40 protein-coding genes (2 of these 40 only partly in view) are annotated in these 57,671 nt (G+C 34.5%); 30 read left to right on the forward strand and 10 right to left on the reverse strand.

What is annotated here, in order from left to right:
- The 13 genes from BM289_RS16875 to nagB all read left to right on the forward strand — a co-directional run.
- A protein-coding gene (locus BM289_RS16875) for a malectin domain-containing carbohydrate-binding protein (RefSeq protein WP_244165399.1) crosses the window boundary here: on the forward strand, positions 1–648 show its 3' end. The gene continues 2,748 nt to the left of window position 1, outside the view; the window shows 648 of its 3,396 coding nt (coding positions 2,749–3,396); its start codon lies beyond the left edge, outside the window; the stop codon is at positions 646–648.
- Positions 649–951: 303 nt separating this feature from the next.
- The gene (locus BM289_RS16880; RefSeq protein WP_091495682.1) at positions 952–3,354 is read left to right on the forward strand and encodes a glycoside hydrolase family 2 TIM barrel-domain containing protein; all 2,403 of its coding nucleotides are present in this window, start codon (positions 952–954) and stop codon (positions 3,352–3,354) included.
- Positions 3,355–3,469: 115 nt separating this feature from the next.
- Entirely contained in the window at positions 3,470–4,252 is a 783-nt protein-coding gene (locus BM289_RS16885; RefSeq protein ID WP_208610258.1) for a hypothetical protein, read from the forward strand.
- A gap of 104 nt (positions 4,253–4,356) precedes the next feature.
- Complete coding sequence (locus tag BM289_RS16890) at positions 4,357–5,163, forward strand: SDR family oxidoreductase (RefSeq protein ID WP_091495686.1); 807 nt, start codon at positions 4,357–4,359, stop codon at positions 5,161–5,163.
- An 11-nt stretch (positions 5,164–5,174) separates the two neighbouring features.
- Positions 5,175–5,480 (forward strand): hypothetical protein, encoded by a 306-nt coding sequence (locus BM289_RS16895; RefSeq protein WP_091495688.1) that lies wholly within the window; start codon positions 5,175–5,177, stop codon positions 5,478–5,480.
- A 42-nt stretch (positions 5,481–5,522) separates the two neighbouring features.
- A complete protein-coding gene (locus BM289_RS16900; protein WP_091495691.1) occupies positions 5,523–6,437 on the forward strand; it encodes a helix-turn-helix domain-containing protein in 915 nt (304 codons plus the stop codon).
- Between the two features lie 3 nt (positions 6,438–6,440).
- On the forward strand, positions 6,441–6,758 hold the full coding sequence (locus tag BM289_RS16905; RefSeq protein WP_091495693.1) for a nucleoside triphosphate pyrophosphohydrolase family protein: 318 nt from the start codon (positions 6,441–6,443) through the stop codon (positions 6,756–6,758).
- Positions 6,759–6,786: 28 nt separating this feature from the next.
- Positions 6,787–7,344 (forward strand): YdeI/OmpD-associated family protein, encoded by a 558-nt coding sequence (locus BM289_RS16910; protein WP_091495695.1) that lies wholly within the window; start codon positions 6,787–6,789, stop codon positions 7,342–7,344.
- A 48-nt stretch (positions 7,345–7,392) separates the two neighbouring features.
- Entirely contained in the window at positions 7,393–8,040 is a 648-nt protein-coding gene (locus BM289_RS16915; RefSeq protein WP_091495697.1) for a Pr6Pr family membrane protein, read from the forward strand.
- Between the two features lie 512 nt (positions 8,041–8,552).
- Positions 8,553–9,068 carry a glycine-rich domain-containing protein gene (locus BM289_RS16920; protein ID WP_143102094.1) on the forward strand — a complete coding sequence of 172 codons (516 nt, stop codon included), beginning with the start codon at positions 8,553–8,555 and terminating at the stop codon, positions 9,066–9,068.
- Between the two features lie 240 nt (positions 9,069–9,308).
- Positions 9,309–9,947 (forward strand): hypothetical protein, encoded by a 639-nt coding sequence (locus tag BM289_RS16930; protein WP_143102095.1) that lies wholly within the window; start codon positions 9,309–9,311, stop codon positions 9,945–9,947.
- Positions 9,948–10,351: 404 nt separating this feature from the next.
- Positions 10,352–12,445 (forward strand): alpha-L-fucosidase, encoded by a 2,094-nt coding sequence (locus BM289_RS16935; protein WP_091495705.1) that lies wholly within the window; start codon positions 10,352–10,354, stop codon positions 12,443–12,445.
- Positions 12,446–12,786: 341 nt separating this feature from the next.
- On the forward strand, positions 12,787–14,700 hold the full coding sequence (gene nagB, locus BM289_RS16940; RefSeq protein ID WP_208610259.1) for a glucosamine-6-phosphate deaminase: 1,914 nt from the start codon (positions 12,787–12,789) through the stop codon (positions 14,698–14,700).
- 223 nt (positions 14,701–14,923) lie between these two features.
- Here nagB and BM289_RS16945 read toward each other — a convergent pair whose 3' ends face one another.
- Together BM289_RS16945 and BM289_RS16950 are read right to left on the reverse strand one after the other, a co-directional pair.
- Positions 14,924–15,640 (reverse strand): LytR/AlgR family response regulator transcription factor, encoded by a 717-nt coding sequence (locus tag BM289_RS16945; protein ID WP_091495709.1) that lies wholly within the window; start codon positions 15,638–15,640, stop codon positions 14,924–14,926.
- A 70-nt stretch (positions 15,641–15,710) separates the two neighbouring features.
- Positions 15,711–16,769 carry a sensor histidine kinase gene (locus BM289_RS16950; RefSeq protein ID WP_091495711.1) on the reverse strand — a complete coding sequence of 353 codons (1,059 nt, stop codon included), beginning with the start codon at positions 16,767–16,769 and terminating at the stop codon, positions 15,711–15,713.
- Between the two features lie 130 nt (positions 16,770–16,899).
- On the opposite strand from BM289_RS16950, the gene BM289_RS16955 reads away from it, so the two are divergent.
- From BM289_RS16955 to BM289_RS17030, 16 genes are all read left to right on the forward strand, one after another.
- Positions 16,900–19,140, forward strand: a complete 2,241-nt coding sequence (locus tag BM289_RS16955) for a GH92 family glycosyl hydrolase (RefSeq protein WP_091495713.1) — start codon at positions 16,900–16,902, stop codon at positions 19,138–19,140.
- 22 nt (positions 19,141–19,162) lie between these two features.
- On the forward strand, positions 19,163–21,040 hold the full coding sequence (locus BM289_RS16960) for a sodium:solute symporter family protein (protein WP_091495715.1): 1,878 nt from the start codon (positions 19,163–19,165) through the stop codon (positions 21,038–21,040).
- A gap of 395 nt (positions 21,041–21,435) precedes the next feature.
- On the forward strand, positions 21,436–22,401 hold the full coding sequence (locus tag BM289_RS16965; protein WP_091495717.1) for a glycoside hydrolase family 130 protein: 966 nt from the start codon (positions 21,436–21,438) through the stop codon (positions 22,399–22,401).
- A gap of 7 nt (positions 22,402–22,408) precedes the next feature.
- Positions 22,409–23,482 (forward strand): carbohydrate-binding family 9-like protein, encoded by a 1,074-nt coding sequence (locus BM289_RS16970; RefSeq protein ID WP_091495817.1) that lies wholly within the window; start codon positions 22,409–22,411, stop codon positions 23,480–23,482.
- Positions 23,457–24,575 carry a putative glycoside hydrolase gene (locus BM289_RS16975; protein ID WP_091495720.1) on the forward strand — a complete coding sequence of 373 codons (1,119 nt, stop codon included), beginning with the start codon at positions 23,457–23,459 and terminating at the stop codon, positions 24,573–24,575. The genes BM289_RS16970 and BM289_RS16975 overlap by 26 nt, the downstream gene beginning before the upstream one ends.
- Before the next feature lie 90 nt (positions 24,576–24,665).
- Entirely contained in the window at positions 24,666–25,685 is a 1,020-nt protein-coding gene (locus BM289_RS16980) for an isoaspartyl peptidase/L-asparaginase family protein (RefSeq protein WP_091495721.1), read from the forward strand.
- A gap of 215 nt (positions 25,686–25,900) precedes the next feature.
- Complete coding sequence (locus tag BM289_RS16985) at positions 25,901–28,213, forward strand: beta-N-acetylhexosaminidase (RefSeq protein WP_091495722.1); 2,313 nt, start codon at positions 25,901–25,903, stop codon at positions 28,211–28,213.
- Between the two features lie 190 nt (positions 28,214–28,403).
- Complete coding sequence (locus BM289_RS16990; protein WP_091495723.1) at positions 28,404–30,257, forward strand: glycoside hydrolase family 35 protein; 1,854 nt, start codon at positions 28,404–28,406, stop codon at positions 30,255–30,257.
- A 37-nt stretch (positions 30,258–30,294) separates the two neighbouring features.
- Positions 30,295–31,779, forward strand: coding sequence for an alpha-L-fucosidase (locus BM289_RS16995; protein WP_091495725.1), 1,485 nt, complete (start codon positions 30,295–30,297; stop codon positions 31,777–31,779).
- Positions 31,780–31,790: 11 nt separating this feature from the next.
- Positions 31,791–34,031, forward strand: a complete 2,241-nt coding sequence (locus tag BM289_RS17000) for a GH92 family glycosyl hydrolase (RefSeq protein WP_091495819.1) — start codon at positions 31,791–31,793, stop codon at positions 34,029–34,031.
- A 13-nt stretch (positions 34,032–34,044) separates the two neighbouring features.
- Positions 34,045–36,705: a glycoside hydrolase family 3 protein gene (locus BM289_RS17005; protein ID WP_091495727.1), complete on the forward strand. Its 2,661-nt coding sequence runs from the start codon at positions 34,045–34,047 to the stop codon at positions 36,703–36,705.
- Positions 36,706–36,968: 263 nt separating this feature from the next.
- Positions 36,969–40,061, forward strand: coding sequence for a SusC/RagA family TonB-linked outer membrane protein (locus BM289_RS17010; protein ID WP_091495729.1), 3,093 nt, complete (start codon positions 36,969–36,971; stop codon positions 40,059–40,061).
- A gap of 17 nt (positions 40,062–40,078) precedes the next feature.
- Positions 40,079–41,683, forward strand: coding sequence for a SusD/RagB family nutrient-binding outer membrane lipoprotein (locus BM289_RS17015; RefSeq protein WP_091495731.1), 1,605 nt, complete (start codon positions 40,079–40,081; stop codon positions 41,681–41,683).
- A gap of 172 nt (positions 41,684–41,855) precedes the next feature.
- Complete coding sequence (locus BM289_RS17020; protein ID WP_091495821.1) at positions 41,856–43,193, forward strand: sugar MFS transporter; 1,338 nt, start codon at positions 41,856–41,858, stop codon at positions 43,191–43,193.
- 69 nt (positions 43,194–43,262) lie between these two features.
- Positions 43,263–44,309, forward strand: coding sequence for a sialidase family protein (locus BM289_RS17025; protein ID WP_091495733.1), 1,047 nt, complete (start codon positions 43,263–43,265; stop codon positions 44,307–44,309).
- Between the two features lie 153 nt (positions 44,310–44,462).
- On the forward strand, positions 44,463–45,416 hold the full coding sequence (locus tag BM289_RS17030) for a M20/M25/M40 family metallo-hydrolase (RefSeq protein WP_244165400.1): 954 nt from the start codon (positions 44,463–44,465) through the stop codon (positions 45,414–45,416).
- Between the two features lie 64 nt (positions 45,417–45,480).
- Here the strand turns inward: BM289_RS17030 and BM289_RS17035 are convergent, their stop codons facing one another.
- A complete protein-coding gene (locus BM289_RS17035) occupies positions 45,481–45,846 on the reverse strand; it encodes a winged helix-turn-helix transcriptional regulator (protein ID WP_091495735.1) in 366 nt (121 codons plus the stop codon).
- An 81-nt stretch (positions 45,847–45,927) separates the two neighbouring features.
- On the opposite strand from BM289_RS17035, the gene BM289_RS17040 reads away from it, so the two are divergent.
- Positions 45,928–46,803 (forward strand): NmrA family NAD(P)-binding protein, encoded by an 876-nt coding sequence (locus tag BM289_RS17040; protein ID WP_091495737.1) that lies wholly within the window; start codon positions 45,928–45,930, stop codon positions 46,801–46,803.
- A gap of 281 nt (positions 46,804–47,084) precedes the next feature.
- Here BM289_RS17040 and BM289_RS17045 read toward each other — a convergent pair whose 3' ends face one another.
- From BM289_RS17045 to BM289_RS17075, 7 genes are all read right to left on the reverse strand, one after another.
- Positions 47,085–48,413 (reverse strand): hypothetical protein, encoded by a 1,329-nt coding sequence (locus BM289_RS17045; RefSeq protein ID WP_091495739.1) that lies wholly within the window; start codon positions 48,411–48,413, stop codon positions 47,085–47,087.
- 37 nt (positions 48,414–48,450) lie between these two features.
- On the reverse strand, positions 48,451–50,844 hold the full coding sequence (locus BM289_RS17050; protein ID WP_091495741.1) for a TonB-dependent receptor: 2,394 nt from the start codon (positions 50,842–50,844) through the stop codon (positions 48,451–48,453).
- 271 nt (positions 50,845–51,115) lie between these two features.
- Positions 51,116–52,108 (reverse strand): FAD:protein FMN transferase, encoded by a 993-nt coding sequence (locus BM289_RS17055; protein ID WP_091495825.1) that lies wholly within the window; start codon positions 52,106–52,108, stop codon positions 51,116–51,118.
- 136 nt (positions 52,109–52,244) lie between these two features.
- The gene (locus tag BM289_RS17060) at positions 52,245–54,428 is read right to left on the reverse strand and encodes a PepSY domain-containing protein (protein WP_091495743.1); all 2,184 of its coding nucleotides are present in this window, start codon (positions 54,426–54,428) and stop codon (positions 52,245–52,247) included.
- Between the two features lie 137 nt (positions 54,429–54,565).
- Positions 54,566–55,048 (reverse strand): DUF2271 domain-containing protein, encoded by a 483-nt coding sequence (locus BM289_RS17065; RefSeq protein WP_091495745.1) that lies wholly within the window; start codon positions 55,046–55,048, stop codon positions 54,566–54,568.
- Positions 55,049–55,168: 120 nt separating this feature from the next.
- Positions 55,169–56,665, reverse strand: a complete 1,497-nt coding sequence (locus tag BM289_RS17070; protein ID WP_091495747.1) for an ankyrin repeat domain-containing protein — start codon at positions 56,663–56,665, stop codon at positions 55,169–55,171.
- Positions 56,666–56,908: 243 nt separating this feature from the next.
- On the reverse strand, positions 56,909–57,671 hold the 3' portion of the coding sequence (locus BM289_RS17075) for a tetratricopeptide repeat protein (protein WP_091495748.1). It continues 950 nt past the right edge of the window; the window shows 763 of its 1,713 coding nt (coding positions 951–1,713); its start codon lies beyond the right edge, outside the window; its stop codon occupies positions 56,909–56,911.

Genomic DNA, 57,671 nt, shown 5'->3' on the forward strand with positions numbered 1-57,671 from the left:
AATTCAAAAAATAAAGGTTCATTTACTGCAAAAGAAGAATCGACAATTTATGTTTTAGTCGACAGTAAAATCAAAAGTTTAAACTGGCTTTCGGATTATAAAAAAATAGAAGAAAAGGCGAAAAACAGTAACGGAATTTCATTTGATGTTTTCACTAAAAAAGTGAAGAAAGACGAGAAAGTTCTTTTTGATAATTCGGAAAACATAAACACAATTGCAGTAGTTCCAACTTACGACATGGGCGAAAAAGACGATTCGAGACCTGTCGTTATCATCGAAGCTGAAAAAGCAAAAACAACAGGAGACGGAATAGAAAAAGGAAATTTCAAAAAAGCCGATTATGTTGAGTTTACTAAGAAAACAAATAACAGCATCGAGTTTGAAGTAAAACCTGGAGTTGCCGGAATTTATTTAATGCGTTTCCGTTTTATGAATCGAAATGAAACTCCGATGAAAGTGAAATTCAAAATGGAAGATGCGTATGGAATTTTAATGCGAAATGATATGATTGAGTTTCCTTCTTCGACAGAAAAATGGAAGATTTTGAATACAACATCAGGAGGATATATTAATGCAGGAACGTATAAAATTACGTTGGAAGGTGATGATTTGAAAGGATTAATGTTGGACAATTTTGAGTTTCAATAGGTTCATTTAGGTTCAAAGGTGCAAAGAGACAAAGGGACAAAGGTTTGTTGACGAATGTGATTGTAGAGACGCACTGCAGTGCGTCTACGTTCCAATTGTCCATACTGTGTGTTAGACGCACTGCGGTGCGTCTCTACATTTATCACGTCCAGTTTGTCATTTCGAGGAACGAGAAATCCCACGCGTAATTCGACAAAGATTGGCGAATTACGTTGCGGAGTTACTCGCGAAGATTTCTCCTTCGTCGAAATGACAAGATTGTAGAAATTAGGAACTTTAAAAAAAAGATTATTTAAATATATTATGATTTTAAAAAAAATTACAATTGCCTTATTGTTTTCGGTATCTATTTTTGCACAAAAACAAGCCAGAATTGTACAAGACTTTAATAAAAATTGGAACTTTAAATTAGGAGATTTTCCAGAAGCAATAAATGCTAATTTCAATGCTTCGGACTGGAGAGCGCTTCAATTACCGCACGATTGGAGTATCGAAGGCGCTTTTGATAAAGATGCTAAAACCAAACAAGCACAAGGATTTTTGCCTGCAGGAAAAGGCTGGTATCGTAAAAACTTTACTATTCCTGCGAGTTGGAAAAGCAAAACCGTTTCGATTGAATTTGATGGTGTTTTTAAGAACAGTGAAGTCTTTATCAATGGTAAATCATTGGGAGTTCGCCCAAATGGCTATATTTCTTTTGGTTATGACTTAACGCAGTATTTGAACTTTGGAAAATCAAATACGATTGCGGTAAAAGTCGATAACGATTCTCAGCCGAATTCAAGATGGTACACGGGATCTGGGATTTACAGAAATGTGCGTTTGGTTGCCAGTGAAAAACTACACGTTGGAAAATGGGGAACTTTCGTAACAACGCCAGAAGTTTCAGCAGAAAAATCAAAAATACATTTAGAAGTTACCATTGATAATGATTATGCTTCAGCGAAAGAATTTAAACTGGTTACTTCGATTGTAAATGCTGAGAATAAAGAAGTTGCTAATTTTACTTCAACAGAAAAAATCGGTGCTAAAACATCTGAAAAAAAGATTCATGATCTGGTTTTGAATCAGCCGAAATTATGGAGTACAGTGAATCCGTATTTGTATAAAGTTATTACCAAAGTTTACGAGAAATCGAAATTGGTTGATAATTATGAAACGCCTCTAGGATTTAGATATTTCAATTTTGATTCAGAGAAAGGATTTTCATTAAATGGTATTCCAACCAAACTATATGGAGTTTGTCTTCATCACGATAATGGAGCTTTGGGAGCGGTAGAAAACATTCATGCCATTAGAAGAAAACTGACTTTGATGAAAGAAATGGGAGCAAACGCCATCAGAATGTCTCACAATCCGCATTCTTTGGAAATGATGCAATTGTGTGACGAAATGGGATTCATTGTTCAGGATGAAGCTTTTGACGTTTGGAAAAAGAAAAAAGTGACCAACGATTACCATAAAGATTGGGATGCTTGGCATAAACGGGACTTAGAAGATTTTGTTAAAAGAGATCGTAATCATCCGTCGGTTGTGATGTGGAGTATCGGAAACGAAATCAGAGAGCAATTTGATTCGACTGGAATTGCGATTACAAGAGAATTAGCTAAAATCGTAAAGTCGTTAGACACGACTCGTCCTGTAACTTCGGCTTTGACCGAAAATGTAATTGAGAAAAACTTTATTTACCAATCTGGTGCTTTAGATATTTTGGGTTTCAATTACAAACATGAAGATTATAAAGATTTTCCAGCAAAATTTAAAGGACAGAAAATTTTGGCTTCAGAAAGTGTTTCGGCTTTGGAAACGCGTGGACATTACGATCAATCGGATGTTATAAAAGCCTGGCCAACCAAACACGGTGCTCCGTTTGATGGAAATGCAGATTGGACGGTTTCGGCGTACGATCAGGTGAAATCATATTGGGGCGCAACGCACGAAGAAAACTGGAAGACGATTAAAAGTCAGGATTTTATGGCGGGAACGTTTATTTGGACGGGGTTTGATTACATTGGCGAACCAGATCCATATCCATATCCTGCGAGAAGTTCTTACTTCGGAATTGTAGATTTAGCCGGACTTCCAAAAGATGTGTATTATATGTACCAAAGTGAATGGTCGAAGAAAACAGTTCTGCATATTTTACCACATTGGAATTGGACAAAAGATCAGGAAATCAACGTTTGGGCATATTACAATAATGCCGATGAAGTAGAATTATTTTTAAATGGAAAATCGCTTGGCAAAAAATCAAAACAAAATGATGATCTGCATATTTCATGGAAAGTGAAGTTTGAGCCTGGGACATTAAAGGCCGTTTCCAGAAAGAACGGAAAGGTAGTTTTAGAAAAAGAAATCCGTACAGCAGGACAAGCTTCTAAAATTGATTTAAAAGCAGAAAAAAATTCAATTAAAAATGATACATACGATTTGGTTTATGTAACTGTTTCAATGTTAGACAAAGATGGAAATCTGGTTCCAAATGCTATGGATTTAATCAATTTTGAAGTAACAGGCGGAGGAAAGTTGGTTGGAGTTGATAATGGTTATCAGGCCAATTTAGAGTCGTTTAAAGCGAATTCTTGTAAATTGTTTAATGGGAAATGTGTTGTGACTATTCAGTCTAATGGGAAGAAGGAGAATATTCAGTTGAAAGCAACAACTGCTGGTTTAGAGGCTTCAACGATTAAAGTTAAAGTGAATTAGAAGACGTAAAAACTTAGAGAACTCCATTAGAAATAATGGAGTTTTTTTTATTTCATTATGAAGCTTTTAGTGTGTTCTTTTTTCTAACTTTCACATTTATAAGAAAATATTATAAATGAGAAAAATTATATGTTTTGTATTTCTTGCATTTTGTATTTCATGCACAAATAAAACTGAAAATCAAATAATGGATAATTCATTCAGCTTAAAAGAGGTTGATGTAGCCCTTATTTATTCAAAAAAGCTAGATGAGTTTCGTTGTTTATTATACAACGTAACCGATACAATCAAAGATCAAAAAAAACTCGGTATAGTATTTACGTTTGATATTAAGATTAATCATAATCCTAAATCTCGTAATTCTGATGATTGCGGTTGTGCTATTGAGCCAGGACTTGGAGGTTCTGCTGATGAAATTAAAAGTCTCAAAATTTTATTGAAAAATGATAAAAAGGAAATCGATATTACTAAGATACTTGGTAATATTGAAGAATCTGTTTTATATAATCCAATAGAAAATTTTGATAAAAGACGATTTGATAAAAATGATTTTAGTTGTGTTTGTTTAGATAGAAAAAGTAATCAATATGTTGAATATTTAAACAAAAACTATTTGGGAGGAAGAGTTTATCGAAAAGTAGACCCAAGAAGAGTTCCTATTTTAGAAAATCCAAATGATTTCATTTCTTGGTTTAATAACTTTAATAATGATAAATTTCAAGTTGGCTTTTCCTCTAAAAATATAACTTCGGGCAGAGGTTTTTTACGCACTAATTTTCCATTTTGGTTTCCAGACCATTTTTTTAATACTTTAAAAAAATACAATTTGATTAAAATTATTGTAGAATTAAATGATGGACGAGTATTAGAAAAAGAACGAAAGTTAGTTATGATATGATGAGTTGTATCATTCGTCATTTTAGCTAATACATCTACCAAAAAGGCTACAAACAACTTCATTTGTCGGCTGATCTTTGCATTATAATTTTAAAACAATTCAAAATGCAAAAGACAATTTTTATTACGGGAGCTTCAACAGGATTAGGAAAATCTACAGCAAAATTATTTCAAAGCAAGGGATGGCAGGTTATTGCTACAATGCGAAATCCGGAAAAGGAAACCGAATTAAACCAATTAGAGAACGTAATTGTACTTCCGTTAGATGTTACAAATTCAGAACAGATTGATTCAACAATCAAAAGTGTTTTAGAGAAATATTCGATTGATGTTGTTTTAAATAATGCTGGTTATGGTTTAATTGGTGCTTTGGAATCTCTGGAAAATCATCAGATTGAACGTCAGATTACGACTAATTTGTTTGGCGTAATCAGGGTTTCAAAGGCTTTTGTATCTCATTTCCGTGAGAAAAAGAGCGGTACTTTTATCAATATTACTTCGACTTTTGGATTAATGGGATTTCCTACTTGTTCGATTTATAGCGCTACAAAATTTGCCGTAGACGGATTTTCTGAAAGTCTGGCATCTGAATTAGTTCAGTTTGGAATACAGGTAAAAGTAGTGGCGCCAGGCGGAATGAAAACAGATTTTGCTATTCGATCTATGGAAGTTGGACAACACAAAGCTTATGAAAAACTAACTTTAGAAGTCAGTAAAGGGTATAGTGCAGAACAAATTGATAATTATACAAAAGCAGAAGAAGTTGCTCAAATTATTTACGAAGCTTCGACAGATAACAAAAATCAATTGCGTTATGTGGCAGGAAAAGATGCGAATGCATTATATGCTGAACGTTTAAGTTTAGGTGCCGAAACTCAGGTTCAGAATATCAAATCAATGTTTACTTTTTAATTTACGATTGTATGAAAAATCAAGCGGTAGAATTAACTACTTTTAGACTAAAAGGTTTTACAACCAAACAATTTATTGAAGCGAATGCTGAAATTGATGCTTTTTTAAAACGTCAACAAGGATTTCGTTCCCGAACTATTTTTGAGCTGAAAAAAGATATTGTTTACGATTTATTGATTTGGGATAGCAAAGAAGAAGGAACAGATGCGATGCATAAACTAATGAGAGAATTGAGCGATTCTCCGGTACATGATATGATTGATCAAAGTACCGTTAGCTGGAATATTGCACCAATAGAACATTTTGTAAATTTGTAAAAATAACAGCATTTTTCAGTTCTTAATTTAATCCCTAAAAAAATGAAGAATCAGCCAAGGATATTCAATTCGATTTCGGAGTTGCATAAAGCGATGGGACAACCAAAGCCAATGCATCCGCTGATTAGCATTCTGAATTATGGTGAAGCGGTTTTTGATCCAAAGGATTTTGAAAACGGAATTATTCTGGACTTTTATAAAATATCTTTTAAAACAAACTTCACTGGGAAATTACGCTACGGACATGGTTTCTATGATTTTGAAGAAGGCGGAATCTCCTTTGTATCTCCTGGACAAGTTTTGAAAATGCAGGATGAAGAAGCCGATTACAGCGGAATGTCACTAAATATTCATCCTGATTTTTTCCGACCTTATGCGCTTAATGAGGCTATCAAAAAATATGGATTCTTTTCTTATTCGGCTTCTGAAGCTTTATATCTTTCGGAAAAAGAAAAAGAAACTATTCTGGGAGTTTTTAATAATATTCAGGATGAATTGAATGAACGTATAGACAATTTCAGTCAGGACGTTATTATTTCACAGTTGGAACTTTTGCTTAATTACAGCAATCGTTTTTACAATCGACAATTTATTACCCGAAAAGCTGTCAATAATGATGTAGTTTCCAAATTAGAAAATCTGTTGAATGATTATTTCAATACAGATAAACCTTTAGAAAACGGTTTGCCAACGGTGCAATATGTTGCTGATGAATTACAACTGTCATCCAGATATTTGAGTGATTTACTGAGAAGTATTTCGGGACAAAACACACAACAGTTTATTCATGATAAATTGATCGAAAAAGCGAAAGAATATATTGCAAAAGGAACTTTTTCGGTTTCGGAGATTGCTTATAAATTAGGCTTTGAACATCCGCAGTCTTTCAATAAACTTTTTAAAAAGAAAACCAATATCAGTCCAATTGCGTTTAAAGAATTATTTACTAAAAACTAAATTATGGCATCATTAAATTTTGAAGAATTAAAACAACGTTCTGCACAGATAAGAAAGCGTTATCACGAACTAGAAGTAGCGCATCACGGAAGCGAATGGACGATTGAAGAAGATGCCTTGGCTTTTCTAACCGATGCAGGTTTGGTTGGCCGTCACGTAATGTCACAACAAGGGAGATGGCCAAAAGCAAATACAGAAGAAGAATTGAAGCATAAAATTGGAGAATCGATTTGGTGGCTTACGGTTTTAGCTGAAAGAATGAATATCAATATTGAAACCGTTACAAAAGATTTCTTAGCTAAAACAGAAAAATTATTATGAGAGTTTATTAAAAATAAAATAGATATAGATGACACCAACTTTCTTCGCAGATCAATCCGAATTTAGAAAATGGCTTGAGAAAAACCATCAAAACGAAAAAGAACTTTTGGTTGGTTTTTATAAAGTTACAAGTGGAAAGCCTTCTATAACTTGGCCGGAATCGGTTGATCAGGCACTTTGTTTTGGCTGGATTGACGGTGTCAGAAAATCTATTGACAAGGATAGTTATACGATTCGTTTTACTCCAAGAAAGCCTTCCAGTATTTGGAGTGCAATCAATATTAAGAAAATGGAGGATTTGACTAAAGCCGGATTAATGACTGATGAGGGCTTAAAAGCCTTTAGTTTTAGAACCGAAAATAAATCCAAAATTTACTCGCACGAAAAAGAGCCTGTTCCGCTTTTGGAATCCTACGAAAAAGAGTTTAAAAGCAATAAAATCGCTTGGGAGTTTTTTGAAAAACAAGCACCTTCATACAAGAAAGTGATGATTCATTGGATCATGAGTGCTAAGCAGGAAAAAACACAATTATCAAGACTTGAAAAAACGATAAAAGAGAGCGAAAATCAAAAGAGAGTTCTGTAAAAGTTTCGATTGAAATTCTTATTTTAGTTTTCTGACATAAAGTAAATTATGGAAAAGCAAAATACCACAAAAATTGGGAATGAGGTTCTTTTGGGAATTATTTTAGCTCTGGAACTTTACGCACTTCCAACGCAGTTTTATTTATTAATAAAACAATCTGAGTTTACATTTTTTGGTGTCTTAGTCCGCTTTTTCAGTTTTTTTACCATTCTGACCAATTCTGTTGTTTTTATCTGCAGTGCCTTTAACTTATTTGGAAGAAGATTTAAGATTAGTGCTTTTTTTAGAAAAAATACAACAATAACAGCTGTGACGGTTTACATTATAATTGTCGGACTAGTTTTTAATTTATTGCTTCGTCAAGTTGTCGATTTAAAAGGACTTCACAGAATTGTCAGCGAAATTTTTCATACCGTTGTACCCATTTTGTTTTTCTTTTATTGGCTTTTTTATGTTGATATAGAAAAGATTTCTTTTAAAACTATTACGCTTTGGCTGATTTACCCCATAATTTATGTTGTATATACCTTATTTCATGGCATCTACACCGATTTTTACCCTTATCCTTTTATTGATGCCGTAAAACTCGGTTTTCCCACAGCCATAACCAACGGATTATTGGTTTTATTATCGTTTGTAATTTTGTCTTATGTTTTAATTTTTGTCTCCAAACTGAAAAATATCCTCATTAGATAAATCCTTGATAATAAGATTGTCCTTTTTCTTAAAACTAAAGAATCATATTTTTACGTAAATAGAAAGAAGATATTTTTTAGAAGAAAATTAGTAGAAAACAGCAAATAATAAAAAATACAAATCAGCATTTTATTCTTACTTTTTTGCAGTGGTTTAAGGGATTTGGTGCTAATTATTTGGTAAAAATGATGATTTGTTGATAGAAAATTTATATTTGCGCAAAGAAAGGAAGTTATATTCATCTTTAGTCACAATTCCCTTATACATATCCGGTAAATTATAACCAGTTTTCTTTTTGAAAAGATCTAAAAATACCATTTTCATTTTATTTGATTGTATACAAATATAAAATTTATTTGTAAATAAAATCTTAATTAATATGTTATGATATAAAAGATCTTTATAGTATTGTTTTGTTCATTTAAGTAATTGAATTTATTTTTTAAACTTAATTTGTCAGACAAAAATTACCTGTTATATTTGACGTAATTTCAATGATTAAAGATTTCTTTATGGATAAAATTCTTTGGGAAAAAGTTCAAGGTTTTGAATTTGATAATTTACAAGATCAATATGGTTTTTCTACAAGATTGGCACTCGAAAATTATTGGACATTATATTTTACCCAAGTTGCTTTGCTGGAGTACAAAAAGTTTATGTTTCTGGCGGCGACGCAGAATGAAATGGTTTCACCTTCAGAAATTGTTGATATTGTCTGGCATCAGCATTTAATCTTTACGAATTCCTATACCGATTTTTGCAATCTTTTAGGTAAGAGAATCGAACATATTCCGTCGACTCATAATAAAGCTGAGTTTGAAATGTTCCATAAGGCAAAAGAACGCACTAAAGAGTTGTATGAAATCAATTTTGGAAAACAGCCTTTGGAAGTTTGGCATTATACCAATGAACTGGATTCTTTAGAACTTGAAGACAGTAGTTTTAATGTTGCTACACTTCGAAAAAACTTTTTAAAATACACTATAATTACTTCAATTCCAGTTTGTCTGCTGATTTTCCTTTTTTAATAAAAATTAAAAATCCAGATTTTCTGATTGGCTATTTCATAGTGTTTTTTGCTATTATTCTGTTACTGGAATTTTGCATCAGAAGAAGTTTTCTTTCTTTATATAATAAAGTTAAATCCAATCCAATTGTTCAAAATCTTTCTGCTTTTGAGCTGGTTTTCTTTAAAGAAGGCAAATTGGAAAAAGTGATTCAATAACCTGATTCAAAACAAGAAAATCAGGATTCTAACAAACGACAGGTTGGAATTACTTGATAAAAGTTTTGGAGATAATAAATATGAAAATTGTGTAATCGAATTCATGAGAGATTCGGAATCTGTTTCTTATAAAGATTTATGTCACACAGTCAAACAGAAACCCATTTTTGACCAATTACAAAAAGCCACTTATAGAATTAGAAACAGGGTCATTACCTCAAAAGAATTTGCATTTATTGCTACTGCTGTAATGGTTGTTTTAGGATTATTTCTGAGTATTATCTTCAGCCGATTTATTACGGGAATTTGGAGAGGCAAACCCATAATATTCTTATTATTTGCAATTGTTCCTTTGGTATTAGTTTCAATTGGTTATATCAATAGACTTACCACTTTTATGTTTTCTAAGGTTGTTTCATCTGCATTAAAAAAAGAAATCAGGCATAATACGGAAGTCCATAATAATTGGGAGTGGAATTACTTTTTATATGGAAACTTAGTACTCTCCAGTTTTTTTATCCCAATAGCGAATAGTTCTAACCCTAGCTCTAATAGCTTTTTTAATACGGATTCTGGTAGTTCAAATTCATTCTCATCGTGCGGTTCTTCGTGTTCCAGTTCCTCTAGTTCCTGCGGAAGCTCTTGTGGCAGTTCGTGCGGAGGCTGTGGAGGTGGGGATTAATAAAGTACATTTTGCATTATTTTTTCAGAAGTATTTTGAATTAGTAAGCGTACGCAGCTAACTAGAAAAACCTATTGCGAGTTGTTTTTAGAAACAGCTTTTTTTACATCAGTTATCATTCCGTTGGAATGTTTCGTTGGTAGAAAAAATTATAACGTTACCGGTATTTCACGTTCCGTAGGAACGTTTGTGTTTTGCCATTTTTTAATAATACAACATATCAAACGTTCCTACGGAACGTAAATAAATTGGATAATCATTTTTCTACTACCAATGAGATGTTCCTACGGAACATTTAAAAAGCATAAATGCTTTTAAACCTGTTGTTGGTCGAAATTCTGTTCCATCAAAAATCAATTTATAGTACATTTATGCTTTATCGACTATTTTAAAGCAGTTCAGCAATGAAAAAAATATTTCTTTCCTTATGCCTTTTAGGTGCAATTTCTAATGCTTCAAGTCAGGAATTTGCTAATGCACCAAAACCTTTTGGTCCAGTTCCAACGCAAAAACAAATCGATTGGCAGGAAATGGAATTTTATGCTTTTGTGCACTTTTCATTAAATACTTTTACCAATAAAGAATGGGGTTTTGGAGACGAATCGCCTGAACTTTTTAACCCAACGCAATTAGACGTTCGTCAGTGGGCGAGAATAGTTAAGGAAGCCGGAATGAAGGGAATTATTCTAGTCGCTAAGCATCATGATGGTTTTTGTCTTTGGCCTTCGGCATATACAGAACGTTCTGTAAAGAATTCGCCTTGGGAAAACGGAAAAGGAGATTTGGTAAAAGAATTGGCTGCAGCCTGTAAAGAATACGATTTAAAATTAGGACTATATCTTTCTCCTTGGGACAGAAATCATCCGCAATACGGCAAACCGGAATATATTACGTATTTCAGAAATCAGTTAAAGGAGTTATTGACCAACTACGGAGATGTTTTCGAAATGTGGTTTGATGGTGCCAATGGTGGAGACGGTTATTACGGCGGCGCAAACGAAACCAGAAAAATCAATACGCTTACTTATTACAATTGGGACGAAACGTATAAATTAATTTACAGTATCGCACCAAAAACATTAGTTTGGGGCGTTGGTCCATCTGAAGCAAGATGGATTGGAAATGAAGAAGGACGCGCCGGAAAAACCAATTGGTCTTTATTACGCCAAAAAGATGAATTGGCTGGAAAAGTACATTATACCGAATTTATGTCCGGACATGAAGACGGAGAAAAATGGGTTCCAGGAGAAGCAGACGTTTCCATCAGACCAGGATGGTTTTATCATTCGGTTGAAGATGATAAAGTGCGCTCGCTTGACGAAATGGTCGATATCTATTATGAATCGATTGGACGAAATGCTACTTTATTATTAAACCTTCCAGTAGACAGACGCGGATTGGTTCATGAAAATGACGAAGCAAGATTGAAAGAACTGGTTGCCACAATTAAAGCCGATTTCAAAAAAGAACTTTTAGCAGGAATTCAGGTTCAGGCTTCGAACATTCGCGCAAACGATTCTAATTTTGGTCCTCAGAATGTAATCGACGGAGATAAAAATACCTATTGGGCAACCGATGATAAAGTAAAACAAGCTACGGTTGAATTTACGTTTAAAAAACCAACGGAAATGAATAGAGTTTTGCTTCAGGAGTATATTAAATTAGGTCAACGTGTAAAAGCATTTTCTATCGAAGCAAAAGTGGATGGGCAGTGGAAAACCATTGCCAATGAAACTACAATTGGTTACAAAAGAATTCTGCGTTTAGACAGAGTTACGGCAACGGCGCTTAGAGTGAATATTCTGGATGCAAAAGCAGGATTTGTAATCAGTACAATTGAGGCGTACAATGCACCGACTTTTGTAAAAGAACCAAATATTGGCAGAGATAAAAATGGTTTGGTTACAATTATATCGGAAGAAGGAAATGCTGTTTATTATACTTTGGATGGAAAAACACCATCGGAAAAAAGCACTTTGTATAAAGCACCATTTAAGTATAATAAAGCGGTAGAAATAAAAGCTATTGCAAGAAATACGAAAGAGAAAATCAATAGTGGGGTTAAAGCAGCAAAATATGGCGTTTCTAAAGAAAAATGGAAAATTGTTTCAGTTTCAAGTGGAGATGATAAATCGGCAGAAAGGATTATTGACGGCGATGCCAATACCGATTGGGCTTTTGGAAATGATGAGAACAAACTGCCGCAAACTGTTGTTATAGATATGGGGGAATTGGTCAGTATTAAAGGTTTTACCTATACTCCACAACAGGTTGGCAACAATTTAAATTTGATTTCAAATTATGAGTTGTATACAAGTGTAGATAATTTTTACTGGGACAAACAATCCGAAGGAGAATTTTCGAATATCAAACATAACCCAATTGAACAGATTAAGAGTTTTTCTGCGGTTAAAGCAAGATTTTTGAAATTTGTCGCTACAGGTGCTGTAGGAAAAGCGCAAACAGTTTCGATTGCCGAAATTGGAGTTGTCGAATAAAAGGCAGATATTGAAATATTTTTAAAAAATATTTTATCCGTTAAAACTCTACGCGGTGAAATATTTATAGAATTGCTATAAAAAAAATGAAAAAAAAGCTCCAACGGAGCGACATATAATAAGATTCTAGAAAAATATGTCGCTCCATTGGAGCTTGGATTTTGTAAGTGTTGATTATTTTCTATAAATATTAAGCTTCCTAAGCTTTAAAAAAAGGGTGTTTTTTTGAGACTGCCTTTTTTTGTTTTCTGCCGAACGACAGCCGTTATTAGTCGAATTTTTGGTAATAATGGATAATATAATTCTACTTTTATCTTGCGTTAATTAAATCAGCGAGAGATATGATTAAAGAAGATATAGGTTTTAGGGAAGCAGGGAAATTTGAAGAAACTCGTTTTGAAAAAATTCACAATGTTATTTTCGAATCGTCGCAAGAAGCTTCTGTATTGGTCGCTCGAGAAATCGCTAATTTAATTCAGAGAAAAAATGAGCTGAACGAACCTTGTGTTTTAGGTTTGGCTACAGGATCTTCTCCTATCAAAGTTTACGAAGAACTAGTTAGAATGCACAAAGAGGAAGGACTTAGTTTTGCTAATGTTGTTACCTTTAATTTGGACGAATATTATCCTATGGATAAAAATGATATTCAGAGTTATTACCATTTTATGCATGAGCATCTGTTTCATCATGTAAATATTCATCCTGAAAATATTAATATTCCTGACGGGCAGGTGAGTCCCGAGGAATTACAACAGTATTGTATCGATTACGAAATGAAAATTATCTCTTATGGAGGGTTGGATTTTCAGCTTTTAGGAATCGGAAGAACGGGGCATATTGGTTTTAATGAACCTGGTTCGCATGTAAATTCGGGAACTAGAAATATTACTTTGGATCATATTACCAGAGTTGACGCGGCTTCTTCTTTTTTAGGAATAGATAATGTTCCGAGAAAAGCCATTACGATGGGAATTGGTACTGTTAGAAATGCAAAAAGAATTGTTTTACTAGGATGGGGAATCAGTAAAGCAGGGATTATAAAAAAGACAATCGAAGGGAAAGTTTCTTCGCAAGTGCCAGCGACGTATCTACAAGAGCATGACAACACAACATTTGTTCTAGATACCGAAGCTTCGTCTGAATTGACAAGAGTGAAAACCCCTTGGCTGGTTAAGTCTTGCGTTTGGACAGATGAATTAAAATTAAAAGCGGTGGCTTGGTTGAGTGAGCTGACTAAAAAACCGTTTTTAAAGTTGACGGATAAAGATTATAACGACAACGGAATGTCGAGTCTTTTGACAGAAGAAGGAACTGCATACGATTTGAACATTAAGATGTTTAATAAAATGCAGCAAACTATCACAGGTTGGCCAGGAGGAAAACCAAATGCTGATGATACATACAGACCAGAACGTTCTACGCCGGAAAAGAAAAGAGTAATCATTTTTAGTCCGCACCCAGATGATGATGTGATTTCGATGGGAGGAACTTTTGATCGTTTGATAGAGCAGGGGCATGAAGTTCATGTAGCGTATCAGACCTCTGGAAATATAGCGGTTTCTAATGAAGAAGCTCTGAAGTTTGCAGAAATTTCAAAAGCATTAAATCCTGATTCTAAAATATCTGACGGAATTATTGAATTTCTTCAAAATAGAACAGGAAATGAGATTGATTCGTTAGAAGTTAGAAAATTAAAAGGATTAATTAGAAGAAGCGAATCTTTTGGAGCAACACGTTATTTAGGTTTGCCAGATTCTAATGTACACTTTTTAGATCTTCCGTTTTACGAAACAGGAACAGTCAAAAAGAATAATCTTTCGGATGCAGATGTTGACATTATGTGCGACATTATTGAAAGAATAAAACCGCATCAAATTTATGCTGCTGGAGATTTAGCAGATCCGCATGGAACTCATAAAGTGTGTTTGGACAGTTTGTTTGAAGCTTTAAAAAGACTTAAACAGAAAAGCTTTATGAAGGATTGTTGGGTTTGGCTTTACAGAGGCGCTTGGCATGAATGGGAATCGTACCAAATTGACATGGCAGTACCAATGAGTCCTGATCAGGTTTTAAAGAAACGACATGCTATTTTTTATCACCAGTCTCAAAAAGATGGCGTTATGTTCCAAGGGGATGACAGTAGAGAGTTTTGGGTGCGAGTTGAAGACAGAAACAGATTGACTGCAGAAAAATATCACAACTTAGGATTAGCAGATTATTCGGCTATTGAGGCGTTTAAGCGTTATCATTTCTAAGTGCTTTTTGCAGCAATAAAGATAATAGACTATTTCATGGTTTATTTTGGTTAGTTACCTATAATTGAGAGAAAATGCGGTCGTGGTTGGCCGCATTTTCGTTTTTTTATATGGTTTAGAAGTAAAAAAGTTATGGGTTATGAGTTATAAGTTGAAGAAACTTTAATCTCAAACGTACAACGTACAACGTATAACCTATAACGTATAACGTATAACCTTTAACTTAAATCGAAGAGTTCAGGATTTTTTGTTTCACTTCGTCTATGTAAGATCTTCCTATAACATATCTTAACCCTTCAATTTCGATGCTGTTTCCCTCTACAGCGTCAATTTTATCAATGGCAATGGTGTAGGATCTGTGTATTCTAATGAAATCTCTTTCAGGCAGTAAACTTGTAAAATCAGATAAAGTGCTGTGAATGATGAATTTTCCAGAAGTAGTGCTTATTTTTAAATAATCTTTTAAACTTTCGATAACCAGAATTTCGTTTAAGAAAATCTTCTTCATTTTTTTCTTGTCGATTTTAACGAAGATAAAAGGGTTTTCTTTACTGTTTTCCTGTGGTAATTTACTTGTTGTATTATTAAGGCGTTTATTGATTTTGTTTACAGCTTTCATTAAACGCGGAAACTCAATTGGTTTCACTAAGTAATCCAAAACATCCAATTCGTAAGTCTCAATTGCAAACTGATCGTAAGCGCTTGTAATAATAAGCAACGGCGGATTTTCTAAACTTTTAATAAAATTAATACCGTCTAAAACAGGCATGTTGATGTCTAGAAAAATTACATCAATAGTATTGTTTTTTAAGAAATTTAATCCCTCAATAGAATTACTAAAGGTGTTTACTAATTCCAGCTCCTCAATCTGTTCAATATAATTTTTAATAACGTTTATTGCCAATGGCTCATCATCGATAATTAAACACTTTATTTTCATTTGTAAATAGTATTTTAGGCCGATATTTGGTTTTTTGTAGGTATAGTTTTAGAAACTGCTAAAAGCGAGGCTATGTGACCTTTATAGCTAGCTTAACGACAAAAATATTCTTTTTATTTTTAAATGAAAGCTTATAGTCACTTTTATTATATGCCAGCTCTAGTCTTTTTTTTACGTTTTCGATACCTATGCCACTTGACTTGTTAAAATTATCTTTATGTACGGTAAATTCGGGCATTGGGTTTGAAATTACGAAATATAAAAAATCGCCTTTGACTTTAAAGCTGATGTCAATTACTACATTTCCTGTGTTTTTGTTGACACCGTGCTTAAATGCATTTTCTACAAAAGTCAATAATAATACAGGAGAAATTTCTTTATCATGAATATCTCCAGAAATATACATGTTTACTTCCAAACGTTCTCCATTTCGAATTCTCTCCAAATCAAGATAATTCTGGATACACATGATTTCGTTTTCTAAAGTCTGTTTTTTTTCTTTTGTTTCATAAAGCATGTAACGCATTAATTCAGAAAGCTTCAGAACTATTTTAGGAGTCTTATTCGATTTTTCTACAGAAAGTGAATAGATATTATTCAAAGTGTTAAAGAAAAAGTGCGGTGAAATCTGTGATTTTAAAAACAGTAGTTCTGTTTCCAATTGCGATTTCTCCAAATCGGTTACACGTCTTTGTTCTTGTAATAAATCGAGAGTTATTTTGATGGCGGTTACAAAAGTCATAACGTACAATTCACCCATCATCATATCTATTGTATAATTTAAAGTAAGTTTGTTGATGGTCTCTGGTCCTTCGGGCCAAACATCATGTGTAATTAATAAATAGGTAAGATTAAATTTCAGCACAACCATTACAAAAATGGCTGACAAAACGGTTACGATATACAGGAAGTATTTTTTGCGGTAAACCAAATAAGGCATTAAAATTAAAATGTTAAGATAACATAATGCCATGTGAATTGGAAAACCTAATAATGTTGTTTTTAAGGAATACACATAATCGTTAAAATAACTTCCCCAGCGAAGTGTATTGAGCATAAAATAGGATAACCAAAAGTAGGCATGATAGCGTACAGGCAGTTTATAAGATTTGCTTGAGTTGAAAATCATATTGGTAGTATAAAATGTCGTTTATTACTTTTTTTTGATGTTTAGAGCTGTTTAAATGTCGTCCGTCTAAATTTATTTTGGTAAAAGTTGAATTTATCTAAATTTAAAGTTAAATTAATATTGTTTTGATATGAGGAAAATTACTCTGCTCTCTTTAACGGTAATTTTTATTGCAAGTTGCAAAATAAAAGTAGATAATAACAAAGATCACAAAAAATTTGCAACAAATTATGTAGATCCTTTTATAGGTACTGGAGGCCACGGACATACGTATCCAGGCGCAACAGTTCCGTTTGGGATGTTACAAGTGAGTCCGGATAATGGAATTTCTAGCTGGGACTGGTGCTCAGGCTATCATTATTCTGATTCGATAGTTTCTGGATTTAGTCACTTACACTTAAGCGGAACAGGAATCGGTGATTTGGCAGATATTTTATTTATGCCGACAAACAAAAAATTAGACTTAACCGCCAAAGCCGCATCACGCGATTTCCTTCCGTATAAATCAAAATATAGTCATGTTAACGAAAAAGCAGTACCGGGTTATTACCAAGTTTTTCTTGAAGATCCTAAAATCAATGTAGAATTAACTTCTACGCAAAGAACCGCATACCATAAATATACCTATAATACTAACGACACGCAGTCGGTTGTAGTAGATCTTGGTTTTGCTATTAATTGGGATAAGGCGTTAAAAACGGCTATCAAAATTGAAGATGCCAATACTATAAGCGGTTATCGCTACAGTACAGGCTGGGCAAAAAATCAGAAAGTTTATTTTGTTGCCAAATTTTCTAAACCAATAACAGAATCTATTATCACAGCTGATAAAAAAGTGGTTTCTGGTTCAAACGCTGAAGGGGAAAACACCGCTTTACAATTGTTTTTTGATTCTAAAAACTCAAAGGAATTAGGCGTAAAAGTGGCACTTTCTTCTGTAAGTGTTGAAAATGCAAAAGGTAATTTAGATGCTGAAAGTCAGAATTTTGAAAAAGCGAAATCTGATGCGACTTTGGATTGGAACAAAGCTTTAAGCAAAATTACAGTTGAAACTCCGATTGATTCTTTAAAAACCATTTTCTATACCGCTTTATATCATGCACAAGTGGCGCCTGTAATGTACAGCGATAAAAACGGCCAGTTTAGAAGAGAGGATGATAAAATTATTACGGCTAAAGATTATACCGCATATTCTACTTTGTCACTTTGGGATGCTTTTAGAGCAGAGAACCCATTACTGACCATATTAGAACCAACAAAAGTTTCCGATTTAGTGAACTCAATGTTGGCGTATTATGAAACTAAAAAAATACTTCCAGTTTGGACATTATATGCTAATGAAACCAATACTATGACGGGTTATCATTCAATTCCCGTTATTGTTGATGCTTACATGAAAGGTATTAAAGGTTTTGATGCTGAAAAAGCTTTCGAAGCAATGAAAGCAACGATGATGCAGGACGAACGCGGATTAAATTTCTACAAAAAATACGGTTATATTCCGTACAACTTATTAGATGAATCGGTTACGATTACGTTAGAATATGCTTACGACGATTGGTGCGTAGCTCAAATGGCAAAAGCATTAGGAAAACAAGCAGATTACGAGTTTTTCTCAAAACGTTCCAAAGCATACGAATATTTATTTGATGCGAAATCAGGTTTCATGAGAGGAAAATCGGAAGATGGAAAATCATGGAACGAACCTTTCGACCCTAAACACTCTAATCACAGAGAACATACCGATTATACAGAAGGTAATGCGTGGCAGCACAGCTGGTTTGTACCTCATAGTGTGGATGATTTTATCAAACTTCACGGAGGAAACGACATTTTCACAAAACGTTTAGAGCAATTGTTTACAGAAAGTTCAGAGATTACAGGAAACAACGTTTCAGCAGATATTTCTGGTTTGATCGGACAATATGCGCACGGAAACGAGCCAAGCCATCATATTGCTTATATGTTCAACCATGCAAAACAGCCTTGGAGAACACAATATTGGGTGCGTCATATTTTAGACACGCAATATAATACAACAGCTAATGGTCTAAGCGGAAACGAAGACTGCGGCCAAATGTCGGCTTGGTATGTATTTAGTTCAATGGGATTATATCCAATGAATCCGGCTTCTGGAGAATATGAAATTGGAAGTCCGATTTTCGAAAAATCAACTTTAAATCTTCCAAACGGAAAAACTTTTGTAATCGAAGCAGAAAATGTTTCAGACAAAAATTTCTATATCCAATCGGCTACTTTAAACGGAAAAGCATTTACTAAAACAGCCATTTCTCACCAAGAAATATTAAAAGGCGGCGTACTTCATTTTGTAATGGGAGCACAGCCAAACCAAAACTGGGGACTAAACTAACTAATTCAAAATAAATAATTTAATGAACATTATAGACGTATCAATCATTTTAATCTATATCGTAATGTCGGTCGGTATAGGAATCTGGATTTCAAGAAAAGCATCAAAAGGTTTAGATGACTATTTTTTGGGAGGAAAATCAATCAAATGGTATTTTTTAGGATTGAGTAACGGCTCTGGAATGTTTGATGTTTCAGGAACTTCCTGGATGATTGGCGTTTTATTTCTATATGGTGTAAAAAGTTTCATGTTTATGTGGCTTTGGCCAATCTGGAATCAGATTTTCGTCATGATGTTCCTCGCAGTCTGGATTAGAAGGTCAAAAGTAATGACAGGTTCTGAGTGGATTTTAACTCGTTTTGGAAGCGATCAGGCTGGAAAAGCATCACATATTATTGTAGCGATTTTTGCAATCATTTCTACAATTGGTTTTATTGCTTATTTCTTCGTCGGAATCGGAAAATTTGTAACGATTATTCTTCCTTGGGATTTAACAGTTCATTTAAATGGTTCTGTTTTCTTAACCTCCGAACAGGCTTATGCATTGTTAATCATTTTCTTAACTACAATTTATACCGTTAAAGGTGGAATGTTTTCTGTTGTGGCAACAGAAGTAGTACAATATATTATTATGATTGTTGCTGGAGTTTTAATCGCAGGTTATGCATTCATTAATTATACAGATGTTCAGATTAATTCGATTATTACGCCAGAATGGAAAAATGTTTTCTTCGGATGGGAATTTGAAACACAATGGAGCGATAAATTTGAAACATTCAACAGATTAATTGATACAGAAGGTTACAAAATGTTCGGTGCTTTCATCGGAATGACCTTATTCAAAGGATTCTTTGCGAGCGTTGCAGGACCAACTCCTAGTTACGATTTACAACGTGTTCTTTCTACAAAATCGGTAAAAGAAGCGGCTTATATGAGTGGTTTTACCAACTTGATTTTATTCATTCCTAGATATTTACTAATCACAGGAATTGTGGTTATCGCTTTAGTAAATTTAGCACCAGAATTAAATGCAAACGTAAATCTAACAGGAGCAGATTTAGAATTATTGATGCCAAAAGTAGTTAATCTTTATATCCCGGTTGGAATTAAAGGAATCCTTTTAGCAGGTTTATTAGCAGCATTTATGTCTGGATTCTCGGCTTTCGTAAATGCAGGACCAGCTTATATTGTAAATGATATTTATAAAAAATATTTTAAACCAGTTGCTTCAAACAAACACTATATCAAAGTAAGTCAGATTTCTTCTTTCTTAGTGGTTGGTTTAGGCGTTTTCATGGGATTCTTCGCAGATTCTATCAACTCATTAACACTTTGGATTACAAGTGCTTTATACGGAGGATATGTTGCAGCAAACTTCTTAAAATGGATTTGGTGGCGTTTCAACGGATGGGGATATTTCTGGGGAATGGTTGGCGGATTAGTAGCGGCTTCTCTTCAGTTTGTTTTAGATCAAAATAAAGGAAACTTAACATCAGGAACATTTTTACACCAGCTTTCAGAAGTGCCTTCAATTTACTTATTCCCATTAATTTTTGGATTCTCCATTTTAGGTTGTCTTTTAGGAACTTATTTAAGCAAACCAACCGACATGGAAGTTCTAAAATCGTTCTATAGTAATGTAAGACCTTGGGGATTTTGGAATCCTGTTTACAAAAAATTGAAAGCGGAAGATCAGTCTTTCCAAAAAAATAATGATTTCTATTTAGATATGATGAACTGTATTATTGGTATTATTTGGCAGTCAAGCATGATTTTGCTTCCGATTTACTTTATCATCAGGGATTATCCAAAAGCAGGAGTAGCTTTAGCAGTGTTCTTGGTGACCACTACAGTATTGAAGTTTACTTGGTTAGACCGAGTTCGTAAGATAGAAGAATAAAGAAAATAGAATTAAGATTATAGAATCAGGATTTTAGAGGAAATTATTCTGATTCTATAAAATTTAAACACATAGAAACATAGATTTTTTTGACTTTGAAAAAGGTAAGAGAAAGAAACTAGTTTCTAAAATATAGCTTTACGGCAACGTTTGTCATCCTGACGAAGGAAGGATCACACACGAAACTCTATAAAGATTGGCGACATAGATTGCGGAGCTTCTAATGTAATCCTTCCTTCATCAGGATGACTAAAAAGGGCATAAATAGGATAACGTACAGCTATGTTATTTATTCAAAATGAAATGCCTTTTTTAAGCGCTCCTAAATAACTATGTCTCTATGTGTTTAAAAAAGAATAAAAAACAAAAAACTAATAAATAAAAAAAAACAAAAAATGAGTACTATTCCTTGGCAAGACAGACCCGAAAACAGTAAAGATGTAATGTGGAGATATTCGGAGAATCCTATTATCGACAGATATTCGATTCCTTCATCAAACAGTATATTCAATAGTGCAGTTGTACCTTTTGGAGATGGTTATGCTGGGGTTTTCAGATGTGATAATAAAGCAGTTCAGATGAATATTTTTGCTGGTTTCAGTAAAGATGGTATCAATTGGGACATCAACCACGAACCAATTGTGATGCAGTCTGGAAATACAGAAATGATCGAATCTGCTTACAAATACGATCCACGTGTAGTTTGGATCGAAGACCGTTACTGGATTACTTGGTGTAACGGTTACAATGGACCAACAATTGGTATTGGTTATACTTTCGATTTTAAAGAATTTTTCCAATGTGAAAATGCCTTTTTACCATTCAACAGAAACGGAGTTTTATTCCCACAGAAAATCAACGGTAAATATGCGATGTTAAGCCGTCCAAGTGATAACGGACATACGCCTTTTGGAGATATCTGGATCAGCTACAGCCCGGATATGAAATATTGGGGAGAACACAGATTGGTGATGAAACCAAGTCCATTTGAGCAAAGTGCTTGGCAATGTACAAAAGTAGGTGCGGGACCAATTCCAATCTTGACAGACGAAGGATGGTTAATGATTTACCACGGAGTTATCAATACTTGCAACGGTTTCCGTTATGCAATGGGTTCAGCACTTTTAGATGTTGATTCTCCAGATCAAGTAAAATATAGAACACAACCATATTTATTAGGACCAGCAGAAACGTATGAAATGGTTGGAGATGTACCAAACGTAGTTTTCCCATGTGCTGCTTTACACAGTATTGAAGAAGATAAATTAGCAGTTTATTATGGTGCAGCAGATACTCATGTGGCGATTGCTTTCGGAAAACTGAGTGAAGTAATTCAATTTACAAAAGAAAACAGTTTATAATATAATGATGCATAGTAGAGGTAAATTATTGTCCCTAGCCGTAACTTTTTTTTCGCTGCTGGGTTATGCTCAATCTGAAAAACCGGTTACACCGAAAAGTTATATTGCGTATAAAACTTCTCAAGAGATTGTTATCGACGGCGATGGAGCAGACAAAGCTTGGGAAAAAGCATCTTGGACAACTCCTTTTGTCGACATAGAAGGCGTTGAAAAGCCAAAATACAATACTCAGGTTAAAATGCTTTGGGACGATAATTACTACTATATCCTAGCCAAAATGGAGGAGCCTCATGTTTGGGCAAATCTAAGACAGCGTGACACTATTATTTTTTACAATAATGATTTTGAGGTTTTTATCGATCCGGATAATGATACTCACAATTATTACGAATTGGAAATAAATGCGTTGAATACGGCCTGGGATTTATTCATTAATAAACCATACCGAGAAAAAAACACCGTTTTAAACGACTGGAATATAACAGGTTTGAAATCGGCTGTAAAGGTGGATGGAACTTTAAATAATGCTTCAGATACAGATAAAGGTTGGACATTAGAAATTGCCATTCCATGGTCGGTTTATAAAGCATCCTATTTCGATGATATTGTTCCAAAAGATAAGTTTTGGAGAGTCAATTTCTCTCGAGTAAACTGGCAACATTCTGTTATCGATGGAAAATATGAACGTAAAAAAGATTCAGAAGGAAAGTTTCTCCCGGAATACAATTGGGTTTGGTCGCCTATGGGAGTCATCAATATGCATGAGCCCGAAAAATGGGCTTATGTATATTTTTCCTCGAAAGAAATAGGTGAGCAGGACACTTTTACTATTCCTCAGGACGAAAAGGTAAAATGGGAACTGTATACATTGTTTAGAGCTCAGAAAAGGTATTTCGATAAGAATAAATCCTGGGCAAAATCAATACAAAGTATTAGTCCAAAAAATATAATTGTTGATGGTAAGACTTTAAAACCGATACTAGAGAATCATTTAACAGGATTTAATATTTCAGTAAAAAGTCCTTTTTCAAACAAAATCTTAATAATAAAAGAAGATGGTAAAATTATTACGAACGAGTAAGTTACAAAAACTATCAAAAGTTATAGTTTTGACGCTTTCGCTGAGTTTATTCTCTTGCGGACAAAAAGAAACTAAAGCAGCAGAAAACGGAAAATTCACTTTTGGAGTTTGGACAACTGCTGACGCGAAAAAATCGGATACGGATTATTCGAAAGAATTCAAAAAATATAAAGATGGCGGTATTGACGAAGTTTTAATTAATACTAATACCGACCCAAAACTATTAGCAAGATTAGTACCGCTTGCCACAAAAGAAGGTCTAAAAGTTCACGCTTGGATTATGGCAATGAATCGTCCAAATGATTCAATCGCCTTACAGCATCCAGATTGGTATCAAGTAAGCAAAGAAGGAAAATCTTGTTTTGATAACCGTCCATACGTAGATTATTACCAATGGCTTTGCCCAACGAAAGAAGAATCTAGAAACCATGTTTTAGGTTTAGTTGAAGGTTTGGCAAAAGTAGAAGGAATCGAAAGTGTACATTTAGATTACATTCGTTTCCCTGATATTTTCCTGCCAATCAGTTTATTGCCAAAATACAACTTGGTTCAGGATACAGAATTACCACAATTTGATTTCTGTTATTGTGATGCTTGTGTAAGCAAATTCGAAAAAGAGCACCATAAAAATCCAAAACAAAGCCACAATACTTCAATTGATATGGAGTGGAAAAACTTCCGATTGAATGCGGTAAAAGCAGTGGTGGATGATGCATATAAAATTGCTCATAAACACAATAAAAAATTAACTGCAGCGGTATTTCCTTATCCAGAAATGGCAGACCATATGGTGCGTCAGCGTTGGGATAAATGGAATATTGACGAAGTATATCCAATGATTTATCATAGTTTTTATGATGAAGAAATTGACTGGGTAGGTTACGCAACCAAACAAGGTGTAGCTGATTTAGAAGGAAAGCCGACGAAAGTAAATACTGGTATTTATATTCCGGGATTAAAATCGGATGCAGAATTGAAAGAAGCAATTCTTCAAGCAAAGAAAAATGGTGCGACAGGAGTTTCTTTTTTTGACGGAAATGCCTTATCAGATAGTAATTTAAAAACGATTAGAGAGGTAAAATCGACCTTGTAGTCGATTTTACTGGGATTAAAAATTATTACTGATTAATTTAGCAACATTAAGAACATTTTGTTTCTGAAAGTTGAATTAAAACCAAAAGACATGTCAAATAGAAGAGATTTTATTAAGAAAACAACTTTAGGCACCTTAGCCATAAGTTCTGTTTTGGGCGTAAGCGGATTTGCTGCGAATCATGAAAATGAAGTTGAAGAGCCAAAAGAAAAAAAGCAGACAAAACCAATTATTATTTCGACATGGAATCATGGTTTGCCTGCGAATAAAGAATCTTGGAAAAATCTAAAAGAAGGAAAATCGGCTTTGGATGCCATCGAAGCCGGAATGAAAATACCTGAAGCCGATCCGAATGTACGCAGTGTTGGTTATGGAGGATATCCGGATCGCGAAGGGAAAGTTACTCTTGATGCCTGTATTATGGATCACAACAGTAATTGCGGTTCAGTTTGTTTTCTACAAGGAATCAAACACCCAATTTCTGTTGCAAAAAGAGTTTTGCAAAACACACCTCACGTAATGTTAGCAGGGCAAGGTGCATTGCAGTTTGCTTTGTCTGAAGGTTTTAAAGAAGAAAACTTACTAACGCCAGAATCGGAAAGAGACTGGAAAAAATGGCTGGAAGATTCCAAATATAAGCCAGTCATTAACATCGAAAACCACGACACTATAAGTATGCTAATGTTAGACCAAGAGGGCAATCTTTCTGGCGGCTGTACCACAAGTGGAGCAGCTTGGAAAATGCACGGACGCGTCGGTGACTCCCCAATAATCGGCGCGGGTCTTTTTTTGGACAACGAAGTGGGTGCAGCAGCAGCAACAGGTTTAGGAGAAGCCGTTATTAGAACTGCTGGAAGCGCAATGGTGGTTGAATTAATGCGTCAGGGAAAATCGCCTTATGATGCTTGTAAAGAAATCACAGAGCGTATTTACAACAAACATAAAAACCACAAAGACATGGAATATCTGCAGGTTGGTTTTATTGCTTTAAATAAAAATGGTGAATATGCAGGCTACAGTCTAAGATCAGGATTTAATTACGCTGTTTCTGATGATGCAAAAGGTCACAGAATGGAAGACGCGAAATTTAAAATGTCTTGGGATAAATAATTATTACGTTTAGAACTTTGCCAAAGTTTTACGCAACAGTTTGTCATTTCGACTGAAAGGAGAAATCGCACTCGGGATTCGACAAAGATTGGCGACATTCAGTGAGGAGTCTCTAGTGCGATTTCTCCTTTCAGTCGAAATGACAAACAAAAACTAAAAAAACACCTCTCTTAGGTTTTAACAACAAACCACACAGAGAAACCAAAAAACAAAAAATGAAAAAGTTACTATTCCTATTAACCCTAATCTCGTCAATTTTCTCGTCTAACGCGCAGAAAGTGTATACGGAAAGTGATATTCGTATCATTCCGAAACCAACTCAGACTCTTATTAAAACTGGTGTTTTTGAATTTACAAAAGATACAAAGTTTGTCGTTAACGGTGATTTTCAGAAAAGTGCTGCAGATGCTTTAGCTTCTAAATTTGGAACTGCAGCAGGATGGAAACCAGAAGTGACTACAAAAGCTTCTGCGAGTAATTATGTTTTACTAAAAACAGATCCGAATTTAAAAAATGAAGCTTATGTTTTAGATGTAAATCCGACCAATATTACTATTTCTGCGAAAGGAAATAATGGTTTTCTATACGCTCTAGAAAGCATCAGACAATTACTTCCTGAAGCAATCGAAAGTCAGTTCGCGATTACTTCTGCAAAATGGCAGATTCCAAGTTTAACAATAAATGACGAACCTCGTTTTAAATGGAGAGGTTTAATGTTGGATTTATCGCGTCATTTCTTTGATAAAAATTATGTTTTAGCCACAATCGATCGTTTGGCAGCACATAAAATGAATGTTTTACACATGCACTTAGTTGACGATCAAGGCTGGAGAATTGAAATAAAAAAATATCCAAAACTGACAGAAGTTGGTGCCTGGAGAGTAGATCAAGAGAATTTATCTTGGAATGCTAGACTTGCTGTTACAGCTGATCAAAAAGGAACTTACGGTGGATTTTTCACGCAAGAGGAATTAAAAGAAATCGTAAAATATGCCGCTGCAAAAGGAATTGAGGTAATTCCGGAAATCGAAATGCCAGCGCACGTGAGCAGTGCAATTGCATCTTATCCTGAATTAGCTTGTTTCGATCAGAAAATTGGAGTTCCGTCAGGCGGAGTTTGGCCTTTGACTGATATTTACTGTGCGGGAAAAGAAACAACATTTGAATTTTTGCAAAATGTAATTGACGAAGTGATTACCATTTTCCCTTCAAAATATATTCATATTGGAGGTGATGAAGCAACTAAAACCAATTGGGCTAAATGTCCACATTGCCAAAAAAGAATTAAAGACGAGCGTTTAAAAAGCGTTGAAGAATTACAAAGTTATTTTGTAAAACGCATGGAAAAATATATCAACTCAAAAGGTAAAAGAGTCATCGGTTGGGATGAAATTTTAGAAGGCGGTTTGGCTCCAGATGCAACAGTAATGAGCTGGAGAGGAATGAAAGGTGGCATCGAAGCGGCAGATCAAGGCCACGATGTGATCATGACACCAGAAACACCTTGTTATTTCAACTTTTACCAAGGGCCACAAAACGAAGAACCTTTAGCTTTTGATGCTTACAATCCGTTAAGCGAAGTCTACAAATTTGATCCTGTAGTTGCTACAATGACGCCACAGGAAGCTGGACATGTTCTAGGCGGACAAGCTAATTTATGGGCAGAATATATTACGGGACCAAAAGATTCTGAGTATATGATTTTCCCAAGATTAGCGGCTTTATCAGAAACATTATGGAGTCCGAAAGAAAAGCGCAATTGGAATGATTTTACAGCAAGATTATTTTCAATGTTCAAGCGTTACGATTATCAGGGATTAAATTATGCGAAAAGTGCTTATTTGGTAACCGCTTCTTCAACAGCTGATTTAGGAAATAAACAAATCAAAGTAGAGTTGAAAAATGAGTTCCCAAATCCTGACATCCGTTATGTTTTAGGAAACCAAAGCATTGATCATCATGCTATAAAATATACAAGTCCAATTGAAATTAGAGAAACAACAGTTTTAAAAGCTTCTTTATTTCAAGATGAAAAACCTGTTGGAAAGACATTTACAGATACTATTGTTTTCCATAAAGGATTTGCGAAAAAAGTGAAATACTTAACGCCTTACAACGATAATTATAAAGGAGATGCCAGTACGATGGTAAATACCATTCGCGGAAGCAAAAATTTCCATGATGGACAATGGCAGGCTTGGCTGGTTAATGATATGGAATTGGTAATTGATCTTGAAAAAGTTGAAAACATCGAGCAGGTAATTGTTGGAGCTTTAGAAAGTCAGGGAGCAGGCGTTAATTTTCCAATTCAGGTGAAAGTATTGATTTCTACTGATGGGATAAAATACACTCAGGTTGGAAAAATAGTTCGTCCGTATGCTGTAAATCCAGTTCCGGAATTGAAAGATTTCAAAATTAATTTCCAAAAACAAAATGCACGTTTTGTGAAAGTAATCGGTGGCAACTTAAAGAAAAGTCCAAAAGGAGAAAGCTCTTGGTTGTTTGTGGATGAGATTTTGGTGAATTAATTTTTTTAAACACATAGAAGCATAGTTTTTTTCTTTTGAAACTTGTTAAAAGAATTTAGAAAGAAACTAGTTTCCGACACATAGCTTAACGTGAAATACTTGTGAGGGCTTTGTCAAAGTTTCAAACTTTGACAAAGCTTTAAAGCCAAGTTTGTCATTTTAAGTTTATAAATGTATAATCTGAAAAAAAATGAATAAGACATTATTTAAGCTCGGAGTATTATTGATTTGTTTGATGCCGTTTTTTGCAAAGGCGCAAACAAAAGGATTTTCTATATCTAATGGAGAATTTAAAAAAGATGGGAAAATTATAAAAATACATTCGGGCGAAATGCACTATGAGCGTATTCCTAAAGAATATTGGAGACATCGATTGCAGATGCTTAAAGCTATGGGATTGAATACCGTGGCAACTTACGTGTTTTGGAATTATCACGAAATAGAGCCAGGTGTATGGGATTTTAAAACAGGAAATAAAGATTTAGCAGAGTTTTTACGTATTGCTAAAAGTGAAGGATTATTTGTAATTCTAAGACCAGGCCCTTATGCTTGTGGTGAATGGGAATTTGGAGGATATCCTTGGTGGTTGCAAAATAATCCAGATTTAGTAATCCGTACCAATAACAAAGCATTTTTGGAAGCTTGCAAAACGTATCTGGAACAATTGTATGCAGTGGTAAAAGGAAATTTTGCTAATCAGGGAGGTCCAATTATTATGGTTCAGGCGGAAAACGAATTTGGTTCTTATGTTTCTCAAAGAACTGATATTAGTGCTGAAGATCATAAAGCATACAAAACAGCCATTTACAATATGCTTAAAGAAACGGGGTTCCCAGAGCCATTTTTTACTTCTGATGGTACTTGGCTTTTTGAAGGCGGAAGCGTTGAAGGAGTATTACCAACTGCAAATGGAGAATCAAATATAGAAAATTTAAAAAAGCAGGTTGATAAATTCCATAAAGGACAAGGACCTTATATGGTGGCAGAGTTTTATTCTGGCTGGTTGGATCATTGGGCAGAACCATTTATTAAAATTGGATCTGAGGAGATTGCAAGCCAAACCAAAAAGTACCTTGATGCAGGTGTTTCTTTTAATTATTACATGGTACACGGCGGTACTAATTTTGGATTTACCTCTGGTGCAAATTATAATGAAGAAATGGATATTCAGCCGGATATTACAAGCTATGATTACGATGCGCCTATTAGTGAAGCAGGTTGGGCAACACCAAAATTCATGGCTATTCGTGAAGTAATGCAAAAATATTCTAAAACAAAATTAGCGCCGATTCCAGAGAAAATACCAGTTATAAAATATTTTAATCAGCCTATCAAATCCAGTATGGATGTTTTAAGCTGGATTAAAAAAGAAAAACCTGTTGTAAATGACCATCCATTAACTTTTGAAAAGTTAGGTCAGGGAAATGGATATGTTTTGTATCGAAAAAGATTTACGCAGCCAATTTCTTCTGGCAAATTGAAAATTGAGGGATTAAGAGACTTTGCTACCGTTTATGTAAATGGAGTTAAGGTGGGAGAATTGAATAGAGTTTTCAAAAATTATGAGTTAACTGTTTCTATTCCTTTTAACGGTATTTTAGAAATTCTGGTTGAAAATATGGGACGTATTAATTACGGAGCCGAAATAGTACATAATACTAAAGGTATTATTTCTCCAGTATTCATTAATGAATATGAAATTAGTGGTGGATGGGAAATGTATAAAATGCCGATGAGTGAAGTGCCAGCTGTTAAAAATGAAACCGTAAAACCTGGACGTCCAGTTTTATATGAAGCTACAGTAAACATTGACAAACCAGCCGATACTTTTCTTGATATGACCAATTGGGGAAAAGGAATTGTATTTGTTAACGGACACAATCTTGGACGCTACTGGAAAGTAGGACCACAACAAACACTTTATGTACCCGGCTGTTGGTTGAAAGCGGGCGAGAATAAGTTTGTTGTATTCGAGCAGCTTAACGAAAATACCCCAAAAGAATTAACTTTTACAGATCAACCAATACTTGACAAACTAAACTAAAAAACAAAGAATAAATAAATTATAAATTAGAGTAAAGATGAAAAAAGGAATATTCATGATCGCCCTTTTATTTTCAGCACAAATGTTCTCTCAGGCCATTTATGAAGATGAAAGATACGTACCAGAAACAGATCCGGCAGTATTAAAAAACTTAGACGAATGGCAAGGCAAAAAATTTGGTCTGCTAATGCACTGGGGAACTTACAGCCAATGGGGAATTGTAGAATCCTGGTCTATCTGCCCTGAAGATTACGGATGGTGTGAACGTAAAAAAGGAAGTAATCCGTCTAATTATAATGATTATATCAAAGACTACGAAGGATTAAGAAAAACATTTAATCCTGTGAAATTTGATCCTGCAAAATGGGCTAAAGCGGCTAAATACGCGGGAATGAAATACATGGTTTTTACCACCAAACATCATGACGGTTTCAATATGTATGATACGAAATACTCTGATTACAAGATTACGAGTAAAGATGTTCCTTTTCATACTAATCCTAAAGCAGACGTTTTAAAAGAAATTTTCAACTCTTTTAGAGGTGAGGGTATTTCAACCGGAGCGTATTTCTCAAAACCAGACTGGCATAACGAAAACTACTGGGATCCTTATTTTCCGCCATTCGACAGAAACGTAAATTACGATCCGTCATTATACCCAGAAAAATGGCAGAAATATGTTGATTTCACACACAATCAAATCTTAGAAATCTTAACGAACTATGGTAAAGTTGATATTTTGTGGTTAGATGGTGGATGGGTTAGAAAAAGAGATCAAGTGAATATCAAAGAAAACTACGACGAGAAATTTACGGAGAACGAATCTAAAAACGGTTTCATCAAACACAGAGTGGTAGATCAAGATCCAAAAATGGATGAATTAGTGATAAAAGCGCGTCAGAAACAACCAGGTTTAATTGTTGTGGATAGAGCGGTTCACGGTAAAAACCAAAACTACTTAACTCCAGAAGGACGTGTTCCTGCTAAAACGTTGCCTTATCCTTGGGAATCTTGTATTCCTGCTGGCGGAGGATGGTCTTATTCTCCAGGTGCTCAATACATTACAGGAAGACAAGGAATTCATTTATTGATTGATATTGTGGCAAAAGGCGGAAACTTATTATTAAACGTTGCGCCAAGTCCAGAAGGAGAATGGGATAAGGGAGCTTACGATTTATTGCAAGCTTACGGTGATTGGATGAAAGTAAACAGCACAGCGATTTACAACACAAAACCAATCGAGCCTTACAAAGAAGAAAACATCTGTTTTACACAAAATAAAGCAGGAAATGTATTTGCATTTTATTTAGCTAAAGACGGAGAAGATAAAATTCCTGCTGAAATTACAGTAAAATCAATCAGTCCTAAAAAAGGAACAAAAATTACGATGTTAGGTTCTAAAACTTCTTTAAAATGGACCAAAGAAGGAAACGGATTTAAAGTAATTATTCCAGAAAGCTTAAGAAATAATCTTCCTGCGAAAGAAGCTTGGACTTTAAAAATCGAAGCTATCAACAGATAAAAATGAAACCTATGGTTTTAAATACAAATAAATTTCAAACAGCATGTATTTTTTGCATGCTGTTTTTTAGCATTACTATTTTTGCGCAGGAACCTGCCGATTTTGTAAATCCGTTTATTGGAACTTCTAATTACGGTGCGGCTTTTCCCGGGCCAATTGCGCCGCGCGGAATGGCAAGTATTAGTCCGTTTAATGTAGCTGGAGTAAAAAATACACCGATGGAAAAAGACAGTCAATGGCTTTCGAATCCGTATGTGAATGAGAATACTTTTTTGACCGGATTTAGTCAAGTGAATTTAAGCGGAGTTGGCTGTCCAGATTTGGGTGTTATTTTATTGATGCCAACAACAGGAAATGTAGAAATCGATCATTTAAAATATGGCTCGACTTATTCTAATGAAGTTGCCAAAGCGGCGTATTACAGCGTAAACATAGACAAGTACAAAGTAAAAGGCGAATTTACCACTTCAAAACGAGTGGGAGTGAGCAGATTCACTTTCCCGAAAGGGCAATCTAATATTTTACTAAATCTTGGATTGGGATTAACAAATGAAGAAGGCGCCATGATAAAAGTGGTTTCTTCCACAGAAATTGAAGGAATGCGTTCGGTTGGTTCGTTTTGTTACAATAGTCCAGAAGATGCTTATCCGGTTTATTTTGTGGCTCAATTTTCTAAACCTGCCCATAAATTTGGAGTTTGGAAAAAAGCGGCAAAATACAACGGCGTTGAAGCACAATGGATGGGTTACAATGGGAAAGCGAGAATAATGGAAAATACCATTAAAACTGTAGTAGGTGACAGTATTGGAAGTTATTTTACGTATAAATTCGACAAACAAGAAATGGTTGAAGTGAAGATCGGAATTTCGTACGTAAGTATTGAAAATGCTCGTGAAAACTTAGCAAAAGAAGTGGGCAACAGATCTTTTGATGCAATTTACAAAGAAACCTACAACGAATGGAACGAAGAGTTGTCTAAAATTTTGGTTGAAGGCGGTACAAAAGATGACAATACGATTTTCTACACAGCTTTGTATCACACTTTAATTCATCCAAATACTTTAAATGATATTAACGGACAATATCCTGTAATCAAAAGAACTAAAATTGCTAAAACCGATGACACCCGTTATACCGTATTTTCTTTATGGGATACGTACCGAAATGTACACCCATTGATGTCTTTGGTTTATCCAAAACAGCAATCTGATATGGTAAAAAGTATGTTGAATATGTTTGATGAAAACGGCTGGTTACCCAAATGGGAACTGAATTCGACTGAGACTTTTACTATGGTTGGAGACCCTGCAAGTATTGTAATTACAGATACTTATATGAGAGGAATTCGTGATTATGATGTTAATAAAGCCTATTATGCGATGTTGAAAGGCGCAGATAATGTTGAAAATAATCCACTTCGTCCGGGATTGAGAGATTATATTAAAAAAGGATATTTGACAACCGACAACAAAGGGCCGGTTTCTACAACTCAGGAATATAATATTTCAGATTATTCTATTTCGCTTATGGCCAACGAATTTGGAGACAAAGACAATGTAAAACGTTTTAAAGAACGTTCATTATCTTATAGAAAATTATTTGATAAAAACTTAAATCTGCTTCGTCCAAGAACGCCCGACGGAAAATGGTACGAACCTTTTGACCCAAATTCAGGAGCTAATTTTGAAGAAAATGTTGGTTTTATTGAAGGAAATGCGTGGCAATATAATTTTATGGTTCCTCATGATATTATTGGTTTGAAAAAACTAATGGGTGGAGATCAGGCATTTTCAGCACAATTGCAGAAAATTTTCGACACCAAACAATTTGATATGGCCAATGAGCCTGATATTGCCAATCCGTATTTATTTAATTATGTGAAAGGCGAAGAATATAAAGCTCAGGAAATGGTAAAAAAATTGGTTCACGAATATTTCAAAAATGAGCCAAAAGGATTGCCAGGGAATGATGATACGGGAACCATGTCGGCTTGGTTAGTGTATTCGATGATGGGAATTTATCCAATATCGCCGGGAGATCCAATTTACACTATTACAGCACCAATGTTTCATAGAGTGACGATAAAATTAGATCCAAGATATTATAAAAAAGAAAGCATTGTAATTGAAAGACAAATCAATAATGATGGAAAAATCAATTCGATTGAGTTAAACGGAAAATCACTTAACAGCTTTTTTATTTCGCACGATGATTTTGTAAATGGAAATAAGCTTAAAGTGATTCAAAACTAAACACAACACAACTATGTTACAATTAAGAATGAGAAAAACGGCCATTATTTTTGTAATGGCTGTTGGTTTTTTAAACCAAACCCATGCCCAGAAAAAGTATCTGTATCAAGATGCGAAAGCGCCTGTTGAAGACAGAGTAAAAGACTTGTTAAGCCGTATGACGCTTGAAGAAAAAGTACGTCAGATGGATATGTACAGAGGAGATTTTTTTAAAGATAAAGAAGATTTTGCTAAATCTAAATCGGCAGAAAAAATTGGAAAATTAGGAATTGGAGCGATTCATGACCTTTATCCACGTTCTGCGAAAATGATTAATGATTTGCAGACTAATGTAATCAAAGGAAACCGTTGGGGAATTCCAGCCTTGATTATGTGTGAAATGCTTCACGGATATTTAGACGAAGGAAGTACTGCTTTTCCAATGAATATTGGTCTTGGTGCAACTTGGGATGTTGCAACGATGGACAAAGTAGGTAAAGTTATTGGTATGGAAGCCAGAGCACATGGTGTTCATTTTGGTTTTGGACCAAATTTAGATTTAGGACGCGAACCAAGATGGGGACGTGTTGCGGAAACTTTTGGTGAAGATGCTTTCTTGAACAGCGAAATTGGTTTGGCTTTTATTAAAGGATTGCAAGGAGACGATTTAAAATCAGATCGTTCTATTATTGCAGAACCGAAACACTTTGCGGTTCACGGTATTCCACAAGCGGGAGGAAACTCTTCGCCAATTTTGGTTGGAGAACGTTCTGCAAGAGAAGATCATTTACCATCTTTTGAAAAAGCATTCAGAAAAGGCGGAGCTTTAGGAACTATGTGTGCTTATTCAGAGTTAGACGGAATTCCTTGTGCAGCCAATCATTGGTTATTGACAGATGTTTTGAGAAACGAATGGGGTTTTAAAGGATTGGTAGTTTCAGATTTAGGAGCTATCAAATACATTCAAACGACTCACAAAGTGGCTGATTCTCCAAAAGAGGCTATTAGAGAAGCAGTTTCAGCTGGTGTAGATATGCAGTTTTATGATTTTTCAAATGAATTCTGGCAGAGTACTGTTATCGAATTGGTAAATGAAAAGAAATTGACAATGGAAAACATCGACCGTGCAGCGGGAGCAGTTTTGCGTTTGAAATTCTTATTGGGATTATTTGAAAATCCTTACACAGATAAAAATCTGATTAAAGAGCGTTTTCATACTCCAGAAAATCAAGCTGTTGCTTTAGAAGCGGCTCAGAAATCTATGGTTTTATTGAAAAATGAAAACAACACTTTGCCTTTAAGTAAAAACTTGAAAAATATTGCGGTTATCGGACCAAATGCAAATGCTTCAAGATTGGGAGGTTATGCTCCTAAAAATAGTGTTGGAATGACGGTTTATGAAGGCGTTAAGGAATTGGTTGGAAAAACTGCTAATATAGTTTATGAAGAAGGTGTTCCATTGATTGTAAAAGGACAGATTATTCCATCTAAGTATTTATTTACTCCAGACGAATCTCAAAACGGATTAAAAGGAGAATATTTCAATAACAGAAACTTAGAAGGAACTCCGGCATTGACTCGTATCGACAGCCAGTTAGAATTTGATTGGCCTTGGGCACCTGGAGATGGTGTGAATGTGGATGATTTTTCTATAAGATGGACGGGATTCTTAAAATCAGATCAAGCATTGGACGGCTGGTTGGGTTTAAGTTCTGATGACGGAATTAGAATGTATATTGATGATCAATTGGTAATCGACAACTGGACAAAAGGAGCAACAAGCATGGTGACGACTCCAAAAATTATTGAAAAAGGTAAAAAGTATAAAGTCCGCATTGAAATGTGGGAAGGAGGCTGGGGAGCCAGAGCTCATTTCCGTTGGAATTTAGAAAAAGTAAACTTACAGCCAGCAATTGAAGCAGCTAAAAAAGCAGATGTTGCGATTGTGGTTTTAGGTGAATCTAATGAATTGGTTGAAGAAAACAGAGACGTAGCTTCTTTAGACTTATTCGGAATTCAACAGCAATTAATTGAAGAGATTCACAAAACAGGAACTCCGGTAGTTTGTGTGTTATTAAACGGTCGTCCGCTTTCTACAAACTGGATTACTGAAAACATTCCCGCACTTTTAGAAGGATGGTTTCCAGGTGAGTTAGGCGGTAGGGCAGTGGCTGATGTATTATTTGGAGATTACAACCCAGGAGGTAGATTGCCAATCACAGTACCAAAATCAGTAGGACAGTTACCTATATATTATAACCAAAAACCATCTGCAATCCATAAATATGTAGCAGAAAGCGAGCATCCATTATATTCATTTGGTTACGGATTAAGTTATACGAAGTTTGAATATTCTAATTTAAAACTGAATACTACCGAAATTAAGCCAAACGGAGAAGTAAAAGTTTCTGTGGATGTTAAAAACGTTGGAGACAGAGACGGAGATGAAGTGGTTCAATTATATATTAATGATGTTTACAGCAGTACCACTACACCTGAAAAAACGTTAAAAGGATTCAAAAGATTGAATATCAAAAAAGGAGAAATTAAAAATGTTGAATTTACACTTACACCAGAAGAGCTATCTCTTTGGAACAGAGAAATGAAGCGCGTTGTAGAGCCTGGAGATTTCGAAGTTATGGTCGGCGGAAATTCGACGGATTTACTTAAAACTAAATTCAAGGTTTTGAACTAAAAACCTGAAAACGCCGAAGATTTTTCGGCGTTTTTGCTTAAAAAAAAAGAATACAATTATAAAAGGTTAAAATCGATTAGATAAATAGAGTTTTGCCCTTTAAAATAAGGAAGAGATGGATTACAAATGAAAACGTTTTCTTTCAATTTTCAGGCAAACTTTCACCAACACCTTTGCAAAATGGTCATTTGTCGAAATTATGTATTGTTAACAAAACGTATTCCTAAATTTAACATGTTATTAACTCTAAAAAAACAACTAATATGATTAAAAACGTACTAAAATTACTGTTCGTCATATGTATCTTCGGGTTCCAAACCCTAGAAGCACAGACTACAGTAAAAGGAACGATAACAGATGCTGTTAGCGGAATTCCGATTCCTGGAGCAAATATTATTGTTAAAGGAACAAGAACAAGTGCTTCATCAGATTTTGATGGAAAATACAGCATTAGTGTTCCAAATCAATCATCGGTTTTAGTATTTACTTATGTAGGTTCTGCTACAAAAGAAGTAGCGGTAGGATCACAAACTACTATTAATGTGTCTCTAGGTGCAGACACACAGCAGTTAGGAGAAGTAGTGGTAACGGCTCTTGGTATTAAGAGAGAGAAAAAAGCCATTACGTATTCAGCACAAAACATTGCAGTAGATGAAATTTCTGAAGCAAGATCATTAAACGTTGCCAACTCACTTTCTGGTAAAGTTGCAGGTCTTAACTTCTCTACTACTTCAAATGGTGTTGGTTCTTCTTCCAGAATTACTTTAAGAGGTAACAGATCTCTTACGGGTAACAACCAACCATTGTATGTAGTGGATGGTGTACCAATTAGTAATGGTACTGGTGCAGGTAATGATAATAGTGATACAGGAGGGACAACTCAACCAGACGGTATTTCGAACATTAACCCAGAAGATATTGCTTCGATGACGGTTTTGAAAGGACCATCTGCAGCGGCACTTTATGGTACTAGAGCAAGTAATGGTGTTATCGTTATTACTACTAAATCTGGTAAAGCAGGAAAAACTTCGGTAACCTTGTCATCAAACTTTATGGCTTCGTCTGCTTACAACTTGACAAATTTCCAAAATGAATATGGACAAGGAGATTTAGGAAATTACAGTTCTTCTTCGCCTTCAAGCTGGGGACCAAGATTTGACGGAAGACAAGTTCCGGCATGGCAGCTTGTTCGTAATCCTAATTATGCAGGACCTGCTACTACATCTTACACGGCTCAACCAAACAACGTGCAGGATTTCTACAAAACAGGTTACAACTTAGCCAATACATTATCGGTTACATCTGGAAACGAAAAAGCTCAGGGTTATTTCTCTTATACTAACACACGTGCTGAAGGTATTGTTGGAGGAAACCAAATGGACAGACACAATCTTAATTTAAGATTTACAAGTAAGCTTACAGATAAATTATCATTGGATGCGAAAACAAACTACATCGTTCAAGAAATTGATAATTTGTTAAAAACAGGAGAAGAGTCTATCGGTACTTCTGCTTATTTATTACCTCGTAGTATGAAATACAATGACTACAAAGATTTCGAATACGTTGATGCTGCTGGTGAATTACAAAAAAATTACTTTGTAGATCGTTCAGGAACTCCTGGAGGAAACCCATTCTGGACTGCATTACGTGATAATGATCGTACTGATAAAAGAAACAGATTTATAGGTCTTGCCTCTCTTAAATATGATTTTACAAGTACTTTAAGTTTACAAGTTAGAGCTGGCTTAGATCAGACTACAAATAAAATCGTTACGAAAAGATTCGCTACTGAAGAGTTTAATCAAAACGTAGGTAATTATAATGAATTTTATGAAACAGCAACAGAATTCAATACAGATGCTTTGCTTTCATACAATGAGAAGTTTGGAGATTTTTCTGTAGGAATCAATGCTGGAGCTAACATTTTGAAACAAAATAGTTCTTCATTAAGTGCAGGTGGTCGTTTAGGTAAAAGAAATTATTTCACAATGAGAAATGTACCTGATCCAACGGCAACTACATCGAATTTAGATAAACAAATTAATTCTGTTTATGGGTTTTCTCAAATTGGATTTAGAAATTATTTATTCTTAGATTTAACAGCTAGAAACGACTGGTCTTCTGCTTTACCAGCAAATAATAGATCATTCTTTTATCCTTCTGTAGGTTTATCTGGAGTTATTTCTGATATGGTTGATTTGCCAGAAACAATTAGTTTTGCTAAATTAAGAGCATCTTATGCAAAAGTGGGTAACGATACAGATCCTTACCAAACTAGTTCAAGATTAACATATATTGGTGCAAACGGTGGTATTTTATTCCCACAGTCAACAGCTGGAAATCCAAATTTAAGACCAGAGATGTCAAGTTCAGTTGAATTTGGTGCTGATGTTAGATTTTTCAACAATCGTTTAGGATTAGATGTAACTTACTTCGAAACGAATACAAAAGATCAGATATTCTATATCAATACACCAGAATCTTCTTCAAAATCAAGAGCGATTGTTAATGGTGGAGAAATCCAAAATAAAGGTTTTGAAGCGGTGCTTACAGCAACTCCAATTCAAACAAACAATTTTACATGGGATATTACAACAAACTTTTCAACTTACAAATCTAAAGTAGTTTCTATCTATGAAGGAAGAGATGAATTGATTTTAGGTGAAGGAAGATTGGTTAGAAGCAAAGTAGTATTAGGAGGTGAATACGGTGATTTATATGTTAAAGGTTTCAAAAGAGATCCAAACGGAAATGTTATCGTAAATGATGCAGGTTTACCAGTAGCAACAAACTCATTTGATGTTAGAGCAGGTAACTTTAATCCAGACTGGACAGCAGGTTTTAGAAATAGTTTCAAATACAAAGATTTCTCTTTAAGTTTCCTTGTTGATTTTAGAATTGGTGGTGAAGTTGTTTCTTATACTCAAGCTAGAATGGCAGGTTTAGGGGTAAGTGATGTTACTCTTGCTGGAAGAGATGGATTTGTTGTTCCTGGTGTAGTAGATAATGGTAACGGAACTTACACTCCAAATACAAGAAGTGTTACAGCTGAGGAATACTGGGTATCAATTGGACAAAGAGATCCTTTAGCAGAGCCTTTTATTTATGACGCTACAAACATCAGATTAAGAGAAGCTGTTTTTGGATATTCATTACCAAAACGTCTTTTAGGAGATTCAGGTTTTAAAAGCATCGATTTCTCATTAGTAGGAAGAAATTTATTCTTCTTCTTGAATGAAGCTAAACATTTTGATCCAGAAGCAGGTGCCGGTACAGGAAACTTGCAAGGTGTTGAGTCTTTCAATATTCCAACAACGAGAGAATATGGACTAAATGTTAAATTTGGATTTTAATTAAAAAAAGATATATCATGAAATATAGTTTTAAAATAAAAACATTAGGAGTTGCTTTATTGGCAGGTTCTATTTTATCAAGCTGTACGGGCGATTTTGATGAAATAAATAAAGATCCTAATTCGCTAACAGAAGATCAGTTAGATGCTTCAATGGCTGGACCTGCATTTGCATATGCTTTGTATGGTGGTATTCACAACGGAGCTGCTGATGCTACTGGATGGGCAGATGATCAAGGAACATGGGGTATTGCAACAGGTATTTTATCTTCTACTTTTATCCACTATCTGTCATCAAGTTATGGTACAGAAAGAAATAATTTTAGTGGATATGAAGCGAGAGGATGGACAAGATTTTATACTATTGCTGCTCCAAGTTTAAATTATGCTTTTAAAGCCGCCGAAGGAAATGCTGAAGCTACAGCAGTTCTAAAAATCTGGAAAGTATTTATGTATAATCAGATGGTAGATTTATACGGACCAATTCCTTATTCTCAAGCAGGGAATAATCAAGGAAGTGTTCCTTACGATAGCGTTGAATCTATCTATGAAGACTTTTTTAAATTGTTGGATGAAGCAAATGCTACTTTAGGTGCTTCTTCTACAAGTACAGTTGCTGCTTTTCAAACAACCGACCGAGTTTACCAAGGAAGTGTTGACAAGTGGAGAATTTTTGGTAACAGTTTAAGATTACGTTTAGCATTAAGAATTTCTGATGTACAGCCAGCTAAAGCAAAAACTCAAGCAGAAGCAGCTGTTGCGGCAGGAGTGATGCAGACTAATGACCAAAGCGCTTATTTCCAAGTAAGTTCTGCAACACCAAACAACTTAAACATGGTTGCAAACGGATGGGGTTACAAAATGACAGCTTCTATGGAAAGTCTTTTAGTAGGATACTCTGATCCAAGGTTACAGAAATGGTTTTCACCTGGAATTGGGGGTAACTATATTGGAAGACCTTCTGGATATTTAAGAGGATTTTTTACAGATCAAGACAATGAGTATTTCTCTTCTTTTAATGATGATGTTTTAGGATTAGGACCAGAACCAGGGTCAAATCCTTTGAGTAATAGTAAAAACATCGAAATCTTCATGGCTTCTGAAAATTATTTCTCAAGAGCTGAAGGTGCTTTAAATGGATGGAATATGGGTGGAAGCGCTCAATCTTTGTATGAACAAGGTATTAGATTATCTATGGCACAGTGGGGAATTTCAGATGCTACTGCTATTAATAATTATATTGCAGGAACTGCATTACCTAGTGCTCCAAATGTTAATACGCGTTTCCCTGGTTTAGTAACAGAAAGTATTCCTGTGAAATTACCAGTTGCTTGGTCATCTTCTACTGCTGATCAGCGTACACAAATTGCTGTTCAAAAATATTTAGCTATTTTCCCTGAATCTTGGGAAGCTTTTGCTGACTTAAGAAGAAGTGATGCTAAAATTATTTATCAGCCACTTAACACGGAGAACAATGATGCAGGAGTTGGAAAAAGTTTGATCAAAAGAGTTATCTATGTTACAAACGAATATTCTGCAAACAGAGCCGCTGTTGAAGATGGAATTGTAAAATTAGGAGGCCCAGACACAGGTGGAACTAAACTTTGGTGGGACACAAAATAATTAATTTGGTGAGTAAAGATCGACACAGTCCTTACTTAAAACGCAAAAGGAGAGGTAACTCTCCTTTTGTTTTATACTTATGTCGCTAATTGGCATAAAAATTCTATTAACTAAAAACGATGATGAACTCCAATTCAATACATCATCAAACCAAAAAAAACACAAAATAAAAATGGTTAACGCAAATACCACTAACTCCTCACAAACCAAACCAACCTTAGTACCAATATTAATTATTGCAAGTCTGTTTTTTATTTTCGGGTTTGTAACCTGGATCAATGGCGCATTGATTCCGTTTATGAAGACGATTAATGAATTAACGTCAGCGCAATCTTTACTGGTCGCTTCTGCTTCCTATATTTCATTTGTCGTAATGGCGCTTCCAGCTTCTTTTATTTTAACTAAAATTGGTTATAAAAAAGGAATGTCACTAGGATTGTTCATCATGGGATTTGGAGCTTTAATCTTTATTCCAGCAGCTGAAGCCAGAACATATTGGATGTTTTTAACTGGAATTTTTATTCAGGGAGCGGGAATGACTTTGCTGCAGACTGCTTCAAATCCATATATCACGATTTTAGGACCTATTGAAAGTGCCGCAAAACGAATTTCGATTATGGGAATTTGCAATAAGATTGCCGGAGCATTGGGGTCACTTATTTTTGGTTCTCTTTTATTATCAGGAATCGATGAAATTCAGGAAAAATTAAATCTTGTAAGTACTTCAGAAAAAAATGTATTATTAGACAATATGGCCGACAGTGTTGTGGTTCCTTATATTTCGATGGCGATTGTTTTATTTGTTTTAGGATTATTAATTCTGAAAGCACCGCTGCCAAATGTAGAAGCGGCATCAAATGAAGAAGCTGAAGAAGGAAAAACTGCAAAAACAAGTATTTTCCAGTTTCCGCATCTTTGGTTAGGGGTACTGACATTGTTTATGTACGTGGGAGTAGAAGTAATTGCCGGTGATACCATCATTGCTTACGGAATCGCTTTAGGATTTCCTGCTGCAGATGCTAAATTCTTCACCACATTTACTTTATTAGCAATGGTAGCGACGTATGCTTTAGGAGCATTTTTGATTCCGAAATACATTACGCAGGCTTTAGCTTTAAAGATAAGTGCTGTTTTAGGAATTATATTGTCTTTCTGTATTGTGTTTTCTACTGGATTTACTTCTGTTTTATTTGTAGCAGGATTGGGAATTGCAAATGCCTTGGTTTGGCCAGCGGTTTGGCCTTTAACATTAAATGGTCTAGGGAAATTTACTAAAACTGGAGCTGCTTTATTGGTAATGGCAATTTCTGGAGGAGCAGTGATTCCGCCTTTGTACGGAAAATTCGTTGACGGTACAAAAGCAGATCTTATTGCTCAAGGAATAAATGAAGTAACTGCGACAGCAACAGCTTCAACAAAAGGATATTGGATTTTACTTCCATGTTATATCATTATCCTTTATTACGCTATTTCAGGACATAAAGTGGGTTTGGGAAGCGTTAAAAGTTAAGAGTTAAAAGTGGATTGTTGTATTGGGAGCTTTACTTCATTTATCACATTTCCAAAAAAAAAGAATAAAATGATATCAAAAACAAAATATACTGTTACGACTTTGTTGGCAATCTTTCTTGTTTCTATTGGATCGAAAGCGCAAACAAAAGCAATTAATATAGAGAGCAGTTATATCGCAGATCCTCCTGTAACTACAAATAGTCATGCATCAACTTTAGTGGAACACAAACCAAATGAGATTTTAGCCGCTTGGTTTGGAGGAAAATATGAAGGAGCAAAAGATGTTGGAATTTATATTTCGGATTATAAAGATAAAAAATGGTCAACGCCAAAAGAATTGATTCAGCCGTTAGTTAAAAACGGAGATACACTTCCTTGCTGGAATCCAGTTCTTTTTAAAGCTAAAAGCCAAAATTTGTATCTGTTTTATAAAGTGGGAAAAAATCCAAGAGAATGGTTTGGTGCTATGATTGTTTCAAAAGATAACGGAACAACTTGGGGAGAACCAAAATACCTTCCAGACGGGATTTACGGCCCGATTCGGAATAAACCTATTGAAACTTCTCCAGGTGTAATTTTATGTGGGAGCAGCACAGAAAGTGTAAACACTGATGAATGGAGAATTCACGTAGAAGAATATACAGAAGCAACTGATTCTTGGAAGAAAATTGCAGTAGAAAACAATCAAAATTTTAATGTCATTCAGCCAACATTTTTAATTCATGGCATGACTGATATTCAAATGTTATCTCGAAGCAAACACAACAAAATAGTTTCAAGCTGGTCGGGAGATAACGGAAAAAGCTGGATTAGAACCAATACAATAAATGTGATCAATTCCAATTCAGGAATTGATGCTTTAACGATAAATAAAAACCTTTTCTTATTGGTTAATAATCCTTTACCGCAAGGAAAGGACTGGTTTAACGGACGTAATATTCTTGATGTAGAATATTCAAAAGATGGTCTAAACTGGAGAAAACTATTTGATCTTGAAAAACAGGAAAAAGGCGAATTCAGTTACCCAGCAATTATTCAAACCAGTGATAAAAGAATTCATGTTTTATATACTTATGATCGAAAGTATATTAAACATACCTCTTTTGATTTATAAAATTTGAATAATAGCACGCTGATAAAACGGATTCGCTTTGCAAAAACGCTGATTTTACGGATTTTTTATTCTGTTTTTTATAATATCTGTGTTTATCCGCGTCTTTGCGAAGCAAATCCGTTTCATCCGTGTCTGATCTATAGATAATTAAATATGAAATTAAGACTTCTTTTTACGAGCGCTTTTTTTTGCTGCACTTTCGTGAATGCACAAAAGGCGGAGACCTTTTATAAACACGATAAATATTTGTCTTCTGATAAATTAGAAGGACGTTTTCCTGGAACTAAAGGAAATAATGAAGCTGCCGCTTATATTAAAAAGTACTTTAAAAAGTATGGTTTAAAAGAATTCAATAAATCTTATTATCAATCTTTCAAAGTTTTTGTGAAAGAAGGTATCAATAAGATGAAATCGGATAGTGTTTCGACGCAGAATGTTTTAGGTTATATTGAAGGATCTGACCCAAAACTAAAAAATGAATACATCGTTATTGGAGCACATTACGATCATTGGGGCTGGGGCGGACAAGGTTCTGGAAGTAAAAAGAAAGAAGCATTTGCCATTCACAACGGTGCAGATGATAATGCTTCGGGAGTTTCGGCTTTGTTGTGCATTTTAGAAGAAATTTCAAAGCAAAAAGTTAAACCTAAAAGAAGTATCATTTTTATCTCTTTCAGCGGAGAAGAAGAAGGATTATTAGGTTCTAAATATTTTGTAAATCATCTGCCAGTTCCAAAAGATGCTGTAAAAGTAATGTTGAATATGGATATGGTTGGAAGGCTGAATGATAAAAAAGAGCTCTATATGGGAGGTGCCGGAACTTTTCCAAATGGAGTAGAGCTAATGAAAAAACTGCAGGAAAACTCAGGATTAAATCCAGTTATTCATGCAGGTGATGTAGGGGGATCTGATCACGTCACTTTTTATAAAGAATCGATTTCGGCAGTTGGTTTCCACACTGGAGGACATCCACAATATCATACACCTGAAGATGATATTGATTTGATTAATTCAGATGGCGGTGCTTTAGTGGCAAAATATATTTATAATGCCTTAACGGAAATAGCCAATTATCAAGAAGATTTACTATTTATTAAGCAGAATTAAAATAAAATGAGTTTCATTTTGAATTAGTTAAGTTAGTTTTTGTTGTTTGAAAAGGCGGTGTCTATTAAACGCTATAGACGCCGTCTTTTACTTTAAAGGCCCAAGCAGCCATTGCGTCGATTACAGGCAAAAGCCCTTTTCCTGCTTCACTAAGACTATAAGTAACAAAAGGCGGTACCACAGGTTTAGCTTCGCGAATAACCAAACCATCTGTTTCTAATTGTTTCAAATGCTGAATCAGCATCTTTTCGGTTACAGCTGGAATAGCTCTTTTTAATTCGCTGTACCGTTTGTCTCCAGTCGATAAATGATATAAAATAATAGGTTTCCAATAACCCCCGATTTTCTCCATAACAAAAGTTACGGGACATTTTTCCAAGGCATAATGCTTGTTTTCCTGAATTGTAGAGGATTCTTTAATTGCTGTCATGATACATACTTTAGGGTAAGTACTTGTATAAAAGTAAGTACAAATATACCTTTGTCTTGTTAAATAAAAAAACATTTAAAGATGAAAATTATAATTTCAGGTTCATTAGGAAATATCGGAAAGCCATTAACGGCCCAATTAGTACAATCAGGTCATGATGTAACGGTTATCAGCAGTAATGCAGATCGAAAAGCAGCAATTGAAGCATTGGGTTCAAAAGCAGCAATTGGATCTGTTAGCGATGCTGATTTCCTTGCAGAAACTTTTGCCGGAGCTGATGCCCTTTTTGCCATGACACCACCAAATATGGGCGGAGCAAATATTATCAAAAATACTACTGAAGCAGGTGACGCTTTCGCGAAAGCAATCCAGAAGGCCAACATCAAAAGAGTGGTAATGTTAAGCAGTATTGGAGCCGATTTACCAACAGGAAACGGACCCATTGCAGGTTTGTACAATATTGAGAAAATTTACGAAAAATTAGATACTTCTATTACTTTTTTAAGAGCGGGCTATTTCTATATCAATTTCTTCAATGATATTCCGATGATAAAAGGAGCGGGGATAATGGGAGCTAATTTTCCAGTATCAAATCAAATTCCGTTAGTGCATCCAGAAGATATTGCTTGGGCAGTAGCCGAAGAATTACAGAAAACACAAGAAGGTAAAAATATTCGTTATATTGTTAGTGATGTTAAAACACCTTCAGACATTGTAAACGCTTTTGGAAATGCTATTGGAAAACCAGAATTGCCTTGGGTTGAATTTACAGACGAACAATATTTTGGCGGTATGACACAAGCGGGAGTTCCAGAAGAAATGGCGGGTTTATATACCGAAATGGGAAGTGGACTAAGAAATGAAACCATTGCATCCGATTTTCTTAAAAATGATGGAAAAGCTGAGGGTAAAATCAAACTAGAAGATTTTGCTAAAGAATTTGCTTCAAAATTCTAATCATAAGCTGTTGGTTAGAATTTTAAACACATAGAAACATAGTTTTATAAACTTGAAAAAGGCGTTTCACTTGTTTAAAAACATAAAGCTTGCTTTTTCTATAATTTTAAACGGAAGCAGTGAAAATCTATGTATCTATGTGTTTAAACAAGATACACTCCAACTGCTCATAGTCTATTAAAAAAAACATTCCGCTTACTATAAATAGAAGCGGAATGTCTAATTAAAAAAAAACTCAAGTGATGAATTACATACAGTTTGTAATCATAACTGTATATTTTTTAGAATACCCCAATGTAGTGGTTTCCTGGTTTGTTTACTAATTTAGCACCTTTAGTAACTCTTCCAGAAGGAATATCAATTACGTAAATGTTACCGTCTTTTCCAACTGGAGTAACAGCGATATAGAAGTTGTTTCCATCCACAACAAAACCTTGGTATTGACCGAAGTTTAAGTCAGCATCATAAGCAATATCTTCTACTTTTGTAGCTGTTCTGGCGTTTAAGTCTAATCTTGCCAAGAAACCTTGTTCTGTTCCTTCATATGTGTAAACAGCATAGGCAATTCCGTTACCAACATATCTCCAAGCATCGATATAAGAACCTTTAATTCCGAGAGCAGTATCTAAACTAAACACATAAGAATTATCATATTCATTGCTTTGATTGATTTTTAAAATATAAGAACCTTTTTGAGTATCTCTTTGTGTAGCTTGGTAAATGTTTCCGTCTGTAGCCACAAAACTGTTGAAACTTCTGTATCCACTTGTGTCACCAAATCCAACTGTAGAAGTAATTACTTTTGGATTTTCTAAAGAAGGATAATCAACTACAACAGATTTAGATCCTAAACGTGTAAAGCTTGAAGCATTTTGTCCTGTTGCAGGATCAGTTTTACGCATCCAAGTACCAATGATTAATTTGTTTCCTGCTTTGTTTAATGTTGGAGCATCTAAACGGAAAAGGTGGTGTCCTTGTGCTTCTTCTTCAGCAGTTAGTGGAATTTCATATTGTTTGTAACCTGAAATTAAAGTTTGCTGCAAATCTAAAGCCAATACAGTAGCAATTCCTCTTGTATATTTATATGATTTGTCTTCATTTGTATTTACAACTGGAGTAGTAATATTTACAGCAACTCCTGTTTTATCACCATCAAAAAGTTTTACCCATCTTGGAGATGTACCTGCATATTGAGAAATATTAACTTTTGCCTGAGATTCTGCAAAGGCATTTCCTCCATTAACTTTATAGGTCATGAATTCACCTCCATTAGCTCCTGTATAAGTGATGTTAAAAAGGGTACTTCCATCTACAGAAGATTGCAAACGAGCAGTTCTGTTTGATTGTACAGCTACACCCTGATCGTAAACATTTACAGAAAAATTAGGATCAATTGCATTCTCTTTGCTGATTGCGTAAATTCTTGTTCCGCCATTTCCATCACCTGGATCTGTCTGCATTAAAGCTCCTGCTACAGTAATCCAACGGCCATCAGTTATTGGATTTACAGGTTCTGAGTTTTTATTATCGTCACTGCTGCAAGAAGTAGTTAACGCTAATGCACCTAGTATTAAACCAGATGTAAATAGTTTAAAAGTGTTCTTTTTCATATTATTCGATTTAAAAAATTAGTTATTTATACTGTGATTAGAATTTATTAATAGCATAATTCAGTTTGATAAAAAATGCTCTTCCCGGTTTTTGGGCTGCGAAATTGTCGTAAACCTGCTCGTCAAAAATATTTTTAGCATCAAGGCTTACTACAAATTGTTTATTAGGAAAAGCATAGCTTAGACCTAAATCCTGCGGAAACTGAGCTGTAGTTCTGTCAATTTCCAGCCAAGAAGTATAAAATGGAGCGACATAACCGCAATAGTAATACAGATTCAATTCTGATTTGCTTTGAATTACATTTTTAAAATTGTATTGCAGATTACCGTTTACAGTGAAATAAGGCTCATTTGGTAATTGTTTATTGTATAAAGGAAGAATATTTCCGTTTTTGTCGTATTTATCTTTGTACAGTGAATTGAATTTAGAAAGGTTGATGCCAGCAAATAATTTTTCTTTAAACGAATATTGAAGCGAAGCCTCAAAGCCTACTGATTGTGCTTTTCCTAAATTGACAAATGGAGAAGCTTGAACCGCTTCGTTAAGGCGATCACTGATCTGACGGACAATCTTATCCTCAGTATTTCTCCAAAAAGCATTTCCGTATAGGTTGAATTTATGTTTGTTAATTAAGTAAGGGCCAAGTCTAAGACCAGCATTTATATTATTGCTTTGTTCTGGACCTAAATTAGCATTACTCAGAATATTTTCGCCAGGAAGTCCAAAGATTTCATTTTCAGAAGGCAGTCGAATTGCTTTTTCAGCAGAAAACATTAATAATACTTTTGGCACAATCGCATAAGAACCTGCAAAACCATAACCCGTAAAATTGGTTTTTTTAGATGTTGTTTCAACGACCAATGTGTTTTGACCATTTTGATTAGCTAATCTTGGCGTAATTTGTTCGGTTTTTAAATTATAATTTTTAAGGAATAAGTTACCTTTTAAACGAGAATTAAAAGCCTGCATTTCATAAGCAAGTGAAGATACGGTTTTACTTAAATCACGCGTTGCCATAAAATTACGAACTAGTTCCGGTTGCATTTCATCAAATTCATTTCGATCTACAGTATAAAACATTCCGTTTGCCATGATTTTATGGTTTTCGGTAACATTGTAAGTAAATCCGGCTCTTGTATTAAAAATATCCGATTTTTGATGGTTTATCGTTGGAGCTCCCTGCTGAGCACCAGTTACCGATAAAATTGGCTGACCGTACAAGCCTATTGCTCTTTCTCCGTTCCAATTATAATTCCATTTAACCGTATCGTTTACAACATCGTTTCTATGGCTGTAAACAGAAATTATAGAGAAATCAAGTTTTTTTATTAAGAAATCTTTTTTGTTATAATTTAAGCTAAACACATTGGCAGCAGATTCGCTAAAACGTCCTTTATATGGTTTTGTCATATACTGACCGTGCTGAATCTGATTGAAGTCTTGAGAACCATTATAGCTGATCGAGAAATTATCGGCCCATTCTACATCAGTAAAACCAGCTTCAAGTCTGCCTCCATAAGAGCGATACATGCTTTCAAATCGTTTTGCTCTGATGTAATCGTAACGTCCGTTTGGTAAAATATTATAGACAAATCTGCCCCAGACTTCGTAATCGTTGTCAGAATAATTTTGGAATCCGTTTGCTTTAACCGTAAAACCAGATTTATCTCGGTAGGTAGTACTAAAATTGGATTGAATAGTATTAAAAGAACCATAAGAAACTGAAGCTGCAATCATATTTTTAGATCCCTTTTTTAGAATCACATTAATTGCTCCTCCCAATGAATCGTCTGCTAAATAAGCAGGAACTACACCTTTATAAACCTCAATTCTTTCGATTAATGCTGGCGGAATACTATTCAAACTGAATGAAGCTCCATAAGTTTGAATCGGAATTCCATCAATAAAAATTCGTATGGCATTTCCAGACATTCCGTTAATGTTGTATGTAACGGCAGAACCCAAGCCTCCGTTTTGTCTGATTCTAACGCCACCAGAACGATCTAATAAATCATTAGTCTGAAGATTTCTTTTTGCGGCTTCCTGTGTTTCAATGACATTTACGGCAAAACCTTTCTCCATTATTTCTTTTCTAAAAGAAGATTTTTTGATTACAACCTCCTCCAAATCTTTAGGGCCATTTCGATCCAAGGAAATATTAAGTTCTGTATTCGGTTTGTTGATGTTTACTTTGGTAGTTCTTGTTTGTCCTTCCATAGAAGAAGTCTCCAAGATATACTCCCCATACTTTAAGTCTTTAAATTCATAACGACCAAAATCATTTACGATGGCATATTTTTGAGTTCCTTTTATAATAACTGTAGAACCATAGGCTAATTCATTAGTTCCAAATGTCACTTTCCCTGTAAGATTTCCAGTTTGTGACCAGCTTGTAATTGTAATAAAAAATAAAAGTAAAATTGTTCTCATATTGAGTATTGCGTATAAAGTGCTGCAAACTTATATGATAATTTAAATTTAATCTAAATAAAGTAATTAGAAGATTATTAGATTTACATTAAAGATTTTAATGTTGAAGAAATATTGCTTATGTGTTTGATTATTAGTGTTTTGAAATAAATGTCTGATAAAATGAAAAACCATATAAATTATATAAAAACAATCAAGAAAAACTTAAAATACTTATATGACTTATATGGTTTAATACTTTATACTTTTGACGGCAAAAATATTGTTTAGCTTACAATTTATAAGCAAAGTTCTTAGACTTTATCACTTTTCCTTTATCTGTAATCATGACACAGCTGTATTGTGGGAATTTTTGAAGTAATAATAATCCTTCGGTCTGCCCTAAAACCATCATCGAAGTACTTAATCCGTTGGCAGTTTCGGCGTTTGGACCTACAACAGTTACACTGCATAAACCTGCTGTAGGATATCCAGTAGCTGGATTTATAATATGGGAATAACGTTTGCCATTAAAAACAACAAACTTTTCATAACTGCCAGAAGTAGTAATAGCGCCATCTTTTAACGGAATTGCAGCTAAAATTTTCTCAGGTTTAAACGGATTTGTAATTCCGATTTTCCAATCCTTTCCATTAGGTTGTTTTCCCCAAGTGCTCATATCGCCAGAACCATTAATAATTCCGGCTTCAATTCCTTTTTGAATCATCATGGCACGGCATTTATCAGTCGCATAACCTTCGCCTAAAGCGCCGAAACCGATTTTCATTCCTTTTAGTTTTAAGAAAATAGTCGATTCTACGCTATCCAAAATGATATTTTTATAACCCACTTTTTCTACCGATTTTTTTATGGTTTCCGCCGATGGCATTTCGGTCATTGAACCGTCAAACTTCCAGATTCTGTCCATTGCGGCAAAGCTAACATCAAATCCGCCATTAGTAATTTCTGATAATTTGATGGCTCTTTGTGCTAATTCAAAAACTTCGCGATCTACTTTTACTGGTTTTACTCCCGCATTTTGATTCACTTCAGAAACCTGAGAATCGGGTTTCCAATCTGAAATTAGATTTTCTATTCGGGTAATTTCTGCAATAACTTCATTGATATTTTGCTCAGCAGATAACGAGTCTTTTGCTACAATGCTAATATCGAAGCGACCGCCCATTAAAAGAGTGGTTCTTTTTCGTAAAACTTGTGAATAGCCTGATAAGCTTTGAAGCATTACAAAAAGAATTAGAAGTTTATGTATAATTGATTTTTGCATAAAACCATTTTTAATTGAATAACGCTCTGATGAAACATAATATTTAAATTCCAAATTCCAAATTCCAAATTCCAAATTTCAATCTACAATCTATATTCTATATTCTATATTCTATATTCTATATTCTGCAAATCTCTTAATAGCAATCCGTTAATAATTGGCCATTCTCTTTGTATTCCAAAAGCGTTTTTGTTCCATTAGACAAACATATTTCATCCAAAACAATTTCAACATCTTTCTGCATGGCGAGCGAACCACAAATCATAATTACACCGTCACTTTTCAATAAATTCATAAAAAAGACTGCATCATTTTTAATCAAATCCATTACATAAATATGTTCGGCCTCACGCGATAGAGCTACATGAAAATGCTCTAAGTGTTCTTTCTGAATCATTATACCAGCAAACTTTTTATAAGCCATCAGCGTAGGCGTAATCATTCTGAAACCGCTGTACAAATGAATTTCTTTCTTTGCTTTATTTTGTTCTATCATTCCTAAAAATGGAGCAATTCCAGTTCCGTTTGAAATGAAAGCTACCTTTGAAGCTTTCTTTGGAAGATGAAAAGCTGGATTTTTGATGATTCTCGCTTTTATTGTATTTCCAGGTTCTAAATTATTTAAATAGCCAGACCCCAATCCGTTTGGATGAAGTTTTACAACCAATTGAATATTGCCAGAATGATTTCCGATAGAGTAGAGGCGTTCTCTAGAATCATTGGCAGGATAAATGGCTAATAAATCACCAGAAGCAAATTTGGTTCTTGAATTGGCACGTAATGTCAATATAAAAGTATGTTCCGTATCTGAAATTGGTGTTTTATCCAAAACCATTAATTTGTCTAATCCTTTTGGAACATGATTGTATAAAGATGGTGTTGTGGCTAATTGAATTCCTGTTTTAGCGCTCCATAATTTTACCCATTCTACAAACTCCACAGCCGATTTGTCGTTTACAGTCTGCAATTCTAAATAACGTTCTGCCCAGTTTTGTTTGGCTAAAAGATTATCAATTTCAATGGCAAATCCGCAGAAATCAGGATAGGATTTAGAACCAAAACCAACAACAGAATACTTAATTTTCTGTTCTTGATTTTGTTTTTCTAATAAGGCTTTGAATTTATTTCCGTTAGAAGGCGCATCTCCCAAACCATGAGTCGAAGAAAAAACAATAATATGTTCTGCCTTTGGATAAACCGAAAAACGATTTAATTCGGTAATAAAAACTTTATGCCCATGACCAATTAATTGTTTCGAAATGGCATTGGCAAACCTAAAAGAACTTCCGTTTTCAGATCCAACTAAAAGAATAAAAGTGCTTTCGTGTGCTTTAAATTTATTTTTAATTCGGCTTGACCTTCTTTTCAAAGTAATAGCAAAACCAGAATAAATAAAGAACAAAATATTGATACAGGCGATAGCCAAAATTACAGCCCAGATTCCGTTAATTCTTCCGGTATGAAGATCAAGACTCAATGCCGCATATTGAGCAGTCATTGGCGAAAGCTTTTCACTAATTAAAGCACCTGTAACCTGATTTACTTCGACTTCGCGGTCTTTTAATTCGATGATATAATATTCTTCAGGATCATCTGTAAAAGGAAATTCGATTTTCTTTACATCAGCTAATAAAGTCGTTTTAAAGATTGAAGTCGTTTTGGCTTTCGCCGAAAGTTCAGTCTTAACGGGTTTTGCTTTTTCTTCACCCATAAAAAAGTTGAATCTTTCCAATGACAAATAAGTTCCTGTTAAAGCAATAATCAAAATCGGGATTAGAGCCAAACGTCCTAAAACAACATGATAATATTGAGCGAAATATTCTTTAATTACTTTGGAAAAGAAGTTGCGAATACCACGCTGTCTTTTTAGTACCAATACAAATCCTGAAAGGGAAATTAGTAACAAACAAAACGAAATCACGCCAACAAAAAATCTTCCCGCTTCATGAAGAAACAACGAACGGTGAAAACTGTTAATCCATTTAATGAATTCACTTTTCTTTACTGGAGTTCCTAAAGCTTTACCTGTTTTTGGATCGATATAAGCGTTAACGTCATTCCCGTCTTCGTCAATTGCCTGAAGCGTTACAAATTGATTATAATCAACACTTAATTCGGTAATTTCTGGATAGGCTTTTTTTAGAATTGGAAGCGTTTCTCCCAAAGTTATTTTATTGAAATTTTCTGCTTTGTACGGAAGTGTTTTTTCCTGTACTGCATCAACAGCGAGAATGATACCCGTTACCGAAGCTAAAAGCAAAAAAATAGAAGAAAACAAGGCCAAAGCCAAATGTGCGTAACGCCAGAAAGAAAGAGTCATTGCGTGTATTCTAGAAATGGAATTAAATGTTTAAAGCTTTGTCAAAATTAGAAAATTTGACAAAGCTTGGTTTTTATTTAAAGTATAAAAATAGAATTTATACTTTAACAAGAGGTTAAAAGTAAAATACTAAAGTTTTATATTTTGTTTAATCTTACGTATTTGATGTATCCTTTACCGTCTGTTTTTTCAGCGATACCTTCTGTAGTAAGTGGAATTTCAAGATCACTCACATAATATTTCTGATCTTCAACAGCCGTTTCAAAACGTAGTTTGTATCCTTTATTGATTTTAGAATTTTCGATTTCGATAGTCGTTACGCTGCGGTCTCCACCTGTAACAGAAGCTCCTGTTTTAGCGCTGATATCATCATTTTTTTGAGTATGGAATTTGTTCCATTCTTTTAATGATTTGTACCATTTTTTATCATCGCCCATTACATAAAGTGTTTTTTCGTATTCTCCGTTTGCATTAATTAAAGAAACTACGATATAAGCACCTTCTCCCATATAATTGTTCATCTGAAGCATACATTTGTATTTGCTAGACTGCGCATTAGATTGGAAAGAAGCTAAAAAGATAAAAGCACTTGTTAGGGCAATTTTGAATATAGATTTCATGAATTTAAGTTATGTGTTATAAGTTATATGTTATGAGTTCAAAATTTAAGTTAAGAGTTATGCGTTCGGTATGAAATTGAACGTATAACTCATAACCTTAAACTCTTAACTTTACAGTGATTATTTTAAAAATTCTACAGAGATATTATTTTTTGTAAGTAAATCATTTTCTTTTGCTAAAGCATAAGCCGTTTCGTCAAACTCAGTGCTGATGTCTTTTTTAGCTCCTACAGAAACTAGATATTTTAGAATTACATCATCTTTAGAAGTCATGGCTGCTCTATGAAGCGCCGTTAAACCATCTTTGTTTTTAGCATTAATGTCTACTTTTAAATCAGTGATTTTTTTCAAAAGCGAAACATCATTTTTAGTGATAGCTAAATGATATAAAGTGTTTCCGTCTTTTTGAGCAGTTGCTAAATTCAATCCTTTAGCCTGAATCAATTTTGCTTTTGTATCAAACGGATCTTCTTTTGGAGTTTCTCTTTCTCTTCCTGCTGGACGATAAGATTGTACTAAATAAACGCCTAAATTATTTCCATCTTTATCTTTTACATTTGCGTCAGCACCTTTAGCCAAAAGTAAACTTACAGCTTCTGGCGAACCATTTCTTACGGCATAAGTTAAAGCAGATTCTCCTTTTAAGTTTTGTGCATTTATGTTTTTAGCTTTTGGAAGAAAAAGTTCTAAAACAGCAGTTTCTCTTGCCGAAGCAGCAGCCATTAACGGAGTATTTCCTTCTTTATCAGCCTTGTTTACATCGACACCTTTATCTAAGAAATATTTAATGATTTCGGTTTGATTTGGTTTTCCAGCTAAAATATGCAAAACATTTTGTCCTGCTTTATTTTGAGCAGTTGCTTTGATTTTTACTTCCTCAACCAAATATTTGTAAGTTTCAATTGGATTAGTTTCTCTACGGCTTCCTTGAGCAGCGATCAAAAGAGCAGATTCAGTTGGTTTAATTCCTTTTTCTAAAAGTTTTTTCAAAAGCGGAATATTTCCAGATCTCGCAGCATAAGTAAATGCAGTGTTTCCGTCGCTGTCAACATCTTTCAAAGACATTCCTTTAGTAGCAAAATATTCTGCAGCTTTTAAATCTTTATCAGAGGCAATGGCTAAAAGCAAAAGATTAGCGCCATTTGCATATTTTTTTGTTGGATTTACACCGGCTTTAAAAAATGCATCATACATCGCAGGATCTGATTGGCCGTTTGAAGCAGCAAAATCTGCTGGAGCTGTACCATGACTGTCTTCAAAATTAACATCAGAACCTTTAGCAATTAAATATTGAACTAATTCTGTGTTTCCTCTGTAAGCGGCCCAGTGTAAATAAATACGATTATCGTGAGTTGGTTTAGTAATTGAATTTCCTGGCTGTTCTACTAAGAATTTGATAGTTTCAATAGGAGCATCATTATTGATGGCTAAAGTTGTAACATCAAAAGCATTTATATTGGCTTCAGCAGGGTTATTTCCTTTTGCTATTTCTGCCTTAACTGTTTCTACGCTTGGAGAAGTTTTCCAGAAAGATTGTTCTAACAGAGTATTTTTTTGCTGTGCACTTGCAAAAAGTGTTGCAGCAAGGGCAAAACAAACGAAAAAGTTCTTTTTCATGATATGCTATTTATGGTTATTGAATTGTACAAGAGTTAATTTACTTTTGGAAATTTAATCATCTATTTAGAATAATTAAAAATAAAGCAAATGTAGAAATTAATATTCTTAAACCAAGAATAATTTGTTTTAAAAGAGTTTTTCGACGCACTTTTGCTAAAAATTAAGAATCACTTAAGCAGATTTTAATTTTTATTTAATGTTGAATTTTTTTAAAACAATTTACATTCAGAAAAACTCGAATTAAATAGGATTAAAAAGTGAATCATATTTATCTCCAAGTTTTTTCTTTAGTCGCTGTTTTGATTTTTTTACTGCATCATTTGTAATTCCCAACAGTTCTGCAATTTCGTTATTGCTGAAGTCGAGTTTCTGAAGCAGTAAAATTCGTTTATTAGAATCGGTTATCTCTGGAAATTTTTTTTGCAGAAGAGCATAAAATTCAGGGTATTCTTTCTGGAATTCTCTTCTAAACGCGTTCCAATTATTATCGGTCATTAAATGTGATTCCAGTAAGGCACTGAGTTTTCTTTCTCTTTTTTCTATATAAGATGAAGAAGAGTTTTTGACATTTTCAATAGCCAGTTTAAGGTTTTTTATCTGAATGTTTTTCTCTTTCAGATAGCTAATCTGAGATTTCAGGTTTTCGTGAACTTTAGATAGATTTTCTTCTATTTTTAGTTTTTCTAATTCTAAAGATTTCACTTTCTCTTCATATCTTAAATGTCTGCTTTTGTATTGTTTACTAAAATACATGAATACCAGCAGAACCGCAGAAAACAGCATCATAAAAATGATGATATAGAAGTATCTCAAAGTTGTTTCGTATTTAACAGCTTTTTCTGCAGTATCAATATTTTGTTGGAATTTTGCCTTTTGAATAAGCCAGTTGGCTTTCTTGATAGCAATGTCACCATCTTCATTTTGCAGTGAATCTTCAATAATTATCATTCTTCTTCTCAAATTCAATTCGTTTTCTGTTGAATCTTGCAATTTTAGAATTTGC

The organism is Flavobacterium phragmitis (assembly GCF_900112575.1).
Classification (GTDB): Bacteria; Bacteroidota; Bacteroidia; order Flavobacteriales; family Flavobacteriaceae; genus Flavobacterium; species Flavobacterium phragmitis.

Bases quoted from the DNA above. Each gene is read 5' to 3' on its own strand.
- BM289_RS16880 (WP_091495682.1), top strand. From the start codon at position 952: ATGATTTTAAAAAAAATTACAATTGCCTTATTGTTTTCGGTATCTATT.
- BM289_RS16885 (WP_208610258.1), top strand. From the start codon at position 3,470: ATGAGAAAAATTATATGTTTTGTATTTCTTGCATTTTGTATTTCATGC.
- BM289_RS16890 (WP_091495686.1), top strand. From the start codon at position 4,357: ATGCAAAAGACAATTTTTATTACGGGAGCTTCAACAGGATTAGGAAAA.
- BM289_RS16895 (WP_091495688.1), top strand. From the start codon at position 5,175: ATGAAAAATCAAGCGGTAGAATTAACTACTTTTAGACTAAAAGGTTTT.
- BM289_RS16900 (WP_091495691.1), top strand. From the start codon at position 5,523: ATGAAGAATCAGCCAAGGATATTCAATTCGATTTCGGAGTTGCATAAA.
- BM289_RS16905 (WP_091495693.1), top strand. From the start codon at position 6,441: ATGGCATCATTAAATTTTGAAGAATTAAAACAACGTTCTGCACAGATA.
- BM289_RS16910 (WP_091495695.1), top strand. From the start codon at position 6,787: ATGACACCAACTTTCTTCGCAGATCAATCCGAATTTAGAAAATGGCTT.
- BM289_RS16915 (WP_091495697.1), top strand. From the start codon at position 7,393: ATGGAAAAGCAAAATACCACAAAAATTGGGAATGAGGTTCTTTTGGGA.
- BM289_RS16920 (WP_143102094.1), top strand. From the start codon at position 8,553: ATGGATAAAATTCTTTGGGAAAAAGTTCAAGGTTTTGAATTTGATAAT.
- BM289_RS16935 (WP_091495705.1), top strand. From the start codon at position 10,352: ATGAAAAAAATATTTCTTTCCTTATGCCTTTTAGGTGCAATTTCTAAT.
- nagB (WP_208610259.1), top strand. From the start codon at position 12,787: ATGATTAAAGAAGATATAGGTTTTAGGGAAGCAGGGAAATTTGAAGAA.
- BM289_RS16945 (WP_091495709.1), bottom strand. From the start codon at position 15,640: ATGAAAATAAAGTGTTTAATTATCGATGATGAGCCATTGGCAATAAAC.
- BM289_RS16950 (WP_091495711.1), bottom strand. From the start codon at position 16,769: ATGATTTTCAACTCAAGCAAATCTTATAAACTGCCTGTACGCTATCAT.
- BM289_RS16955 (WP_091495713.1), top strand. From the start codon at position 16,900: ATGAGGAAAATTACTCTGCTCTCTTTAACGGTAATTTTTATTGCAAGT.
- BM289_RS16960 (WP_091495715.1), top strand. From the start codon at position 19,163: ATGAACATTATAGACGTATCAATCATTTTAATCTATATCGTAATGTCG.
- BM289_RS16965 (WP_091495717.1), top strand. From the start codon at position 21,436: ATGAGTACTATTCCTTGGCAAGACAGACCCGAAAACAGTAAAGATGTA.
- BM289_RS16970 (WP_091495817.1), top strand. From the start codon at position 22,409: ATGCATAGTAGAGGTAAATTATTGTCCCTAGCCGTAACTTTTTTTTCG.
- BM289_RS16975 (WP_091495720.1), top strand. From the start codon at position 23,457: ATGGTAAAATTATTACGAACGAGTAAGTTACAAAAACTATCAAAAGTT.
- BM289_RS16980 (WP_091495721.1), top strand. From the start codon at position 24,666: ATGTCAAATAGAAGAGATTTTATTAAGAAAACAACTTTAGGCACCTTA.
- BM289_RS16985 (WP_091495722.1), top strand. From the start codon at position 25,901: ATGAAAAAGTTACTATTCCTATTAACCCTAATCTCGTCAATTTTCTCG.
- BM289_RS16990 (WP_091495723.1), top strand. From the start codon at position 28,404: ATGAATAAGACATTATTTAAGCTCGGAGTATTATTGATTTGTTTGATG.
- BM289_RS16995 (WP_091495725.1), top strand. From the start codon at position 30,295: ATGAAAAAAGGAATATTCATGATCGCCCTTTTATTTTCAGCACAAATG.
- BM289_RS17000 (WP_091495819.1), top strand. From the start codon at position 31,791: ATGGTTTTAAATACAAATAAATTTCAAACAGCATGTATTTTTTGCATG.
- BM289_RS17005 (WP_091495727.1), top strand. From the start codon at position 34,045: ATGTTACAATTAAGAATGAGAAAAACGGCCATTATTTTTGTAATGGCT.
- BM289_RS17010 (WP_091495729.1), top strand. From the start codon at position 36,969: ATGATTAAAAACGTACTAAAATTACTGTTCGTCATATGTATCTTCGGG.
- BM289_RS17015 (WP_091495731.1), top strand. From the start codon at position 40,079: ATGAAATATAGTTTTAAAATAAAAACATTAGGAGTTGCTTTATTGGCA.
- BM289_RS17020 (WP_091495821.1), top strand. From the start codon at position 41,856: ATGGTTAACGCAAATACCACTAACTCCTCACAAACCAAACCAACCTTA.
- BM289_RS17025 (WP_091495733.1), top strand. From the start codon at position 43,263: ATGATATCAAAAACAAAATATACTGTTACGACTTTGTTGGCAATCTTT.
- BM289_RS17030 (WP_244165400.1), top strand. From the start codon at position 44,463: ATGAAATTAAGACTTCTTTTTACGAGCGCTTTTTTTTGCTGCACTTTC.
- BM289_RS17035 (WP_091495735.1), bottom strand. From the start codon at position 45,846: ATGACAGCAATTAAAGAATCCTCTACAATTCAGGAAAACAAGCATTAT.
- BM289_RS17040 (WP_091495737.1), top strand. From the start codon at position 45,928: ATGAAAATTATAATTTCAGGTTCATTAGGAAATATCGGAAAGCCATTA.
- BM289_RS17045 (WP_091495739.1), bottom strand. From the start codon at position 48,413: ATGAAAAAGAACACTTTTAAACTATTTACATCTGGTTTAATACTAGGT.
- BM289_RS17050 (WP_091495741.1), bottom strand. From the start codon at position 50,844: ATGAGAACAATTTTACTTTTATTTTTTATTACAATTACAAGCTGGTCA.
- BM289_RS17055 (WP_091495825.1), bottom strand. From the start codon at position 52,108: ATGCAAAAATCAATTATACATAAACTTCTAATTCTTTTTGTAATGCTT.
- BM289_RS17060 (WP_091495743.1), bottom strand. From the start codon at position 54,428: ATGACTCTTTCTTTCTGGCGTTACGCACATTTGGCTTTGGCCTTGTTT.
- BM289_RS17065 (WP_091495745.1), bottom strand. From the start codon at position 55,048: ATGAAATCTATATTCAAAATTGCCCTAACAAGTGCTTTTATCTTTTTA.
- BM289_RS17070 (WP_091495747.1), bottom strand. From the start codon at position 56,665: ATGAAAAAGAACTTTTTCGTTTGTTTTGCCCTTGCTGCAACACTTTTT.